This is a genomic window from Antrihabitans auranticaus, assembly GCF_016481275.1.
Lineage (GTDB): Bacteria > Actinomycetota > Actinomycetes > Mycobacteriales > Mycobacteriaceae > Antrihabitans.
This window is the reverse complement of sequence record NZ_JAEMNW010000002.1, coordinates 1,207,586-1,264,081: the sequence shown is the minus strand read 5'-3', so window position 1 is coordinate 1,264,081 and position 56,496 is coordinate 1,207,586. Positions and strand designations below refer to the sequence as shown.

Sequence of the window (56,496 nt, the reverse complement as noted above, 5' to 3'; positions counted from 1 at the left end):
GCCTGAGTCCGTTGCCTGCAAGTTTGAGTCGCGGATTTTCGTCGCTCGCGAATCGGCTCGGCGGAACCACGCGATTGTAAAGTGCGAGTGCGGCTTTGATCACGCCGGCAACGCCTGCTGCACCTTCGGTATGACCGAGATTTCCTTTGATGGAACCGATCGCGCAGGGCTGCGACCGGGTGACCGCGTGATGATGGCCGAGCGCCTTCACCTCGATCATGTCGCCGAGCACGGTCCCCGTACCGTGCGCTTCGACGAACGACACCCGATCGGCGGTCACACCGGCGCGCCGGTAGGTATCGCCGACGACCTGTTGCTGGGCCCAGCGGCTGGGTGCGGTGATCCCGTTGCTGCGGCCGTCGTTGTTGACGGCGCTTGCCTTGATCACCGCATAGATCGGGAGACCCGCTGCCAGCGCGTCGTCGAGCCTGCGCAGCACCAGCATGGCGACGCCCTCGCCGCGTCCGATCCCGTTCGCCTTGCTGCTGAACGGTTTACAACGTCCGTCGGGAGCAGACAGCCCGGCCTGGGTGTAGAAGACGTTGAGGGTCGGTGTGATGGCGATGTTGACCCCGCCGGCCAGCGCTTGATCGCACTCGGCGGTCCGCAGAGCCGAGCACGCCATGTGTAAGGCCACCAGGGACGACGAGCATGCCGTGTCGATCGCGAGACTCGGTCCCTTCAGGTCCAGCGTGTAGGAGACGCGGTTCGCGGTCATGAAGTAGCCGTTGCCGCTTCCGAGTTGCGGCGTGATGGCGGTGAGGTCGCTCATTTGCGAGCTCCACTCGTTGGCCATCACGCCGACGAATACACCGGTGTTCGACCCTGCTTGCGCTTTCGGATCAAGTGTTGCGTCCTCGAATGCGCGCCACGCTGCCTGCAGCAGTAAGCGCTGCTGCGGGTCCAGCGCCTCGGCCTCCCGTGGGGCAATGCCGAAGAACTCGTAGTCGAAGGCGTCGGCGTCGGCGATGAAGCCTCCGGTTCTGTTGTTGACCGTTCCCGGGCCGCCGTCGGCGTCGTAGAAGCGATCAGCGTGCCAGCGCTCGCTTGGCACATCGGCGATTCCGTCACCGCTCGCCATCAGGAGTTCCCACAGTGTGCGCGCATCCGGTGCCTGTGGGAATCGGCAATCGAGGCCGACGATGGCGATGTCGCTCATCACACCTTCTGGTACGAGAGTACTGTTTCTTCCGCGATAAAGGACGCCATGGCCGCGATCGTCGGATAGTCGAAAACAACAGTGGGGTCGAGTTCGAGTTCCCACTTGTCTTCGATCTCACCGCATAGGCTCACCGCAGACACCGATTCGATTCCGAGCTCGGCCAGTGCGATATCCGGGCTGACATTTCGCACTGGCTGCTCGATATAGAATGCCACTCTTCCGATCAGCCAGTCGATAATCGGGGCAATTTCGCGCACGTTGGAATTCATCGATTTCTCCCTGCAGAAAGTAAGTGGTCGATCAGGCGGCGGTCGTGAGGTTGTCGCCGCGGACGGTGCCGCGCATTCGAGCGACCACGGGATCGATTTCTTCGTGCAATACGGCGTCGACGCGGTCCGCGAGGAACGACGCGTGCATGGACCGGCGCTGGACTTTGCCACTGGTGGTGCGGTGCACGCCGTGCTTGTCGACGAGGACGACGCTCGGTGCCTGCACGTCGAAGGCGCGCGCTACCGCATGCTTGATCTGCCGGGCGAGGTCGGGGTAGGCCATATCGACGAGCGCCGTTTTCACCTCGTGGATCACGAGCAATCGTTCGTGCTGACCGGTGTCGACCGTGAGCACGACACCGGCGGCACCGTTGAGCGCCGGATGCAGTTCGCGCACGGATTCTTCGATGTCTTGCGGATAAAGGTTGCGGCCGTTGACGATGAGCAAATCCTTCAATCGGCCGGTTATGTAGATTTCGCCGTCGTGGCGAACGCCGAGGTCGCCGGTGCGAAGAAAGGTGCCTTCGCCATCGAGCGTCGCTTGGAACTTCTCCACAGTTTCTTCGGGGCGGTTCCAATAACCGGCGGTGACGCTGCCACCGCGAATCCAGATTTCGCCGACCCGGCCGTCCTGCACCGCCCGTCCGGTGTTCGGGTCGACCATCGCTATTTCGCAGCCGGCTGCTTTGCCGCTGCTCACGAGTCGTAGTCCGCCATTCGACGGCACGAGCTCGTTGCGCTCCAGTGCAGCTGGGTCGACCTCGAGGTAAACGGGCGCTGTGCCGGGCGTGCTCGCCGTCGCGAGCAGGGTCATTTCGGCCATTCCGTACGCGGTGAAGAAGGCGTCGGCGCGGAAGCCGTGCGGTCCGAGTTTGTCGATCGTCGCCTCGAGTGTGCGCGGGCGGATCGGCTCGGCGCCGGTGAGCGCGACGTGCAGCGACGAGAGGTCCAGGCCGTCGAGTTGTTCGTCAGGGATGCGCCGCGCGACGAGGTCGTAGGCGAAGTTCGGCGCAATGGTCATGTTCGCGCGGTGGCGGGAGATGAGCTGCAACCAGCGAACCGGACGTTTGAGAAAGGCCATCGGCGACATGAAGTGCAAGTTGCCGCCCGTGTAGAGCGGGACCAGGAGCATCCCGATGAGGCCCATGTCATGGAAGTGCGGCAACCAGCCGACGCCGATGAGAGATTCGTCGGCGCCACTGACGGCGCGCATCGTCTCGCAGTTGTGGAGCAGATTTCCGTGCGTCACCATGACGCCCTTGGGCTCGCTGGTCGAACCCGAGGTGTATTGCAGAAAGGCAAGTGAGGTCTGGTCGATAGCCGGCATGGTCCAGGTGTCCGGGTAGCCCAATTCGATCGTGTCGGTGGCGATGATGTCGACCTCGAGGCCGGACGCGGTCGCCCAGGCGCTGAGTGGACCTGCCACCTCGGCAGTGGTGAGCACCAGGCGGACGTCGGCGTCGGCGAACATGGTGCCCACGCGCTGCATACTGCGTGCGTCATGGGGGACCGGAGCGGGAATCGCTACGACGCCGGCGTACAGGCAGCCGAAGAATGCTTGGAGGAAATCGATTCCATCGACGTGCAGGAGCATCACGGGGTGCCCCGCTCCCGGCTGGGTCGTGAGCCACGCTGCCATCGCTCGGGCGCCACGGTCCAGGTCGCGGTAGGTGTAGGTCTCTTCGACGAGCTCGCGGCCGACCTGCCGGTTGTAGGTGTAGGAGCGGTTGTCACCGTGCGCTGCGACCTGAGCGCGGATATGGGAAACGAAATCGGTAGACACTGTCAGCTCTCCTTTTTCGCCGCTCGTGCGGCCAGTGAGGTAAATGCTCGCCGAATCGGCGCTGGGGATATAGGCACCCCATGGGGAGAAGTCCCCACCCTGGGGCGAGCGGAAGCACCCCACTGCGGGGTGAGCGGAGAGTTCGGTCCGCACGAGCCGAACTTGTGTCTGGACTAGTGTCCACCTACAATCGAGGTCGACCACAAAGTAGAACGTGTTCTAGTATGGGCCACAATCCAGAACAGGAGGTTCGCGATGTCCGTGCAGATTGCCGACCTCGACGTTCGCAGCGAGGCCTATGTCGCCCGCTTGCTGCCGATATTGCGTGTGGCGGTCAAAGGCTGGTTCAGGTCCGAGGTTTCGGGGATGGCGAATGTGCCGGACGGTGGCGCGCTTCTGGTGTCCAACCACTCGGGCGGACTGTTCGCCATGGACGTACCGGTGATCGCGCTCGCGTTCTTCGATCAGTTCGGGACCGCCCGCCCCCTCTACGTCTTGTCGCACGATCTCCTCTTCACCGGCATCGCGAAACAACTGATGTCGCGTGCCGGATTCGTGCCCGCCAATCGAGACAATGCCGAGCACATTTTGCGGTCGGGAGCGGCGACGATCGTCTTCCCCGGTGGTGACTACGACGCATTCCGCCCGACGGCGGATGCGAACCGCATCGATTTCGCCGGCCGGACCGGTTACGTTCGCACCGCGATCGAGTCCGGGGTGCCGATTGTGCCGGTCGTCAGCAGCGGCGGTCAGGAAGCCCAATTGTTCCTGAGCCGAGGCGAGGCGCTCGCAAAGTTCTTGAACTTGAACGAACGGATGCGCTCGAAGCTGGCGCCGCTATCGTTCGGCTTTCCTTTCGGCTTTTCGCTGGGAATCCCACCGAACCTGCCTCTCCCGGCGAAGATTCGAACAAAGGTATTGGCGCCCATCGACATTCGGGCGGAGTTCGGTGCGGACCCCGACATTGCAGAGGTCGACCGTGTTGTGCGGTCGCGAATGCAGCAGAGCCTCGACCAGATGGCGCGGGAACGACGGTTTCCCGTGCTCGGCTGACCCGATGCCCATCCTCCCGACCTTCCGAGGAAGCCCTGTGAAAGAGATGTTCAGTCGGCTCGGCCGGCTCGTCTGGACGGTTCGCGTCCTCGCTCGCAGCGGGATGCTCGCACCCCTGCGGCCCGACAAATACGTACGCATGATCGCGGCGATCCGCCGGGACGGCGTCACTCCGTTGGCCGGGATCAGCCTGTCGGCCGCGCGCAATCCCGGCGGCACGGCCTTGATCGACGAACGCGGCAGCCTCACTTGGCTTGCCCTGGCGCAACGTAGTGACGCGTTGGCAGTCGGTCTGTCGCGCCTGGGTATCGGTGTCCCGCGCACCGTCGGCATCCTGTGTCGCAACCACCGCGGCCTTGTCGAGGCACTGGGGGCGTCGACTCGGCTCGGCGCGGACGCACTGCTTCTGAATACGGGATTCGGAGCTGCCCAGCTCACCGACGTCCTTTCCCGCGAGCGCGCAGAGATATTGATTTTCGACGACGAGTTCGCGGACCTCGTCGAGCATGCACGGGCGCGAATCGACGACCTGGTTCTCGTGACAGGTTGGACCGACAACGCCCGCACCCCGCGCACCGTCGACCGCTTGATCGACCTGAACATCGGCGCGCGACCGCACAAACCTCGTAGAACCGGCCGGGTCACCCTCCTCACGTCGGGTACGACCGGTAGCCCCAAGGGTGCCCGGCGATCCGGTAGCGGTGGTGCGGGTGCGCTGGCCGCCATGTTCGAGCGCATTCCGTGGCGAGCCGAAGAACCGACCGTAGTGGCAGCTCCTTTGTTTCATGCGTGGGGATTCGGCCAGCTGGCGATCTCGGCCACACTGGGCTGCACTGTCGTGCTGCGGCGCAGATTCGACCCCGAAGCGACGCTGGCCATGGTCGATGACTATCGAGCCCGCGGACTGGCGCTGGTACCGGTGATGCTCGAGCGGATCATGAGTCTGCCGACCGAAACTCTCGACAGGTACACCCTGCGGACGCTTCGCTTCGTCACTGCGAGCGGATCGCGAATGCGCTCGGACGCAGTAACGGCCTTCATGAATCGCTACGGCGATATCGTCTACAACAACTACAACGCGACCGAGGCGGGCCTGATCGCTACCGCCACTCCCGCCGACCTGCGCCTTGCTCCCGATACGGCGGGGCGTCCGCTCACAGGTACCGACGTACGGATTCTCGACGACGAATACCGTCCGGTGGCGCGCGGCAAGGTCGGAAAGATCGCTGTTGCGAGCAAGTCTCAGTTCGAGGGATACACGTCGGGGGAGTCGCGGGCGTTTCACGGCGAATACATGATCTCGGGCGATATCGGCCGGTTCGACGACGCCGGTCGCCTGTACGTCGTCGGCCGGGACGACGAGATGATCGTGTCGGGCGGCGAGAACATCTATCCGCTCGAGGTCGAAGAGGCTCTGCACGCCCACCCGGCTGTGCAGGAGGCCGCGGTGGTCGGTGTGAGCGACAGCCGGTTCGGTCAGCGACTTGCCGCGTATGTCGTCTTGGCGCCCGGTGCCGAAGCGACGGCCGACGCCCTTGCGGTGCACGTCAAAACCGAGCTCGCAGGCTACAAGGTTCCGCGTGAATTTGCGTTCTTGGACGAGCTCCCGCGCAATGCGTCGGGCAAGATCGTCAAACGGCAGTTGGGGGACCGATGCCGCTGACTGTTGCGCAGCTGCTACTTTCGCGCAGCGAGCAGGACTCGACCGCCTTGGCGTTCGAGGACCGGACGTGGTCGTGGCGCGAGTACGTCGCGGCGAGCACGGCTCGCGCACACGCACTACGGAACATGCTGGACCCGCAGGCACCGCGGCACGTGGGACTGCTGCTCGAGAACACACCGGAAATGGTGCTGGGCCTTGCCGCGGGCGCGCTCGGCGGCTACGTCACCGTCGGTATCAATACGACCCGACGCGGCACGGCGCTGTCCGCCGATATTCGCAAGGCAGACTGCCAAGTAGTCCTCACCGACGCGAAATGCAGTGGGCTGCTGAAGAATCTGGAGCTCGACGGCATTCGTGTCATCAACACGGACAGTGACTCATGGCAGGCGGAGGTGGAGCGCCGGCGCGAGGCTGCGCCGTTGGTCGCACCGGAAGCGACGGACGTCTTCATGCTCATCTTCACTTCCGGCACCAGCGGCAGCCCCAAAGCCGTCATGGTCACGGACGCGACCGTTGTCGCGGCGGGGGAGTCACTGGCACAACGATTTTCGCTTACGTCGGACGACGTGTGCTACGTCTCGATGCCCTTGTTCCACTCCAATGCGGTGATGAGCGGTTTTGCTGTCGCACTGTCCAGCGGCGCGACGATGGCGCTGGCCCGGCGGTTCAGCGCGAGTTCCTTCCTGCGAGACATTCGCCGGTACGGCGCGACCTATATGAACTATGTGGGCAAACCCCTTGCCTACATTCTTGCGACCCCGCGGATGCCCGACGACGCCGACAACCCCTTGCGGTATGCGTTCGGCAACGAGGCGTCCGAACGGGATGTCGTCGAGTTCCGTGAGCGGTTCGGCTGCGAAGTTCGCGACGGTTTCGGTTCGACCGAAATGGCGATCGTGATTCGGCGGGTGCCAGGCACTCCGCCCGGATCGATCGGTCAGCCGCCCCCGGAAGTGGCCGTGTTCGATCGCGATACGAACACCGAGTGCCCGACAGCCCGCTTCGACGCGGCGGGCCGGGTCGTCAACCTTGCAGAGGCGGTCGGTGAGTTGGTGAACCTGCACGGTGCGGGGGACTTCCGTGGCTACTACAACGACCCCGAAGCGACCGAACAGCGGCTCAGCGGTGGAATCTACTGGTCCGGCGATCTCGGTTACCGCGACGAGAACGGCTTCGTATATCTTGCCGGTCGGTCGGGGGTCTGGTTGCGAGTCGACGGCGAGAACCTGGCAGCGGTGCCGATCGAACGCATCGTGTTACGCCATCCGGCGGTCAATCAGGTTGCCGTGTACGGGATTCCCGATCCGAACGTGGGTGACCAGCTGATGGCTGCCGTCGTGCTCGGGCAGGAGAGCGGACTCTCACCTGCGGAGTTCGAACGCTTTCTCCGGGTGCAGCAGGACCTTTCGCCGAAGGCCTGGCCGCGTTTCGTTCGTATCGTCGACACGCTTCCCGCGACCGCGACGAACAAGATCTTGAAGCGTGTCCTGATCGACGAAGGCACAAATACTTCCGACACGATCTGGATGCGCGCAGGTCGCGGGACATCGTACGACGTCAGGCCGGTATGACAGTGGAACGATTCTCGGGCCAGGAGTCCCTGCTGTGGCACATGGAGCGCCCCGATACTCCGATGCACACGCTCAAGGTTGCGGTCCTCGATACGGCGGCCCGTGGTCGGCCCCTCACGCTCGACGATCTGCGGCGCGTCGTCCCGGAGTATCTCGGGTTGGTGCCGCGTGCAACCCAGCGCGTCGTTTCGGTGCCGGGGTTCGGCGGCCGGCCGTTCTGGGTGGACGACGAAGAGTTCGATATCGACTGCCATCTCGATGAATCGAGGATTCCGGACACGAGCCGGACATCCCTCGACGCAGCGTTCGCCCGCCTTGCAGAAGCTCAGCTCGACCGGTCGCGGCCCCTGTGGGCGATGACTCTCGTGCACGGTTTGGCCGGTGGGCAACAAGCGATCGTGGTCCGCGTGCACCACGCCGTCTGTGACGGGCTCGCGGCGCTGAATACCTTCCTTGCGACGACGTCCGGAACGCCGGGTTCTGTCGCGCACGGGTGCAGGCGTGCCGACCCGATTGCAACCGATCCTCGCGAACTGCGACGGGAAGCTCTTCGTGACAGCGGACGAATGCTGCGGGGCACCGCCGCGCTGTGTCGCGAACTTGTCCGGAGCCGGGGGCGTGCTCGCGCGTTCGAGCAGCGGTCGGCGCTACCGCCGCGGCTGAACGCCGCGCGCACCAGCTTCAACACGCCCAGTGGCGCCGAGCGGGTCTGCGCGAGCTACGCCATCGACCTGGCCGATCTTCGGCACATCGCACGCGCCGGCGGGACGACGCTGAACGGTGTGTTGCACGCAGTCGTCGCCGGGGCGATGCGTGAGGAGCTGCTCACCAGGGGTGAACCGGTGACTGCGCCAGTGGTCGCAACCTTCGGTGTTTCCGCGGACCCGAAGTCGAAGCGGCGCTGGGGCAACGCCGTGGCAGCGTGCAGCGTGTACCTGCACACCCAGACTGCGGACCCGCGCCAACGCCTGCTCGCAACCGCGCTCAGCTGCTCGTCTGCCGTCGAGTTTCGTCGCCGCCTCGGCTTCGACTGCACCGAAAGGCTGTCGACCTACACTGCCCGCGCTGCGGCGAACCTGCGGCCGATTCTCGCTGACCGAATGCCGCGCATCGTCAACAACATCACCACCGCCAACGTCGCGGGACCCGACCATCGACGCTGGCTCGGCGATGTGGCTGTCGTGGAATGGATTTCGTTCGCAGTGGCGATTGCGCCCGCGGACGTGAATCTGACTGCCTACAGTTACGACGGCAGGCTGTCGATCGGCCTCGTCGCCACACCCGAGTCGATGCCCGACCCAGCCCGTTTCGTTGCTCGCCTCGGGTCGGCCGTCGGCGAACTCATGAGCGCGGTTCGGGGGCACACGTATGCGTGAACGGTTGTCGTTGCTCGCGAACGTAATTCCGCGCTCTGTCGCGAGTTCGGTTCGTGCGAGCAAGCGATCCGGCAGTGCCGCGAATCCGCCGTTCCGGCTCGGTCCCCGGCAGGTCTGCGAGACCACGCTCGACGAGTTCTTCGTCGCCGCCAGTGCTCTCGTCCGCGCGGTACCGGACCCCGCGGCCGTCGAGGCAGCGGTGGCGAAGTGCGGCAGGGCCACGGAAGAGCTTGTCGCGCTCGGTGTCGCCGGATGTAATCCCGCACCCGGCAACCTCCAGACGGTGAAGGTGACGCCACGCAGGCTTGGCACCACCCAGTTCGAGCGTCTGGACTACGTGAGTGCTCCGGACCTCCCGCCCTCCTTGCGCGCGGCGGGTCTGGCCGGGTGGGAGGTCGCGAGCGTGCGGACCATGCGCCACCTCGACGGTCCGCGGCCATGGGTCGTCTGGATCCACGGTGCAGGGCAGGGGCGCTCGGACGACCTGATCTCGCTGCGCGCCCGCCACATTCACGAAGACCTCGGCCTCAACGTGGCGCTCCCGGTGTTACCCCTGCACGGGTTGCGGCGCCGCAAAGGCCAGCTTTTTCCTAGCTTCGATCCGTTGGTGAACATTGCGACGACGCTGCGGGCGGTCTACGAAGTGCGGTCCGTCATCGAGTGGGTCACGCATCAACAGCCCGAATCGATTGCGATGGTGGGACTTTCGCTGGGGGCGCCGATAGCTGCGCTCGCCTCGCAACTCGAACCCGCAATCGATGCAGTCGGAGTTGTCGTCCCGATGCTCGACCTCCACGGCACGCTTGCCCACCACCTCGAACGTGGCGGCGCAAGCGGGCGCAGACTCGCCGCGCTCCTGCGTTCCGACGTCGTCCGCCGAGCGAGTTCGGTCGTCGATCCGATGGTCCTCCAGCCGCGCGCGACACCCCGTCGGCGCGTCGTGCTTGCCGCATCCAACGACAGGGTGACATCGGTACGCGCGGCACAACAATTGCAGGAGCGCTGGCGGTGCGATGTCCACTGGCACGAAGGTGGCCACATCGGGCATCTGATGTCGTCGGACGCGCGATCCTTCATCGACGGATTTCTTTCCAATGAGTTAGGGGTTCGGTCATGACAAACGGTGCGCCAGCGTTTCGCGAGATTGCAACGGTGCCGGAGGATGCGAGACTTCTGGCGGATCGAATCCGGGAACTGATCGACGCGTGCCTGCACAGTCAGGCGAGCAGTGCCGAACTCGGGGCCGCGACGTTGCTGATCGATCAGGCAGCCGCGCTGTTGCGCACCCGCACCCGGGACTCCACGCTCGTGGTGGCGCGTGGTGATGGCGGAGTCAGTATCAACAATGCCGTGGAGGGTCCGTGCAACCCCGTGGCGCCACCGCTGACCGACTTGAGGTACATCGACGGCGTCACCCACGCGCGGGTGGTGTTTCCCACGGCTCACGAGGGGCCGCCGGGCCGCGTCCACGGCGGGCTGGTGGCGGCGGTGCTCGACCACGCGCTCGGTCGCAACGTGGCGTGGACCATCGCGGCTGCGGTCACGGCGTCGCTGACCGTCGACTATCGCAAGGGCACCCCGTTGCACGTACCGCTCGACGTGACGGCGCGAGTCGATTCGGTCGACGGTCGAAAAGTGTTCGCGTCGGCGGAGATCCGGCACGGCGCCCTGGTCACCGCTGAGGCGAAGGCGACGATGGTGCTCGTTGCGGGACTGCCGTCGATCGCGCCGGTCGTTGCTTCGTTCGATTGACGGGGCGTGCTTGGACCGGCACGAAGTCAGTCGATCAACAGATGCGCGGACTTCTCGAGTCGATCGGCGATTTCGGAGTACGACGCATATCCCATCCCGGCCCGCACCAGCGCGCCTGCGTAGAGCGCCTCGAGCAGTTCGATCAAGTCCGGATCGGTGTCGGGACCCAACGCGGCGACCAGTCGACTGCGAATTTCCACGCCGATGCGCAGTCGCAGATGCTCGACATCCGGGTCGCGTCCGAGTAGTGCGCTGGTCACAGCGCCTGCAAGTTCGGGTTCGTCGGCAACGAGCAGTGCGATGTGACGCAGCACCGCGACGATTCGGTTCTTGCGCACGGGATCGTCGTTCGACGGCGGTGGTGTCGCAGACAAGCGCCGCCAGAATATCTCCGCGAAGAGGTGTTCTTTCGACGAAAAGTACGTGTAAGCAGTCGCCGCTCCGACCCCGGCTTCGGCGGCGACCATCCGAACGGTCAGTCCCGCAAAGCCTTCACGGCGGAGTACGTCGACCGCTGCCTTGGTCAGGCGGTCGACGGTATCGGCTTGCTTTTCGGTGAGCCGTCGCCGAGTTGCTTCGAGAATCACGGGTTCAGACACGTGTCCAGACATTACTGCAACACCACCTAGTGAACAACTCCGGTGCGAACTCCGTCTTTCGCTGCTGCGGCTCCCGCGCGCCGTCCGTAGAAGCTGCCGTCACCGAGCGATGCACCGCTCACGTAACCGCCCGCGCACAGACCGGAGGTGCACCGACCGGCAGCGAACAGGCCGGCGATCGGCTCGCCCGACACGTGGACGACTCTGCCGTCGAGGTCGGTCCGCAAGCCGCCCAACGTGAATCCCGCTGTGTGCCCGCGGTGGTCGAACGCGGCGATCGGTGTACCGATCGGCTTGACCCACTCCGGCTTCTTGCCGAGCAGGGGGTCCTTCCCCTGCGCAGCGTGCAAGTTGTACGTGGCGATCGTCGACTGCAGAGCGGACTCCGGGAGGCCCATTTCCGCCTCCAGCTCCGCCACCGATTCGGCGACCCACTTCGGCGTCGTCCGGAAGAAGCTGGTCGAGGTCTCTGTCTCCAGCGCCGCTTCGTAGGATTCCTCGTCGATCACCAGGAAGGCCTGATTGTCCTGTTGCAGCAGGGTCATCTGGCCGATCCGGCCGGGGTAGGTGTCTTCGGGTACGTATCGCTGACCTCTGCCGTTGACCAGAATTCCTCTGGCCAGCAACTGCGGATCGCCGAAGAACGCGACCTCGGTGGCGTCCATGTGGACGAGGTCGGCGCCGAGGGCCTGCGCGACGCGGATGGCGCGCCCGTCGTGTTCCTCGATCGCGGCACCCGGGCGGCCGATGAGGCGCGGCGCATACGCCTCGATCATCTGCTGGTTGTACGCGAAGCTGCCGGTGGCGAGAACGACTCCGCGCTTGGCTTTGATCGCGATCTCTTTGCCGTACCGCTTCGCAAGCACTCCGACGACGCGGTGCTCGTGGTCGACGATCAGCCTTTCGATTCGGATGTCGTATTCGGTTCGGACACCGAGCTTTTCGGCAGTGTCGATGAGCGGCTTCATCAACATGTAGCCGCCCCCCTTCTGCCCAGTGCGCTTGTTCGCCATTTGTGGAACGTGCCCGCGTGGCGCGGGCTGTGCGATCTCGTTGAACGGCGCCGCGTTTTCGCCGCCCGAGTACATGAGTCCCTCGTCGTGCGGCGGCTCCCAGCCCGGTTCGCCCCAGAAGGCTTCACGGAACGGGACGCCACAGGAGACGAGCCAGTCGTAATGGGCGACCGAACCGTCGCAGTAGTCCTTGATCTTGGCTTTGTCGGCTCCGGGTCCGACAGCGGCTTCGAGAAAGCGCGCCATGTTGTCGGCGGAGTCGTCGAACCCGAGGGCCTTCTGCAGCGCCGTACCGCCGCCGAGATAGATGAACCCGCCCGCCAGCGACGCCGCACCGCCCCAGCCGCTCGTGCGCTCGAGTACGAGAACACGTGCGCCTCCGTTCGCCGCCTCGATGGCCGCGGACACGCCCGCGATGCCGTACCCCGCGACGACCACGTCCGCGGTCATGTCCCATTCGGAGATATCCTCCGCGTCGACCGGAGTCACGTTCGATAGGTCAGTCATCGGCTGCTCGCTTCTTCTTGGCTTCGGCAAGGACTGCATTGACGGTCTGGTCGAGCTTGGTGCCAGTGGGCCAGCCGACGTAATGGGTAAGGAACAACGCTATTTCGCGGAGTTGGTCGGCATCGAACTCGTCGTTGCGCAGCGCCGCACCGAGTTGGATCTTGGCGATGTCCATATTCCCCTGCGCCGTGACCGCGCCCAACAGCAGGAGGCGTCGTTCACGTATCGTCAACGCGGGGCGAGCCCAGATTTCGGCGAACAGATGGTCGATGGTGACGGCGAAGAAGTCACCGGGTACGTCGGCGGGCAGATCCCACCCGTAGACCTTCTTCATCATGTCCAAGCCGCGTTGCCGAACCTCGTCCGTCATGTGTGCTCCCCTTCGGTTTTCGTTGACCCGACCCCCAAGCCGGCGCCCAGTCCATCGAGTGCGATTCGAGCGAGCGGCAGATCGACTCCCAGTCTGTCCCCGAGGCCGAGGGCAAGGGCGAGATCCTTCTCGCCGAGGTTGCGGACGTGAGTCATGATCGGATGCCAGAAGTCGTCGGCTGCGATGTCGGAGGTATTGTCGCGCAGCATGATCGAACCTGGTCCGCCGGTGATGCGATCGGAATGCCGGACGACCTTGCCGAGCGCAGTGATGTCCAGCCCGGCGGCTTCCGCGAGGCGTTGCGCTTCCGCTGCCGCGGTGAAGGAGACGAAATGAAGCAGGTTGCGGGCCAGCTTCATTCGTGTGCCCGCGCCGACTTCGCCGGCGTGGATCACCAGATCGGCCCAGTAGCCGAACGGTTCGCGGACCGCCTCGTACGCACCGGTGCTACCGCCCACCATCACCGCGAGCGCGCCTTTGGCGGCACCGGGAGCGCCACCACTGACGGGCGCATCGACGAATTCGATTCCGCTCTTTGCGCATTCGGCACCGAGTTCGACCGCTGTCTGATCGCTGATCGTGGAATGTACGGCAATGACCGTGCCCGGTGCGGCCGCCTGCAGGATTCCGTCGGGTCCGGTGATGACATCTCGCACCTGGGCGTCATCGAGGACCGTTATCGAGATGACCTTTGCGGTGGCCGCGACATCCTTGCTCGAATGTGCAACGGTCGCACCGGCTTCGCGGAACGGCTCGGTCGCATCCGGCCGCATGTCGCACACGACGAGACCGCCGGGCCAGTCGACGAGCCGTGTGGCCATCGGCGCACCCATGTTGCCCAACCCGATGAACCCGACTGGTTCGCGCACAGTGCTTTCGGTCATGACCGGAAGATCTGTCCGCCGTCGACGTTGAGAATGTGACCGGTTACCCAGGCGGCATCATCGGACAGCAGATACAGGCAGGCGCCGACAAGGTCCTCCGGCGTGCCGATTCGGTGCAGCGGCAGCTTCTTCACCATGTCCTCGACGATGGTTCCCGGTGTGACTGTTCGAGTGGCCTCGGTGTCGATGGGGCCCGGCGCGATCGCGTTGATCCGGATGTTCGAACCACCGAGCTCCAGTGCGAGTTGCTGTGTGAGTCCATTGATCCCGACCTTCGCAAGGCCGTAGAAGCCCGAATAGACCCATGCTGCAGTCGAGGACTGATTGACGATCGATCCGCCGCCGCTCTTGCGCATCGGCTTGTAGACGGCCCGCGTCACGTTCAGGGCACCGTCCATGTTCACGCTCATGAACTTCTTGTAGTAGTCCCAGGGCACGGTCAGCAGGAGGTCCAGCTTCATGCCGCCATAGATCGCGGCGTTGTTGACCAGGTGGTTGATCCCGCCGAACTCGGCGACCGTGAATTCCGCGAGCGCGGCGGCAGAGTCGACGTCGGCTACGTCGACCTCCTGGAAGACCGCGGTGCCGCCGTCCGCATTGATCTGTTTCGCGGTTTCCTTGCCGCCCTCGACATTCAAGTCGGCGACGACGACGTTGGCGCCTTCCTTTGCCAGGGCTGCGGCGTAGACCGCGCCGATACCCTGTGCCGCACCGGTGACGATGGCAGTCTTACCTGTGAATCGCGACATTCGATGTGCTCCTTGCGAGTGCTGTTCGGTGGATGCCTGTTAGCCGGCCGAAGCGATGAGCTTCGTCTCGAGGTACTCCTCGAATCCGGCGACTCCCATTTCCCGGCCGATGCCGGATTGCTTGTATCCGCCGAAGGGGACGTCGGCCGAGTACCAGACACCGCCGTTGACGCTCAGCGTTCCGGTCCGGACTCCGTCGACGACCTTCTTCACGCGTTGTGGATCGGAACCCCATACGGAACCGGAGAGTCCGTACGGTGAGTCGTTGGCAATTGCAATCGCGTCGGCGTCGTCTTCGTAGGGGAGTAGAACGAGGACCGGGCCGAAGATTTCTTCCTGTGCCACAGTCGAACTGTTGGAGACGTCGGTGATGAGCGTCGGCTCGAAGAAGTGGCCCTGCTCGAGGCCGGCCGGTCGACCGCCACCGCACACGATGGTCCCGCCCTCAGCCCGCGCCAGCCCGACATATCGCTCGACGCGGTCGCGCTGCTTCTTCGAGATGACCGGTCCACACACGGTTCCCGGTTTGCTCGGATCACCCGCGCGGATGCTTCGCAAAGTGCGTGCGGTCGCTTCGAGGGCTTCGTCGTATCGGGATCGCGGTACCAGCAGACGCGTCGAGAGTGCACAACCTTGGCCCGCGTGCACGCAGACGGAGAAGGCGGCGACGCTGCACGCACTCGCGACGTCTGCGTCGTCGAGGACGATGAACGCGGATTTGCCGCCGAGTTCCAGGAAGACCTTCTTGAGGCTTGCTGCGGCGGCGACCATGACAGCTTTTCCGGTTGGGGTGGACCCCGTGAACGACACCAGATCGACTCGTGGATCTTCGGCGAGCTGGGCACCGAGCCGATGATCGTCTGAGGTGACGATGTTGACGACACCGGGTGGAATGTCGGTCTCTTCGGCAATGACCTTGCCGACGAGCGCCGCGCACCAGGGCGTATCGGGGGCAGGTTTCAGGACGACCGTGTTTCCCGCGGCCAGAGCGGGACCGAGCTTGGCGAGATTGATCTGGTGCGGGAAGTTCCACGGTGTGATCGCGCCGACCACGCCGACGGCTTCTCGTCGCAACGTGCGCCGTGTGCGGATCCCCATGGGTTCGGCGACGCCGAGATCGGTTTCCCACGAGTATGTTTCGGCGAGGTCGGCCGCAAATCCCAGGTCCGCGATCGGGCCCTCGAGTTGCGGGCCGCCCGTCAGCATTGCCGGCGCGCCGACCTCGGCAATCGTGATTTCCCGAAGCTCGTCGGTGTGGGCGACGAGGGCGTCGCGCAGTTGCCGAATGCAGCGCGCGCGGAAGCCGTGGTCACGGGACCAGTCGGATTCGTCGAACGCTCGGCGTGCGGCTGTAATCGCGCCGTCCATGTCTGCTGCTGTGGCATTGGCGGCGTAGCCGAGGACAGCTTCGGTTGCCGGATTGTGCGTAGCGAAGACACCACCCGAACCAGGCACCAATTTGCCGTCGATCAGCAGGAGTGACGCTTCCGACTCCGCCGGTCGCAGGTTGTTCATGCACTACTCCCTGATTTGCTGGACATGTGTCTGGACTATAGTTCGGTCTATGCTCCGGCGCAATGATCTGTACTGGACAACGGTGAGTGCTGCTGCGTCAATCTGTAACACGTTCTACCTCACGACGCGTGCAAACGCTACGTCTGTACAGCGGATCCGCCGGGTCCGGGTCCGACCGTGCGCAGGCGGCCGACCTTGAAGTCAGTTGTGCGAATCAGCCACATTTCGTGGGGATTGGTTCATGATGATGGAAGGTGAAGCAGTGCGCAGATCATCGACCCGGCCCTGGGGCGGCGCTGCGAAGGAGTGCTTTAGGATTCCGATGGAGAGTACGTGTTCTAGTTTTTCCGGGGCTCTGCTCGCGGAAACGCACGTCGGGGTGAAGCTGGGAAGGGTCCGGCTGCGCACTTTCCTGGGTCCGAACCGTATGTACGACAGCGGATCCGGCGCACATGCGGGCGCCGAGGTCGTTCTGACCGCTAGGCCTTCGGTCGAGGTCAAAGATGATTTTGACTAGTGAACGTGTTCTAGTTACGATGACGCCGGTCGAAGTTCGTGCGCCACAGGAGGTGGAATGAACGATCTCGTGGCGGTCCCGTTGCGGGCCGTTGGCGGGTACTTCGACCTCGTCGCCGACACCGCCCGCGCATCGCTGCGGCGGCCGTTTCAGCGCAGAGAATTCATCGACCAGGCCTGGTTCATCGCGCGGGTTTCGATCGTCCCGACGATCCTCGTCGCAATTCCGTTCACGGTGCTCGTCAGTTTCACGATCAATATCCTGCTCCGGGAAATCGGTGCTGCCGATTTGAGCGGTGCCGGTGCGGCACTCGGTTCGATCACTCAGGTCGGGCCGATCGTCACTGTGCTCATCGTTGCGGGCGCAGGTGCGACCGCGATTTGTGCCGATCTCGCTGCACGCACAATTCGGGAAGAAATCGACGCCATGCGTGTTCTCGGCATCGATCCGATTCAGCGACTCGTTGTGCCCCGCGTTCTTGCCTCGACAGTTGTCGCCCTTCTGCTCAACGGTCTCGTCTGCACGATCGGCATACTCGGCGGATTCTTGTTCTCGGTGTTCCTGCAGGATGTCAATCCCGGCGCCTTCGTCAACGGAATCACCCTTCTGACCGGTTTCGGCGAATTGATGATTTCGCAAGTGAAAGCCGGGTTGTTCGGGATGATCGCCGGCTTGATGGCGTGCTATCTCGGGCTCAACGTCAAGGGCGGCCCCAAGAGCGTGGGCGACGCGGTGAATCAGACGGTCGTCTTTGCGTTCATGGCGTTGTTCGTCGTCAACGTCGTGGTCACCGCCGTCGGAATCAAGCTGACGGCGCGGTGAAGCGATGAACAAAGTCGTCCTCACGCAACGGTTTCCGCGTACCAAGCTGCGCTACAAGCGCACTCTCGGGGCAATCGACTCGGTCGGCGACCACGCCATCTTCTACGCGCGGGCCATCGGCTACATCCCGAAAGCGCTGTTTCACTATCGGCGGGAAACCATTCGACTGGTCGCCGAAATCAGCATGGGTACCGGTGCACTCGCAGTTATCGGCGGCACGGTTGTCATCGTCGGATTCCTGACTCTCTTCACTGGCGGCACGATCGCGGTGCAGGGTTACAGCTCGCTCGGCAATATCGGCGTCGAATCTCTGACCGGATTCTTCGCGGCGTTCATCAACGTCCGCATCGCCGCTCCGGTAATCGCGGGTATCGGACTCGCGGCGACCATCGGCGCGGGTTCCACGGCCCAGCTCGGCGCAATGCGGGTCTCCGAAGAAATCGACGCCCTCGAGGTCATGGCGATTTCCTCGGTGCCCTATCTGGTCAGCACCCGAGTTGTCGCAGGAATGATCTCGATCATTCCGCTCTACGCAATTGCCGTGATTGCGTCCTTCATCGCAAGCCGATTCGCGACCGTGCTGATCTACGGCCAGTCACCCGGGCTGTACGACCATTACTTCTCGACGTTCCTCATACCGACCGACATCCTGTGGTCTTTCGTGCAAGCAATTGTCATGGCAATTGCTGTGATGATGATTCACACCTATTACGGCTATACCGCGACGGGCGGCCCCGTCGGCGTCGGCGTCGCGGTCGGCAACGCAGTGCGGACCTCCCTCATCGCCGTCGTCACTGTCACACTCCTCATCTCACTCGCGATCTACGGATCGTCCGGCAACTTCAATCTGTCGGGTTAGGTGAGTCGGTTGACTGAACCAGGATGGGTAAAGAAGCTGGCGGCACTCGGCCTTGTCGGCGGCCTCGTCGCGATCGTCGTCGTCGCGTTGACGATGTTCGCGGGCGGATTCGTCGAGAAGGTGCCGGTGACAGTGACTGCGCCGCGCTCGGGTCTCGTAATGGATCCCGATGCGAAGGTGAAGATGCGCGGTGTCGAAGTCGGTCGGGTCAAGTCGATCGAGGAGACGCCGGAAGGTGCCACGCTCACGCTGGACATGCAGCCGAACATGCTGAAGTACATTCCGGCGAACGCGAAGGTCGACATCAAGTCGACGACCGTTTTCGGCGCGAAGTACGTCAACTTCGTCTACCCGTCCGACCCATCACCCGAGCATCTCACCGCAGGCTCCACGGTTGCCGCCGATGCCGTCACCGTCGAGTTCAACACGCTGTTCCAGCACCTGTCCGACGTGCTGCAGAAACTCGAGCCGGAAAAGATCAACGCGACCCTGGGCGCGCTGTCGACCGCTCTGCGCGGGCGCGGAGAGCAGGTTGGCGAGTTGCTGACGGCTGCCGACGACTACCTCGCCGACATCAATCCCAGCTTGCCCACACTGCAACGCGACTTTCAGGCTGCCGCGGGCGTCACGAACCTGTACGCCGACGTTTCACCCGACCTACTCCAACTCGTCGACGACGCGACCGCTGTGAGCGGGACGATTGTCGACGAGCAGGTCAACCTCGACGCGCTGCTGCTGAGCGTGATCGGGCTGTCGAACACCGGTGAAACCGTGCTTGCCGAGAACGAGCAGAACCTCGACACCGCGCTGGACCTCCTGCGTCCGACCACCGGACTGCTCGACCGGTACTCCCCAGTGCTGAGCTGCCTGATCCTCGGCCTCGACAAGGCGCGTCCGATCGCCGAAGCGGTCGAAGGCGGGTTGCAGGAGGGCATTGCGCTGAACGCAGGCTTCACCTACAGCCAGGATCCGTATACCTATCCGAACAGCTTGCCGAAGGTCAACGCCACCGGTGGACCGAACTGCGTCGGTCTGCCGGACCGTGTGCCGAACGACCCGCATGCGCCGTTCATCGTGACTGACACTGCGACTGTGCCGTACGTGCCGAATACCCAGCTGAAGTTCAACGCGCCCAAGGTATTCCAGATCCTGCTCGGGGATCTGTACGCCGGATTGGCGCAGCCGTGAAAAATACTGCGACCACCGTCAAGCTCACCATCTTCGCGCTGATAATGGCCGTGATCTTCGCTGGTCTCGTCATCGTCTTCAGCCAAGCGCGATTCGCGAGCACCAGTGACTACCATGCGACCTTCGTGAGTTCGTCCGGCTTGCGGGAGGGCAACAAGGTTCGTATCGCGGGTGTTCCGGTCGGTTCGGTCACCGGTGTGGAGGTGGGCCGAGACAACCTCGCGCACATAGATTTCGACGTGGAATCCAAGTACGAACTGCTGAAAAGCACGAGAGCGACCATTCGCTACGAGAACCTCGTCGGCGACCGCTACGTGGAACTGCTCGACAGTCCCGGCTCGATCCAAGAACCGTTAGGGGAGGGCGGCACCATTCCGGTGGAACAGACCCAGCCCGCACTCGACCTCGATCAGTTGCTCGGCGGTTTCAAACCGCTTCTGCAGGGGCTCGATCCGACGCAGATCAACGACCTCACCGAAGCGCTCGTGCAGGTGTTCCAGGGCCAGGGCGAAACGTTGGTGTCGTTGCTGAACAGCACTGGGTCGTTCTCGAAAACGCTTGCCGATCGCGACGAGATGATCGGCAGCGTCATCGACAATCTCAACACGGTACTGAAGACGATCGATGACCGCGGCGACCAGTTCTCTACAACCGTCGACCAGTTGCAGCAATTGATCAGCGCGCTCGCGGTGAATCGCGATCCGATCGCAGATTCGATTCCACGGATCGCTCGTGCGACGTCGCAGCTGGAAGAGTTGCTGTCTGCGACACGCCCCGACATCGCGGGCACGATCGAGCAGACCGGCCGCCTCGCAACGAATCTCGATGCGGGGAGTGCATCCCTCGAGGACGTGCTCGCAAAGTTGCCGGAGACGTTCCGGCGACTGATCCGCCTCGGTGGGTACGGTTCGTTCTTCCAGTTCTATGTCTGCAACACCAAGGCCAAGTTCAGCGGACCCGACGGCAGGGAAATCGTGCTGCAACTCCCGGCGCCGCAGCTGACCGGGAGGTGTGCGCCGTCATGACAGAGACGAACGATCGACGCATCAAAACCGGCATCGTGGGGCTCGTGGTCGCCGGTGCGCTCGTTGTCGCAACACTCAACTACGACAAATTGCCGTTCCTCCGGGACGGCATCGAATACACGGCGAACTTCGCCGATGCAGGCGGTTTGGTCTCCGGTGACCGAGTGCAGGTCGCCGGAATCGACGTCGGCAACGTCGAGGACGTCCAGCTCGACGGTCAGCAGGTTCTGGTGACGTTCACCGTCAAGGAAGGCATCCAACTTGGCGACGACACCTCTGCCGCGATCAAGACGAACACCGTGCTCGGGCGCCGGTCGCTCGCGATCACCCCGGCCGGACCCGGCACCCTGGACAAGGGCGACACAATTCCGGTCGACCGTACGACCTCGCCGTATTCGCTGAACGACGCGCTCGGCGATCTCAGCAATACGGTCCACGACCTCGACACAGTTCAGGTGAACGAAACACTCGACGTGCTGAGCCAGGCGTTGAAGGACACACCCGCCCCGCTGCGCGAGACGCTGGACGGTGTCAGCCGGCTGTCTCGCGCCCTGAACGAGCGGGACAACAACCTGCGCGACCTGCTGGTGAAAGCCCAGGGCGTGACCAAGGTGCTTGCCGATCGCGGCGAACAGATCAACGCGCTGCTGCTCGATGGCAACGACCTCCTGGGTGCCCTCGAACTTCGCCGCGACTCTATCTCCGAGCTGATCGCCAACATTTCTGCTGTCTCCCAGCAACTGTCCGGGTTGGTGCACGACAACGAAGAACAGATCGGACCCGCGTTCGAGAAGCTCAACAGCGTTACGGCGCTGCTCATCCGGAACCGGGACAACCTCGCCCGCGCGCTCGACGGATTGGGTCCGTACGCGACGGCGCTCGGCGAGGCTGTTGCGAGCGGTCCCTACTTCCAGGCCTTCGTGCAGAACTACGGTTCGAGCAAGATGATCCAGACGTTGGTCGACGCATTCGTCGATCCCCAACACCTGCCCGCCGACCTGTACAACTATCTGCTGAATCCGCCGCCGTCGATCGAGCTGAGGGAGCCGCGATGACGACCGGAACGCTGGGGCGCAACCGCAAATGGATTTTCGTAGCTCTCGCCTGCGTGATCGCGCTGGTCGTGGGAATTGTTGCCTACCTTGCCTATACGCGGATCACGACGCATAGGTTCACCGCGTACTTCACGTCGGCGACCGGTCTCTATCCCGGTGACGACGTGCGGGTCCTCGGCGTGAAAGTCGGCAAGGTGGACAGTGTCGAACCGCAGCCCGAAGCCGTGAAGGTCGAGTTGTCGGTCAACTCGGACGTCGCCATCCCCGAGGATGCGAGAGCAGTCATCATCGCGCAATCGCTGGTGTCCGGACGGTTCGTCCAACTGACGCCGGTGTACGACGGTGGGCCGTCGCTCGAGGAGAATGCCGAGATCCCGGTCCAGCGAACCGCTGTCCCCGTCGAATGGGACGACATCAAGCGGGAACTGACTAAGTTGTCGACTGCGCTCGGTCCGCTCGAGGACGATTCGCAAGGCAGCTTCGGGCGCTTCGTCAATACCGCAGCCGAGAACCTCGACGGGAACGGCGACGCCCTGAAGTCGACGCTGCACGAGTTGTCGCACACGCTCGAGATCTTGTCCGACGGCCGCACCGATCTCTTCGCGACGATCCGGAACCTGCAGGCGTTCGTGTCGGCGCTGAGCAACAGCAACACACAGATCGTGCAGTTCGGGAACAGGCTCGCGTCGGTATCCGAGGTCCTGGGGGACAGCTCCGACGAGCTCGGCCAGGGGCTTATCGATCTGGACGTCGCGCTGAGCGACGTCGGGCGCTTCGTCACCGACAATCGACCTGTCCTCGTCGAAGGCGTCTCCGGACTTGCCGAAGCGACGCAGGTCCTCGTCGACAAGCGTGCTGAGCTCGAGCAGGTGCTGCACATCGCTCCGAACGCGCTCGCGAACTTCTATCAGATCTACAAGCCCGCACAAGGTTCGCTGACAGGCGTGGTCGGCCTGAACGAAGTAGCAAGTCCGTTGACCTTCCTCTGCGGATCCATCGAGGGCATGGAGGCGAACGACTCGCAGCGGTCGGCCGACCTGTGCCGGCAGTTCCTGGCGCCTGTCTTCAACTCGTTGGTCGTCAACTATCCGCCGATCATGACCAACCCGGCGAGCGGTGTCGCCGCGTTCCCCGACCAGATTCAGTACAGCCCTGATGAATTGCGAGCGGAGATGCCGCAGGCGGTGCCGGTTGCGCAGCCGCCGCAGGATCTGCTCTCGTTGTTGCTGCCGGGAGGTGGACGATGAGCGCAAAGCGACGGTGGCGGTTTGCCGCTGTGCCTGTGGCCATCGTCGTATCGACGAGCGGCTGCGCTTGGAGCGGCCTGAACTCTGTGCGCCTGCCCGGCGCGGAAGGCACCGGACCGGACTCGTACACGGTCTACATCCAGATGCCGAACGTGACTACGCTGACCCAGAATTCGCCGGTCCGCGTGAACGACGTGACGGTCGGGTCGGTCCAGGGCATCGAGGTACAGGACTGGCACGCGTTGGTGACGGTGTCGATCGAGGACGCGGTCGTCCTGCCCGCCAATGCAACCGCGAAGATCGGTCAGACGAGCCTGCTGGGGTCCAACCACGTCGAGCTTGCTGCGCCGATCGATCAGCCCGCCGAGGGGCGACTGCAGGGCGGCGACACGATTCCGCTCGACCGTGCGGGCGCATACCCGACCACCGAGCAGACGCTGTCATCGCTGTCGGTGGTTCTCAACGGCGGCGGGTTCGCCCAATTGCAGGACGTCACACGCGAACTCAACGCGGCCCTCGACGGCCGGGAAACCGACGCGCACGACCTCCTGCCCCGGCTGAACGAGTTGACGACGAGTCTTGACGAACAGCGGGGAGACATCGTTTCGGCGCTGGACGGACTGGACCGCGTGAGCGTCACCTTCGCCCGCGAGAAGGACACGTTGGCGCGAGCGCTCGAGGGCGTGCCGCCGGCACTGGAGGTGCTCAATGCGCAGAGCGGCAACCTGACCGACGCCCTCGTGTCGCTGGGCCGGCTCAGTGACGTCGCAAACCGCATCATCGATGAAAGCGGCGATGACCTGAAGGCCAACCTGCGCAGCCTGGTTCCGGTCCTCGAGTCTCTTGCGAACACGGGCAACCACCTGACGGACGTGCTGACGTTGCTGCTGACCTTCCCGTTCTCCATGAAGAACATGGATCACTGGCTGAAGGGCGACTACGCCAACCTGATGATGATGCTCGACCTCACGGGTGCGCGGCTGGACTCGAACTTCCTCACCGGAACACCGCTCGGCGGCACCTTCGGGGGAGTCGAGGGTCTGCTCGGCCGAGTAGCCGGTGTTGCCGGACACGCGGGCAATCCGCTGGCCTCGCCGCCCGTGCCGCCACCGCCCGGGTTGCCGCAGATTCCAGGATTGCCTGCATTGCCTGCATTGCCCGGACTGCCTGAGCTACCGCAGATACCGGGCATCAACGCGCCGCTGCCGGGGGTGCCGGGCCCATGATGCTATCCAAGTTCGTCAGAGCGCAGTTGATCATCTTCTCGATCCTCACCGTGATCGGTGTGGTCGTCATGTCCGTGGTCTACATCGACGTGCCGGCAATGTTCGGAGTCGGCCGATACAAGGTGACTGTCGAGCTTTCTGCCACCGGCGGCCTGTACCCCCATGCCAACGTCACCTATCGCGGTACGAACGTCGGCGAAGTCGAAGAAGTCGAGCTCACCGAGACAGGCGTCGACGCGACCTTGTCTATTGGCTCGGACTACAAGATTCCGTTCGACAGCGTGGTGTGGGTGAAGAGCGTGTCGGCGGTGGGCGAACAATATGTCGACCTCGTGCCGAACACTGCGGACGGCCCCGATCTGGCAAACGGGGACATCATTCCCGTCGACCGCACCCGGCTGCCGCAGGATGTGGGTCCGATGCTCGATCAGGCCGACCGACTGCTCGCGAGCGTCGCCGACACGCGGTTGCGATCGCTGGTCGACGAGTCGTTCAAGGCTTTCAACGGCACTGGTCCCGACCTGCAGAAGCTGCTCGATTCCGCGCGCCTGCTCGTGCAGGAGGCCGCCGACAACACCGAGCAGACGAAGATTCTGATCGATGAGATCGGTCCGTTGCTGGATACCCAGAACGACTCCAGCGACGCGATCCGGGACTGGACGCGAGATCTCACGCGCTTCGCCGACCAGTTGCGTGCGAGCGATCCGCAGCTGCGATCGATTCTCGAGAACGGGCCCGGCACCGCGAACGAGGCGACAGCGCTCTTCCAAGATCTGCGGCCGACTTTGCCGCTGTTGCTCGCGAACCTTGTGAGCGTCGGCGAGGTCGCCGCTACGTACAACCCGTCGATCGAGCAGGTGCTCGTCGTGTTCCCGCCGTTGGTAGCAGCACTGCTCACCGCCGTGCGCGGCCCGCTCGAAGACGGTGCGATCGTCGACTTCCTGATCTCTGTCAACGATCCGCCATCGTGCACACAGGGATTCATCCCCGCTGCCGAGTGGCGTTCACCAGCCGATCAGTCCGTGCCCGATACACCGTCGAACCTCTTCTGCAAAGTCCCGCAGGACAGCAAGATCGCCGTGCGCGGCGCGCGAAACTCGCCCTGCATGGGGTACCCGGGACGACGCGCGCCGACCGTCGAGCAATGCGCGACCGGCGAACCGTACGTTGCTGAGGGCATCAACCCGCCGGTGACGATCCCGGGTGCGAACGCGCCGGCGGCGTTCGAGGAGGGTAGGCCGGCTGAGCTGCCCAAAACTGCTGCCCGGCAATATGATCCAGAAACGGGCACGTTCGTCGGGCCGGACGGCAAGATTTACAGTCAGCCGAACCTCAACCAGGTTGGCGCGTCGGAAGTTTCATGGCAATCGATGATGGTGGAACAACAGGGATGACCGAAGACAACAAAGCTCCCCGTCGCAAAGCGGTGCGGCGCGCAGGCCCGCCGGTCGGCGACCCGCCCGCCGAGCCGATCACGCTGCAAAAGCCTGTGGCCTCGCCGCCCAAGGTTGCCCCTGCACCAGAGCCGGTCGTGAACACACAACGCACGCCCGAACCTGCTGTGCCCGCTGCCAAGCCGTCACGGACGTGGCTGAAGCCGGCGGTCGCAGCGGCTGCGGCGGTCGTCCTGCTCACGGTCGCGGCAGGGGTTGCGTTCCTGTCGTACTCGAATCATCAGACCGACGAGCGCGAAGCGACGCGCCAGGAGTACATCCAGGTCGCACGCCAAGCGGTACTGAACCTGACCACGATCGACCCCGAGACGGTCAAGGAAGACGTCGATCGCATCCTCGCGGATGCGACGGGAGAGTTCCAAGCGGAGTTCGACGGTCGTATCGAGCCGTTCGTGAGCATCGTCCGCGAAGCGAAGGTCGCGACCCACGGCGAGATCATCGCAGCAGGTTTGGAGAGTGAAAGCGACGACGGCGGGGTTGTGCTCGTGGCCGCGAAGTCGATGGTGACGAATGCGGGATCCGACGAACCGCAGCCGCGCAACTTCCGGCTCCGCGTCAGCGTCACAGACGTCGACGGGCGTCTGGCAACATCGAAGGTGGAGTTCGTTCCGTGACAGCCGCAACAGTTCAGAAATCTCGTGACGACCACGAGTTACCGGATCCACCAAAGGTTTCCGGGAAGCGCGGGTTCGGTCGGCCGCCGTCGTTCGGTAGATCGGTGAAGGGTCTTCTGTTTGCCCTGTCGGGGATCGTGCTGGTCGCGCTGCTCATCGTCGGCGGCATTGCGCTGTCTACGTACATCGACAACCGGCAGATTGCCGACGCGCGCACGAGCGCCGTCGATTCGGCGTCCGAGAAGGTCGTCGCGATGCTCGGCTACGACTACGAAACCGCCGAAAGTTCCTTGCCGACCGCGGCGGAAGGCCTCACCGGCGACTTCCGGGAGGAGTACCTGAAGCTCATCCAGGACTCGATAATCCCGGGGGCAAAGGAGAAGCAACTCACCGTCAAGGTCAGTGTGCAAGGGGCGGCGGTCATTTCGGCCACGCCGGACACAGTGGACGTCCTGATCTTCCTAAACCAGGTGACCACGAACATCGACAACCCCCAAGCCGTCACCACCGGTAGCCGCCTCCGAGTGAGCATGCAACACGTCGACGGCGAGTGGTTGATTTCGCAGTTGGCGCCGATCTAGTCGGGTGGCGGTTCGGGCCGACTCGTGTTCAGCCGCACCCCTTTTCGGGTGGGCCTCGGTGTGTCGGTCGGCGAGTCGGGGTGCGACTCCCGAGTCGGGGTGCGGCGGGTGTGGGTGGTTGGGCGTGTCGGTCCGCGACGCGCCGGGTGGTCTCGCCGAGTGGGTGGTTACCGCGGCATCGCGCGGGAGGGGTCGTCGGCGGGAGCCTGTTCGGTATGCGTACGGCCGACTTGACCTCAGCCGCACCCCTTTTCGGGTGGGCCTCGGCGTGTCGGTCGGCGAGTCGGGGTGCGACTCCCGAGCCGGGGTGCGGCGGTGTGGGTGGTGCGGCGTGTCGGTCCGCGACGCGCCGGGTGGTCTTGCCGAGTAGGTGGTTACCGCGGCATCGCGCGGGAGGGGTCGTCGGCGGGAGCCTGTTCGGCATGCGTCCGGCCGACTCGACCTCAGCCGCACCCCTTTTCGGGTGGGCCTCGGCGTGTCGGTCGGCGAGTCGGGGTGCGACTCCCGAGTCGGGGTGCGGCGGTGTGGGTGGTCCGGCGTGTCGGTCCGCGACGCGCCGGGTGGTCTTGCCGAGTAGGTGGTTACCGAAGCATCGCCCCAGAGTCCTCGTCGGCAAGTGCCTTGTGGGGCACAAGCGACCGGCAAACACTAGTCTGGACAGATGTCTAGACGCATCTATACTTGACGCAACAACGGACGAAGGAGAACGTGATGCGCGTTGCCGTGACGGGTGCGGCCGGCTTTCTGGGAATGAATCTCGTCGAAGCGCTCGCGTCGCAGGGACACGAAGTGCTGGCGATCGACCGCGTACCTGCACCTGCCCGCACCGACGGTGATGTCAGCTGGCTCCGGGCCGACATCCTCGACCCCGCTGACATGGTTCGCGTACTCACCGATGTCGAGGTGGTCTATCACCTCGTCGCGATGGTGACGCTCGCGCAACAGGATCCGGTTGCATGGCGGGTGAATACGGAAGGCGCGCGTATTGTCGCCGAGGCCGCGCTCACGGTCGGCGCGCGCAAGTTCGTCCACTGCAGTTCGCTGCATGCGTACGACCAATACAACCTCGTCGGTCCGCTGAGTGAAGAGTCGGCACGCTCCACCCGCGCAGACTTGCCCGTCTACGACAGGTCGAAATGGTTCGGGGAGGTTGCGGTTCGGGCCGTGGTCGAGCGCGGACTCGACGCCGTGATCTGCAACCCCACAGGCATTTTCGGGCCGGTCGACTACGGGCCGTCGCGGCTGAACTCGATGGTCCGATTGGCTGCCAACGGACGAATGCCCCTGGGGATCGCGGGACATTTCGATCTGATCGACGTCCGCGACGTCGCCACCGGCATGATCCGAGCGTCGGAGAAGGGCAGAGCCGGCGAAAACTACATTCTCGCCGGCCACGAAGCAGAACTCATCGAGGTGTTCCGCACGGCCGCCCGAGTGCTCGGCAGACGCGGACCCGCCTTCGCGCTTCCGCTGCGACTCGTCGAACGCGTTGTGCCGATCGTCGAGCCTATCGGTGCGCGTTTCGGCTCGGACCTCATCTCGAAAGGCGCAATCGACACGCTGCTGACCTCGCCGATCGTCGACGGTACGAAGGCCCTGCGTGAACTCGGGCACGACCCGCGCCCGACCGACGAGACTGTGCGCGACCTCATCGCATTCTTCGTCACACAGGGTCGGTTGACCGGGTAAGCAGCTCTGGCTCCGCTGCCGCAAGCAATTCGGCCCGATCCTCGGCGAGTACGAAACCCGCCTCGATCGCGGCATCGGCAGCGGCAGTGTACTTCGCGAGGTAGTCCGCCTCGTCCACATACAACTCATCCAGGCCGGGCAGCGGCGTCGTTGTGCCGAACAGCTCGCAGATCGGCGACGCCCCCGGGGCGGGCGCACCAGAAAGCACGGCCACCGGCGCATCCACCGCCGGCGTTCGCACGCCACCCAGCACGTTGCCGTTGGCGTCGACAGCAAATTCGGTGCCGCGCACGACCTCGAGCCGCGGCGCCGAGGGTGGACGCTGACCCACTCGTACCCACGTGTCGAGTGCGCGCAACGCAGCCCGCAATACGAAGACCTGCTGCCCGCGATTTACTGGCAACCGGCACTGGAGGAACTTCTCGAACTGGCCGATCTGAAACCTGTCGGCATGAGCGGTCCCTGCGATTTCCCATAGTCGGAACCAGTTCGAATCCTCCTGCCTGGCAGGGTAATACGCGAGGTGCCCGAAGAGGTCCGTCTCGGTCTGCACGACGATCACCGGCACGGGGATATCGTCACGAATCTGGGTCGGCGTGCCGCGCAGAGCCGGACGCAAATCGACGCCACGTCCTGGATCGCCCAACGGAGCGATCGCCCCGCCACGACTGTGCACCAGAAATCCGTCGAACAATTCTGTCAAGGGCTGGACGCCATTGATGTAGGTGCTCAACGCAATCGCGGACTGCGACTCGCCGATCGCGAGCCTTCGATCGACGTGCAGGCCCGCCAACGGCTCCGCCTCGGTGATGCTCCGCGCGATCTTGGTGTAGATGTCGTAGCAGTATGCGTCGCCGGGATGGTGCAGGCCGCCGTAGCGGTCTGGGTCGATCTCGGCGAGGCCGGATTGCCGACCTTCTGCCACTGCGATCGTGGGCGTTCCGCCTTCGATCCCGGCCCACTGCGCCGAAACCCCCACCCACGCGTAACCGCCCCTGACCAACTCCGTCGCCATGTAGGAATAGTCCGGGCCGGCGTCTTGGCCACTGCTTACATTGAGCCACTCGACGACGAGGGTGCCGTTGAAGTTCGCGGCATCGGCGGGTCTACGCACAACCACACGCGTTGCGAAGTGGGCTGTCCCGCCGTCTGGTTCGAGGTCGAACCGGCCGTCGGAAGCCATCGGACTGCACGTGCGATAGCCACTGGCGGTGCCCGTCGCGAGGTATTCGGCTTCGCTATATCCGGCGGCGGTCAGATCGGGACCGATCGCCGCCGCCATCAACAAAATGCCACGTCCGCCACGCAGCGGAGAGAAATCTACTTGGGTCGACACGGCACTCCTCGCGCAATTCGCAGGATTTACTGGAACACGTTCTAATTTTGATCGTAGACTGCTGACGCGGAACGCGATCACACGACTGCGTGAGGAGCGGCATGGACGACAGCCGGTTGTTCGAGGGAAAGGGCGCTGTCGTTGTCGGCGGCTCCCGCGGAATCGGCGCAGCTGTTGCTGCGCTGCTTGCGCAATTGGGTGCCGGAGTCGTGGTCAACGGTCGAGCGGCCGACGTCGCCGCATCGACTGCGGAAGCCATCCGGGGCTCGGGTGGAAGTGCCATCGCTTTCGCGGGCTCGCCCGCCGATGCCGACCTCGCTGAAGCGCTGATGGACGTGTGCGCGGACGAGTTTGGGCACGTCGATGTGTTGGTCAACTGTGCGGGGACCGCTGAGCCGGCCAACTCGTCGATTTTGGACATTTCTACCGAGGATTGGCAGGACCTGATCGACGCCCATCTCACGACGGTGTTCAATACCTGTCGTTTCGCTGCGCGCAGGATGGTGGCGCACGGCGGCGGCGCGATCGTGAACACCAGCTCGTTCGCGTTCCTGGGCGATTACGGCGGTACCGGCTATCCGGCCGGAAAGGGGGCTGTGAACAGCCTGACGATGGCGATCGCCGCCGAGCTGAGAGACCGGAATGTGCGTGCGAACGTCGTGTGCCCCGGCGCGCGAACACGGCTGTCGACCGGTCCGGAGTACGAGCGTCACATCAGGGATCTCCACGAACGAGGGCTGCTCGACGAGGCGACCATGCGCGGTTCTCTCGATGCCGCGCCACCCGAGTACGTCGCTCCGGCTTACGCGTATCTCGCGAGTGAGCGTGCAGCTGAGGTCACGGGCCGAATCTTCGTCGCAGCAGGGAATTTCCTCGGCAGTTTCGATCGGCCGACGCCGTCATTTCTCGGCTATCGCGGCCACTCCGACGCGCCGCCGTGGACGATCGCGGAGGTGGCCAGCCTTGTCTCGCGCTAGTGCCTGTAGTAATGTCCAGACATGTGTCCAGTTGCATGTGATCAGGACAGAGATGGAGGGCGCTCGGTGACCACCGCGTCGATACAGCCGGTTGTATTCAATCCGTACGACTACGACTTTCACGAGGATCCGTACCCCACCTACAGGCGCCTGCGTGAGGAAGCGCCGATCTACCGCAACGACGAATTGGGGTTCTGGGCGTTGTCGCGGCACGTCGACGTCAGTGCGGCATTCCGTGACGCGAAGCGCCTGTCCAGTGCGAACGGCGTATCGCTCGACCCCGCCGCCTATGGACCGCACGCGCACAAGGTCATGTCGTTCCTTGCAATGGACGATCCCCGGCACCTACGCATGCGGCAACTCGTATCGAAAGGGTTCACCCCTCGTCGAGTCAACGAAATGCGCCCGCGGATAACGGAATTGACCAGGCAACATTTGGAACCTGCTCTCGAGTCGCGAAACTTCGACTGGATCACCGAAGTCGCCGGGAAGCTCCCGATGGACGTGATCTCCGAGTTGATGGGCGTTCCACAAGTCGATCGCGCGGAGTTGCGGCGCCTCGCCGATCTGGTCGTGCATCGCGAGGAAGGCGTGCTCGACGTCCCGATGCCGGCGATGGAAGCGTCGATCAGCCTGTTCACGTACTACGCCGACATGCTCGCGCAGCGCCGCAAGAATCCTGGCACGGATCTCATTTCGGCTTTGCTCGAAGCCGAGATCGACGGCGATCGCCTCAGCGACAACGAGATCATCGGCTTCATGTTCCTGATGGTGGTCGCGGGCAACGAGACAACGACGAAACTGCTTGGCAATGCCCTGTTCTGGGCGGCGCGCAACCCCGGCGAGTATGCGAAGGTCGCAGCGAATCCGGAGCTGGTGCCGGAGTGGGTCGAGGAGACTTTGCGGTACGACACGTCGAGTCAGATCGTGGCTCGCACCGCCGCAGAAGATATCGAGTATCACGGAGAGACCATGCGGGCCGGTGACAAAGTTCTGATCCTGCTCGGTTCCGCCAATCGCGACGATGCGGTTTTCGACGACGGGGACGCGTACACGATCGGTCGTAGCGGCAAAAATGCGCTGATCAGCTTCGGAGCCGGACCGCATTTCTGCCTCGGTGCGCACCTGGCGCGGCTGGAAGCAGTTATCGCGTTGCACGAGTTCGCCTCCCAGGTCCCGGCGTACGGCCTCGAGGACAGCGGAATCGTGCGAGTGCACTCGACCAATGTGCGTGGGTTCGCAAATCTACCGATCGAACTGGAGAGCAACTGATGCCACGTTTCGAGCCGAATCCTGTTCGCAGACACGCCGTTATCAGCGGTGCGTCGTCGGGCATCGGGACAGCCACGGCGATCGCGCTGGCAGAACTCGGGCATCCCGTGACGCTGGGCGCACGGCGCGTCCAGGAATGCGAGACGATCGCCGAGAAGATCCGCGCAAACGGCGGTAGTGCCTTTGCCCACTATCTCGATGTGGCACAGACGGATTCGGTCGACGAGTTCGTCGCTGCCGCGGAGAACGAGTTCGGGCCGATCGAGATCGCCGTGTCCGGAGCCGGTGATCTCGAGTTCGGGCAAGCGCACGCGATGGATCCGGAGCGGTTCCTGGCCCAGGTGCAGGTGCACCTCGTGGGAGCGCATCGCCTCGTGCACAGAATCCTGCCCGGAATGCTGGAACGGCAGCGCGGCGATTTCGTCTTGATCGGTTCTGATTGTGCGGACTCGCCGCGGCCGCGAATGGGTGCGTACAACGCTGCGAAGATGGGCCTCGAAGCAATGGGCCGCCAGATGCGAATGGAGTTGGAGGGCACGGGGGTTCGGTCGTCCATCGTTCGTCCTGGCCCGACACAGACCGCGATGGGCTGGAACGCTCCCCAGGACGATGTGGCAGCCCTGCTCGAGGATTGGGCCAAGTGGGGATTCGCCAGGCACGCGTACTTCCTCCGTGCCTCCGACATCGCCGCAGCAGTTGTCGCTGTGGTTTCGGCACCACGCGGTGCGCATCTCGTACTCGTCGAGGTGCAGCCCGAAGCGCCGCTCCGAAAGGACGCACAATGACGATCGTCAAGCCATCGATGGTGTCGCGCGGTGAGCACGAGCACGGTCACCTCGAAGAACTTCGTACAGATCCGATTGCGCTCATGAAGCGCGTTCGCGCCGAATGTGGTGACGTCGGGACCTTCCGGTTGGCCGACAAGCACGTCGTGTTTCTGTCCGGCGCCGAAGCGAACGAATTCTTCTTCAGGTCCTCGGACGACGAACTCGACCAGGCCGCGGCATATCCGTTCATGACGCCGATCTTCGGTGAGGGGGTGGTGTTCGACACCGACCCGGAACGCCGTAAAGAGATGCTGCACAATGCTGCGTTGCGCGGCGAGCAGATGAAGGGTCATGCCGCCACCATCGAGCACGAAGTGCGCCGGATGGTCGAATCATGGAGCGACGAAGGTGAAATCGATCTACTCGACTTCTTCGCCGAGTTGACCATCTACACGTCGTCGGCGTGCCTGATCGGCAAGAAGTTTCGCGAGCAACTCGACGGCCGGTTCGCGCACCTGTACCACGAACTCGAGCGCGGGACCGATCCGCTGTGCTACGTCGACCCCTATATGGACATCGAGAGCTTCCGGCTGCGCGACGAGGCACGTGTCGGCCTGGTGGCGCTGGTGCAGGAGATCATGGACGGCCGCATCGCCGCCGGACGCCCGGACAAGGCCGACCGCGACATGCTCGACGTCCTGATCACCATCAAGGACGAACACGGCAATCTTCGCTTCTCCGCCAACGAGATCACCGGCATGTTCATCTCGATGATGTTTGCCGGGCACCACACGAGTTCGGGCACGTCCTCGTGGACGCTCATCGAATTGCTGCGGCACCCAGAGATCATGGCTGCGGTCACACAGGAACTCGACGAGCTCTACGCGGACGGCGAAGCCGTGAGTTTCCATGCACTGCGCCAGATTCCGCGGTTGGAGAACGTCATCAAGGAGACGCTGCGGTTACATCCGCCGTTGATCATCCTGATGCGGGTGGCCAAGGACGAGTTCGAGGTTGCCGGCCATCGGATCGATGCGGGGGAGATGGTTGCCGCGTCGCCGGCAATTTCCAACCGCATCGCAGAGGACTTCCCCGACCCGGACAGCTTCGTGCCCGACCGCTACAACAAGCCACGTCAGGAAGACCTGGTCAACCGCTGGACGTGGATCCCGTTCGGTGCGGGCAAGCACCGATGCGTAGGCGCGGCCTTCGCAACTATGCAGATCAAGGCCATCTTCTCGGTTCTGTTGCGGGACTGGGAATTCGAACTCGCCCAATCGCCCGATAGCTACCGCAACGACCACAGCAAGATGGTCGTGCAGCTGCAGCAGCCGTGCAAGGTGAGGTATCGGCGCAGGAGCGGGCGATGAAGGTCGTCGTGGATCTCGATCTGTGTCAGGGGCACGCCATGTGTGAGTTGGAGGCACCCCACGTGTTCGTCGTACCGAAGCGCGGGAAGGTCGAAATCCTCGACGCGACACCGCCGGATGCACTTCTTGCGGACGTCGAAAATGCCGTCCGTTTCTGTCCCACCCAAGCACTGATGATCGTCGACGACGGCGACTCCACGATTTCGAAGGATGAACGAGAATGACCGGATACGACCGCGCGGAGCTCGACGAGATGGTCCAGCGCTGGATCGACGAGAACAAGCGCTGCGAGAAGCTGGGGGATTGGAAGCCGCTCGCGGACATGTACACCGAAGACGCGACATACGGCTGGAATTACGGTCCCACACAAGAATTCATGGCTGTCGGACGCGAAGAGATCCGCGAGCTCGCACTCGGCCAGGAGATGATGGGGCTCGAGGGCTGGGAGTATCCGTACCAGCAGTTCGTGATCGACGAACGCAGCGGCGACGTCATCGGTTTCTGGAAGCAGATGAACGAGCGCACGCGCGAGGACGGCAGTCGCTTCACGGTCGAAGGGATCGGTGGTAGCTGGTTCCGCTACGGCAGCAATTTCCAATGGTCCTGGCAGCGAGACTTTTTCGACTTCGGAAACGTGTCCGCACTGTTTTTCGAGATGATTCAGAAGAACGCGTTGTCCGGCGGAATGCAGAAGCGGATCGAGCGATCGATGTCGGGTAAGCGGTTGCCGGGTTGGTACAAGGTGGGCGAATCTCCGGCGAGTTTGTGGTGAATACCGTTTCGTTCGACCGGCTTTCGCGAGAGGAACTTGCGGTCCTGCTCCCGGAGCTACTGCTGTGCGGCCACCTGATCGACCGGTCGGGCATGGCGCATTCGCTCGGTGCGTTCGGCCGCGAGGGTATGACGCAGGTCGCGATCGAGGAATGGCAGGTAGCGAGCCCCGTCTACACGAGGCGAATGCAGAAAGCGCTGCGGTTCGAGGGTGACAGCGTCGAGACGATCTTCAAGGGCCTGCAGCTCGACATCGGTGCGCCACCGCAATTCATGGATTTCCGTTACCGCATCGACGACCACGACAACGGTGAATTCTGGCTCGACCACTGTGGCGCTCTCATGGATGTCGAGCCGATGGGCCACGACTTCGTCGTGTCCATGTGTCACGACATCGAGGATCCGACATTCGACGCGACTGCACTGGCGACCAACAAATACGCGCAGGTCCGGCCGATTCACCGGCCACCCCGCAGCCCGGCGGGCCGGAAGCCGCACTGCGCCTGGACGGTCAAGATCGATGTAGATCATGTGCCGCCTCCGATCCCGCATAACGCCGACCGTGTCAGCGCCTCGGCCGCCGCGAATGTGGTGCTGCGGTCGATCGATCCGGACGACGATGGAAATCCGGACTACTCGGGTCCGTTGCTCAGTGACATCAGATTCGCGGACTTCTCGAAGTCGGCACTGGTCCGCATGGCCGAGGAAGTTTGTCTGCAGCAGCACCTTCTCACGATCGGCTTCATGCTTGCAGTCCGCGCCCGCGCCGACGAAAAGCAAGCAATGGACATCGGCCGCAAGCAGTTCGCGGGGATCGCCGGACTGACATCCGAACGAATCCGCAAGGCTCTGGGCGTGGGTGACGATCTCGAAGGGTTGGCCGCCGTGCTCGGACTGCACCCCGCCTTCAATCCTGGTGAGTACGTCGCCGTCAGCATCACGACGTCGGACGTGCTCGAGATCCGGATCGATCCGCACTGCGGTGCGTTCATCGACGGTACCTGGCCATCGATGCTTTCCGGTGAGGACCTGGCGCCGCTGAATGCGCTGGTGCGCGGAGTAAACCCGCGGTTCGTGGCGCGCGCGTCCGAGAGCTCCGCGTCGACCTTCGAAATTGCGCTCACCGACAAGGCCTTCCGTGAGGCCGGCGAGGTTGCCATCACCCGGTTCAGCACCGGCGCAGATTTCGTATTCGCCGACCGCGGAATTCCACTGCCCCTCATTGTGATCTGAGTGCCACGAAGCAGAGAGTGAGCCCCCATGGCCAATAACTTCGCCGACCTTTTCGAACACTCGGTGGATGCGATGCCCGACCGTGTGGCACTCATCGCAGGCGGCCGCCAGATCACCTACGACGAACTCGAACGCCGGGCGAATCGGCTTGCGCATCATCTGCTTTCGGCTGGCTTCGGCAAGAACTCGCATATCGGGTTCCATATGCACAACTCGATCGAGACGATGGAAACCCTCATCGCCTGCTACAAGATTCGCGCTGTGCCGGTGAACATCAACTACCGCTACACCCGAGACGAGTTGCGCTATGTGTACGAGAACGCAGATCTCGAAGGGCTCGTCCACCATCGCTGCTATTCCGAACGCATAGCCGAGGTGCTGCCTTCGGTACCGGCGTTGCGCCATTGCATCGTCGTCGAGGACGATCAGGGCGGCGCAGGACAGGCGAGCGAATCCGTGCCGTACGAGGATGCGCTCGCGGCCGGCAGCGATGGGCGAGACTTCGGGCCGCGCACAGCCGACGACCTCTTCATGATGTACACCGGCGGCACGACCGGCCGGCCGAAGGGCGTCATGTGGCGGCAGGAAGACATGTGGCGGGTTCTCGGTGGCGGCATAGATTTCTATACGAACGAGCCTGTGGCCGACGAATATCAGCAGTCACGCGTCGGCGCGGCAGGGGAGCCGACGCGCTGGTTCGCACTGCCGCCGCTGATGCACGCATCGGCGATGATGCCCACGTTCACCGCGTTGTGGTCGGGCAACACCGTCATCTTCGAATCGAAATTCGATCCGGATCGCATCTGGCAGACGGTGCAGCGCCACAGTGCGCAGATCATGATCATCACGGGTGATGCCATGGCGCGCCCGCTGGTCGATTCCTTCCGCAACCAGCCTGTGGACCGCACGAGCTTGTTCGTTATCGCCTCCGGTGCTGCCCTGTTCTCGCAACCGCTCAAGGACAGTCTGCTGGATACCTTCCCGGGGATCATGGTGTCGGATTCGATCGGTTCATCGGAAACAGGTTTCGGTGGTATCGGTTTCGCGCAGAAGGGGAGTGCGCCCAATGCCGGCGCGCAGGTACAGACGGGTCGTGGGGCCGTAGTGGTGGACGACGACGGCCACTCTGTCGGCGTGGGCGAGGAAGGCTGGCTGGCAAAAACCGGTGCCGTTCCCATCGGCTACTACAAGGATCCGGTCAAGTCGGAGAAGCTGTTTCGCACCGTCGACGGCGTACGGATGGTTATCACCGAAGATCGGGCGCGCGTCCACGCGGTCGGTGCGATCACCCTGCTGGGTCGCGGCAATATGGTCGTCAACACGGGCGGTGAAAAGGTGTTCGCGGAAGAGGTGGAGAGCGTCGTCAAGGCGCACGGCGACATCTACGACGTCATCGTCATCGGAGTCTCCGACGAGCGGTGGGGACAGCAGGTGGCGGCGGTCGTCGAACTGGCGGGGCCGGATGCCGACTTCGCGGACCTCGAGCGGCACACCCGCGAACTTCTCGCCGGGTACAAGATCCCGCGCCGGATCTGGGTCGCCGACCACGTGGTCCGCACACCGAGCGGTAAACCGGACTACCGGTGGGCGAGAAAGTTTGCCGGTGCGCAAGCCCCGGCGTGGGAAGTCCAGAAACCCCTGGTGAAGGCGGAAGAATCATGAACCGAGTGAACGGAAAAGTCGCGTTGGTGACCGGTGCGGCGCGCGGCCAGGGACGCAGTCATGCCGTCGCTCTCGCCGACGAGGGCGCAGACATCATCGCGTTCGACATCTGCGAAGACATCGAGACCAACGAGTACCCGTTGGCGACCGAGGCTGATCTCGAGGAAACCAAGACATTGGTGGAGAAGTCGGGGCGGCGGATCATCACCGACAAGGTCGACGTGCGGGATCGGGTCGGGTTGCAGCGTGCGCTCGCGTCCGCGGTGGCCGGGCTCGGCGGACTCGACATCGTCGTCGCCAATGCTGGAATTTGCCCGTTGGGCAACCACATTCCGGTCGCCGGCTTCGTCGACGCGTTCGATGTCGACTTTATCGGCGTCGTGAACACAGTGCATGCCGGCCTGCAATATCTGCGCGCGGGTGCGTCCGTGATCGTGACTGGATCGGTTGCGGGTTTGGTACCGCAGACCGGGTTCAACGGCCAACAAGCACTGCAAGGTCCGGGCGGTGACGGCTACGGACTCGCGAAGAAGATGATCCGTACCTATACGCAGTCGCTGGCTCTCACGATGGGGCCGAGTTCGATTCGGGTCAATGCGATTCACCCGACCAACGTCGATACTGACATGCTCCACAACCGGGGGATGTACAAGACGTTTCGGCCCGACCTGAGCGAGCCGACACGCGAGGACGCCGAGGTCACCTTTCCGTTCATGCAGTCGATGCCCGTCCCGTATGTTGCGCCGGCGGACATCTCCCATGCGGTGGTCTATCTCGCGTCCGACGAGTCGAGGTATGTGACCGGTCAGCAACTCTTCATCGACGCGGGCGCGGGGATGAAACTCGGTCTCGGGTCGGTGTAGCCGGCCATCGATTCGATCGTCGGCAGGATCCATTTGTAGAGGAACGCCCGGAGTTCGTCGGCGGTTCGCTCCGGATCGCCGGGATCGAGGATCAGCGACTGGATAGTCCGGAGCACGATCTCGACGATGTCGTCGATATCGGTATCGGTGAAACCTGCTCCCGCCCAGTCGACGCCGAGCAGCATGATCATCGAGCGTCCGAAGTGGCGGGCCGTGGGCGAGGTGATGCGGACGGCGAACGAACTCGTGTGATGCGTCCGCAGCAGGAGGCCGAGGTAGCGCTCGTGTGGTAGCCGATCGATGACGGTCACGATGCCTTCGATGATTGCCTCGGCTGGATCGGTGATCGATCGCAGCTCGCGGGCCAACGTGGCGAGGAAGGGTTCGGTCGCTTGCAGCGCGGTGGCCGACAGGAGGTCCTCGGTGTTGCGGAAGTAGCGGTAGACGGTCTGCCGGGTGACGCCGAGGTGCCTTGCGACGTCCGCGATCCCGGTCTGCTCACCCTTGCTGTCGATGGTGGCACGGGTGGCCTCGATGATTCGGGAGATGGCCTCGTCATCGTCAGCGGGGACCTGGCCGCCCCACCCATGTGTGCGCATCGTTCGAACATTACTCAGGATTGCCGGCAGATGATGGCCATACGGTAAGTCAAAGATGTATGGTCGAGTTGATGGAACGTGTTCAGCCGTGCGATCGAAAGGTTGTCTCGATGACTGCCAGCTCCCTGTGTCCCTTCGGGGACGGATTCGACTTCACCAGCCCCGATCTGCTCGCGCACGGCATGCCGATCGCCGAGTTCGCCGAGCTGCGGCGAACGGCGCCGGTGTGGTGGAATGCCCAGCCCATAGGCGCGTCCGGATTCACCGATGGTGGGTATTGGGTGATCACCAAACACGAGGACATCAAAGCGATCTCGAAAGACGGCGACCTCTGGTCGACGAACGAGAACGGCGTCGTGATGCGATTCTTCGACGGTATGACCCCGGACCTCATCGAAGTGACGAAGGCCCTGCTCATCAACCACGATGCGCCCGAGCACACAAGGCTGCGCAAGCTGGTTTCGAAGTTGTTCACACCGCGCGGGGTGGCGAGCATGCGGGAAAAGCTGGCGTCCTCGGCTCGCGACATTGTCGCTGCTGCTGCCGACAAGAAGTCGGGCGACTTCGTAGCGGATGTAGCTATGGAGCTACCGCTGCTCGCAATCGCCGACTTGATCGGCGTGCCGGAAGCCGATCGCGACAAGCTGTTTCACTGGACCAACCAGATCATGAACACCGATGATCCCGAGTATGACGACGATCCTGCAGTCGCGAATGCGGAGATTCTCGGGTATGCGTACAAAATGGCCGAGGAGCGCAGAAGATGCCCGGCCGACGATATTGTCACCACCCTGGTCAACGCGGACGTCGACGGTCATTCGCTCGACGAGACCGAGTTCGGGTTCTTCGTCATCCTGCTCGCGGTCGCGGGCAACGAGACAACGCGGAATGCGATTACGCACGGAATCAACGCCTTCATGGATCATCCCGACCAGTGGGAGCTGTACAAGCGTGAACGACCGCTGACCGCGGTCGACGAGATCGTCCGGTGGGCTACGCCCGTCCATTGCTTCCAGCGCACTGCCCGGCGGGATACCGACATCGGCGGCGTTCCGATCCGGAAAGGCCAGCGGGTCGGCCTCTTCTACAGTTCGGCGAACTACGACGAGGAGGCGTTCGACAAGCCTTTCGAGTTCGACATCATGCGTAACCCGAACCCGCACTTGAGCTTCGGCGGAAGTGGAGCGCACTATTGCATCGGCGCGAATCTCGCTCGCATGGAGATCGACCTGATGTTCAACGCGATTGCCGACATCATGCCGGACCTATCGAAGCTGGCCGAGCCAGAGCGGCTGCGGTCAGGGTGGATCAACGGCGTCAAGCGGCTACCGATGAACTACGTTCCCTGAGTCCAGTAGGGATCGGTGATTTCGCGGAGCATTGTGAGCGCTTCGCGCAAGTGTTTCATTCGGCGAACGCCGATGTGGGCGGTCCAGTCTGCTTCGATTCGAGCTTCTTCGGCGCGCGCGACCTCGAGGAGGTCGTTTGCCCGTTCGGTCATCCGAACGAGCCGCGCGCGGCCGTCGGTGGGGTCGGGCGTTCGTTCGGCATAGCCGGCCTTCTCTAGCTGATCGACGAGAAACGTCGCCGTCTGCTTGGCGATCTGGGCCTGCTCGGCGAGCTCGTTGAGTCGCGTTCCGTTCTGGCCTATGCGTGCGCCGAGACGGGCCTGCGCCAAGGTGATATCGGAGAAACCGGCGCGGTGCACGGCCTCCAGAATCCTGTTCTCCGCCGCGCGTTGTGCAATGAACATAAGCAATGCAACGTTGAGTTCTGCGGTCATTTGCACCCTTGTATTAGTCCTGCACTCGAACTAAAATAGTACCAATACCGTACTACTATTCCGGCCAGGGTGGTGCAGAATGACCGACGCGCTAAACGAGCACGATGTTTGGATGGCGATCGACGTACAGCGCACTCGCACTGCCGATATGTTGGCGGATTTGTCCGACGACGAATGGCGCCAACCGTCGTTGTGCGAGGGCTGGACAGTGCGTGACGTTGCGGCGCACCTCACGCTGCAAGAGCTGACGCTGGGGGCTGCGATCGCGATGATCGCGACGACTTTTCGGTATCCCGGCGGTGTCAATCGCATAATCCGCGAATCGTCGCGGCGTCGAGCCGCTTTGCCGACGGACGTGTTGACCGATCAGATACGAGCTACGGTCGGTCATCGGCGGCACAACGTCGGAGTGACTTACCGAGAGACCCTGATCGACAACCTCGTCCACGGGCAGGACATCGCGATTCCGCTCGGGCGGAAGCTCGAGATGCCGACTGCTGCGGCGGCTGTCGCCGCTTCGCGTGTGTGGGCGTACCGCGGTAAGGGTAAGGCGAAGGTGTTCGACAACCTACCGCTCAGCGGGTACCGCTTCACCGCCACCGATACGGAGTGGACTGTCGGCGACGGGCCGGAGCTCACGGGCCCTGTAAGCGCGATCTTGCTCGTGCTCACCGGTCGGCTTGCCGGTCTTCGGCAACTGACAGGAGCGGGGGCGGAGGCGCTTACGTCGACCGTTCCAGCACGCCACGAACGAACGCCGCTTGGCCGGCGTGCTGCAGGTCGTCGGAGATGACGCTGATCAGCCGGACCGCAAGAGTTACCGGGGGATCCCACCGGCGGTCGACGATGCGCTCGAGGTCGGCGTCGGTGAGCGTCTCGACGTACCGGATCGTTTGCTCGTGCACGGCTTCGAGATAGCCCAGCAACAATTCACCCGATGCGACCACTGCTGCAACATCTTCCGAGTCGTGTGCATAACCGGTCGCGCTTGACTCGAACGGCAGGGCAAAGCGGTCGGACCACCCCGCCGACGTCCACACCTGGTCTGTGCCCGCGGCGTCGGCAACGTGGTCGTCCTGCACCCTCGTCAGATGCCAGACCAGCCAAGCGATCGAATTTGCCGAACCGTCGATGCGAAATCCGAGTTGGTCCGGCGAAAGTCCATCGACGGTGCGAACCACGACATCTCGAATACGTTCGAAGCCATCGGTCAGTAGTTGTGCGGAGGTCACTGTTTCGAGGCTACCCCCGAAAAATTGGGTTTCAATTGAGCCATGACAACGTCAGCGCGCGGGATAGTCGACGATCTGATCGGCAGGGGAGTCCACGGCATCGTGCTGTCGTGGGTCGACACCGTCGGCATCAACAGGATCAAAACGGTTCCGGTCGCGAAACTCGAGGCAGCGGCAGCGGAGGGCGTCGGCATGTCGCCCTGCTTCGACACGTTCCTGGCTGACGACTCGTCGACTGTCAGCGAGCATTTGGGCGGTCCCGACGGCGAGGTGCGGCTCGTGCCGGATCTCGACAGCGTCGTTGTGCTTGCGGCGCAGCCTGGTTGGGCGTGGGCCGCGGTCGACCGCAGAACTCTCGATGGCGATCCTTACCCGACGTGCTCGCGCAGCGTCTTGCGCCGAGTCGTCGAGGAAAGTCCGAACCTCGAGGCCCTGGCGGCGATCGAGATCGAGTTCGCGCTCGGTCGTGCTATCGAATCCGACGATTTCGTCCCCGCCTGTCGCGGGCCCGCCTACAGCATGACCCGGCTGATCGAACAGTCCGACTTCTGCGCGGATCTGTTGAATGTACTTGCAGCGCAGAATATCCCCGTCGATCAGCTGCACCCGGAGTATTCCGTCGGCCAGTACGAGGTGTCGGTCGGCGCGCTCGATCCCGTTGCCGCAGCAGATCGCAGTGTTCTCGTGCGGCAGACGATCCGGGCAGTTGCCCAGCGGCACGGTCTGCGCGTGTCCTTCTCGCCGGCAGTGTTCGCCGGCGGCGTCGGAAACGGTGGGCATGTTCACTTGTCGCCGTGGCGCGGCGAATCGAACCTGCTGGCCGGTGGCGATCGGCGTTACGGAATGACTGCCGAGGGCGAAGCCTTCGTGGCGGGCATCCTCGACGCACTACCGGCACTGCTTGCGGTTGCGGCACCGAGTCCGGCCAGTTACCTGCGTCTCCAGCCCTCGCGCTGGGCGGGCGTCTTTGCGTGTTGGGGCTACGAAACACGCGAAGCCGCAGTCCGTTTGGTGAACGGCATGATCGGCACTCGCGATCGGTCGGCGAACGTCGAGATCAAATGCGTCGACCTCGCGGCGAATCCTTATGCGTTGCTCGCCGCAATCCTCGCTGCCGGCGCGCAGGGCGTCGCCATCAATGCGCATTTGCCACCGGAGATCACCGGCGATCCCGCCCGTCTCGTGGACACCGACCAGGCTGTGCCGCGCTTGCCCACCACCCTTGGTGCGGCCATCGACCGATTCGAGGCGTCCGGTCCTCTCCGGGCGGCCCTCGGCGCCGCCGTGTCGGAAGCTCTCGTCGCCGTCGGACGCGCCGAAGCGGCACGGATTGCCGGGTGGACAGACGACGAGATTGCCGACGCGTACAGATGGGTCTTCTGAGAGCGAAATCGTCCCGCACCCTTGCGTTGACGTAGAAATGACATACCGTTCGACATATGACGTCGACGTCGAGCACGCCAGATTTCGAGATCGTCATCATCGGTGCCGGGTTCGGGGGACTGGGCATCGCGATGGCGTTGCGCCGAGCGGGCATGTCGGGTTTCGTGATCTTCGAACGTGCCGACGACATCGGCGGGACCTGGCGGGCGAACCACTATCCGGATGTGGCAACCGACGTGCCCGGGATCAGCTATCAGTTCTCGTACGAGAAGAATCCGAACTGGTCGCGGGTCTTTCCCAAGGGTGCGGAGGTCAAACAGTACGTTGAGTACTGCGCCGAGAAATACGACCTCCGCCGGCAGATCCGCCTGAACACCGAAGTAATGGCACGAACGTGGGACGAAGAGAATCGCTACTGGAAACTCGATCTCGCGGACGGCACGACGACTACAGCGCGCTTCGTCATCGCTGCGCTCGGCGCGTTCGTCGAACCGAAGCTTCCCGCCATCCGTGGATTGAACACGTTTTCTCGCAAAGTAATTCAGACGCAGGCCTGGGATCACGACTACGACCTCACCGGCAAACGCGTCGGTGTTATCGGAACCGGTGCGACATCGGTGCAGATGATTCCCCAGGTCGCCAAGGCAGCCGGGCACCTGTCGGTATTCCAACGGCGTGCGATCTGGGTCTTTCCAAAACCTGACCTCACAATCGCTCCCGCCGTCCAATCCGCGCTGCGCCGGGTCCCGGGGTTGCTCAGCCTCACGTACCGTGCGGTCTCGGCAGTGTTCGGGATCGGGATCTACGGCGTGACGGTGAAGGGGGCGCAGTTGCCGTTTCTTTCGACCGTTCCGATGACGGTCGGTCGCGCCTATCTGCGGTCGCAAGTTCCGGACGCACAGTTGCGTGAGAAGCTCACGCCGGATTACGGGTTCGGTTGCAAGCGCCCGAGCGTCTCGAATATCTACTACAAGACTTTCACCGAACCGCACGTGGAACTTGTCACCGAGCGGATCGAGGAGATCACGCAGACTGGCATCGTGACTGCTGACGGTCGTGAGCACGAGCTCGATGTGCTGGTGCTGGCAACCGGCTTCGAGACGTCGACAACGCCGGACGTCTACCGGAAGCGGCCGGTTACCGGACGGGACGGGTTCGACCTCGCGGAGTTCTATCAGGACAGCCCGCTGCAGGCGTACGAGGGTGTGAGCCTGCCACAGCTTCCGAATGCATTCTCGATCTTCGGTCCGTACTCGTGGAGCGGGGGATCCTGGCACGAGATGGTCGAGACGCAATCGGTCCACATCGTCAGGGTGCTGAAGGAAGCGGCCCGTCGCGGGGCGAATCTTGTTGCGGTGCGGCCGGAGGCAAACGAGCGCTTCTTTCAGTTCATTCGCGGGCGGTCACGCAACACCCTGATCGGGTCCCCGACCTGTGCAACGTCGAACACGTACTACCTCGACCATCACGGCGACTTCTCGCTACTGCGGCCGACTACGCCCGCGCAGGCACGCCGGGCTGCCGAGACCTTTTCGCTCGACGATTACGAGTACTGCTGATTGTCAGGTGACGTCGATCAATGCGGCGATTGCATCGGCGAACATCGTCTGCTTGATCGCGCCGAGCGTGCCCTGGTCCTTACCACCGAGAGGCAGCAGGAGGTCGACGGCGGCCGAGGTCACCGCGCCTTCGCCGGCGGTCGCGTCGACAATCCCTGCCACCTGAGCGTCGGTACCGCCGTAACGACGTCCGGTCGTCATGGACGCGACTGCGGCCTGGGGAGTCAGCTTCGCCTGAATCAGCGCCGCCATTCCCTTGGTGAACGGAATCCGGATGTCGACCTCGGGAAAGCAGAAGAAGCCGCGGTCGGCACGCATCACGCGAAAGTCGTGCGCCATCGCAAGCATCGAGCCGGCGCCGAACGCATGGCCGGGAAGCGCGGCCGCAGTGGGTAGCGGCAACGCGAGCATGCGGGCGAGTAGTGCTTGGACGCGTCCGACGTACCACTGCGCCTGATCGCCGTTCGCGCCGAGCCAATCCAGGTCGAGACCGTTGGAATAGAACTTTCCGCTAGCTGTGGTGACAAGACCCTGCGCGCCTTCGGCGAGGGCAGCATCCAAGTGTGCATTCACCTCGTCGAGAAATGTTGGCGAGAAACGGTTTTCATCGGTACCGAGATCGAGGACAGCGATCTTCTCGTGGTAGCTCAGGGTGGGGGACATGTCATGCTCCTTACTTCGATTTCTGACGTGGTGGTGGGCCGACTGCGAGAACGGCGCGCACAGCCGCCCGGAGATGTTCGCGGGCGACCGGATTGTGTAGTCGATCCCGTTGCAGCAGAACGCTGGTGGGCAGATCGACTATGCAGGTCGTGATGACATCGACAGCGTGGCCGTCTCTGCGGTCCCACAGATTCGACGAGAGTCGGATCATCAGGTCGACGAGTTGTTTGTCTGTGCCGGCTATTGCGGTCGCGATGTCGGTCGGTACGTCGTCGCCGAGGAAATCACTCCTGCGAACCTTCAGAAGCAGCGCCGCCGACGTCGGGAACTGCTCGCTGAGAACGGCAGGCGCATCCGCCGCCGCGACGACGGCGTCGACCGGTCCGGCGGTCGCAAGCGCTTCCTCGACAAGGATCTTCTGACCGTCGAGGAACCGGGTCGCCGCGCGTAACCAGGTGCGGCCGAGCAACTCTGCGCGCGACCCGAAGTTGTGGTAAATCGCGCCGTTCGACATGCCCGTCGTCGCCGCGACCCCTCGGATAGTCACCGAAGCCGGGCCGGATTGCACCGCCAGCAACTCGGCGGCGTCCAAGACGGCGTCGAGATCGTGGATGCGGGGGCGTGGCATGGACCGACTATAGCAGAGCGGATGCTCTGTTACTCGCGAGTGTGGTGCGGGGCACGTCGCCGCGCGCCTGTGTCGACTCCTGGACCCGTCGACGTCGGGGTTGTCGACGTCTGGACCCGTCAACGTCGGGTCGTCGACCTCTGCGTCGCACCCCGACTAGGGGGTCGCACCGAAATTCGGGCCCAATTTTCGGTGCGACTCCCTAGTCGGGGTGCGGCCGAGGAGGTGACCGGCGGAGGGGAGGTGACCGGCGAGAGGGGACGGCGGCGAGAGGGAACGGCGGCGGGGAGGTGACCGGCGGGCTTCGCGTCGTGTGCTCCACGCCACATTGTTTAGATACATGCAGGCGCGTATGTTAGTTCGCAAGGCCAGGAACGGTCGATCGACCGCCTGGATACGCAGAGGGAAGGCGTTCAATGGCGAACAAGGTCTATGTCGTCGGTGTGGGTATGACGAAGTTCGAGAAGCCTGGTTCGAAGGACTGGGACTACCCGGACATGGCGCGCGAGTCCGGCACCAAGGCGCTCGCTGATGCGGGCATCGACTACCGCGAGGTCCAAGAGGCCTACGTCGGTTACGTCTACGGCGAGTCGACGTCCGGTCAGCGGGCGGTCTACGAACTCGGCATGACGGGTATCCCGGTAGCGAACGTCAACAACAACTGTTCGACGGGATCGACCGCGCTCTATCTTGCTGCCCGCGCGATCAAGGGTGGTCTCGCGGAATGCACCCTCGCGCTCGGCTTCGAGAAGATGCAGCCCGGATCGCTCGGCACCACGTTCGAGGATCGTGAGCAGCCGATGGCCAACCACTTCGAGAAGTTGGCGCAGATCTCGGAGGTGCTTTTCCCGCCCGCCCCTTGGATGTTCGGTGCTGCCGGTCGTGAGCACATGGAGCAGTACGGGACCACGTTGGAACACTTCGCGAAGATCGGGCACAAGAACCACAAGCACTCGGTCAACAACCCGTATGCCCAGTTCCAGGACGAATACTCGCTGGACGACATCCAGAACTCGCGGATGATCTACAGCCCGTTGACCAAGTTGCAGTGCTCGCCGACCTCTGACGGCTCCGGTGCCGCGATTCTCGCTTCGGAGGCCTTTGTCGACAAGCACGGTCTCGCCGACCATGCCGTCGAGATCGTCGGGCAAGCGATGACGACCGATTTCGAGTCCAGCTTCGACGGCACGTGCAAGAACATCATCGGCTACGACATGAATGTCAAAGCGGCCCAGTCGGTGTACGAGCAGTCGGGCCTCGGGGCCGACGACTTCCAGGTCATCGAGCTGCACGACTGCTTCTCTGCCAATGAGTTGCTGTTGTACGAGGCCCTCGGCCTGTGCGCTGAGGGAGAAGCCGGGAAGTTGATCGATAACAGCGACACCACCTACGGCGGTCGCTGGGTTGTCAATCCGTCCGGCGGGCTCATTTCGAAGGGCCACCCGCTGGGTGCGACTGGTCTGGCGCAGTGCGCCGAACTGACCTGGCAGCTTCGCGGCACCGCGGACAAGCGACAGGTCGAGAACGTGACCGCCGCACTGCAGCACAACATCGGACTCGGTGGTGCCGCCGTCGTTACCGCCTACCAGCGCGCAAACCGCTGAATCTACTGCACTACCAACAACACTCAACGAGGAGAACACATCATGGGACACATCGAAGCTACCAAGACCCTTGCTGCAGGCCCGGAGGCGGTGTGGGCCACCGTTTCCGACGTCAGCACCTGGGACAAGTGGTTCACGATCCACGAGCGCTGGATCGACGAGCCGCCCGCAGTCCTGACCGAGGGTGCAAAGCTCACCGCCAAGATCATGATGCTGGGCATGGCGAACAAGATCGAGTGGACGGTCGGAGCTATCGATGCGCCGAAGCGACTCGAACTGCAGGGCACGGGAATGGCGGGCGTGAAAACGACTTTCGCGTTCACGATCGAGCCCGAAGGTACCGGATCGAAGTTCTCTGTCTCCGGTGATTTCGAAGGCGCGCTGATCAAGGGTGCGCTCGGCAAGGCCGTCGAGAAGGACGGCATCAAGCAACTCGACAAGACGCTCGAGCAGCTCGACGCACTCGCGACCGCGTCATGACCGAAGTGCTCGAGTTCGACGACGCCGGACTGGACACGTGGAGTGACGAGGAGACATTCGAGGTCCTCCGCGAACGTCTGGTCGAGTATGCACAGGCGACCAACGATCCGATCGCCGCACATCTCGACGGTGACGTCGCTAGTCCGGTGTTCGCGATTGTCCCGGTCTTCGAGTCGTTGCTCGTGCCGGCGGTCGACGTCATGCCGGTCGAACTAATTCCACGAGTTGTCCACGGTGAGCAGGATTTCCACTTTCACCGTCCGATTCGGCCCGGCGACAAACTGGTTTCGCGGGGGAAGATGACCGGCTACGAAGGTCTCGAAAACGGCACGCGAGCAACGATTCTGCTGGAATGTCGCACCGAGGACGGCGAATTGGTCAACGAGCAGTACGTGACGACCTTCGTCCGCGGCTTCAACGCGGGCAAGAAGATCGGTGTACTCAGCCCGAGCCACAAGTTCGATCCAGCGCTGCGCGAGGGTGCTCCGATCGCGAAGATCGTGCAGCATTTCGATGAGGATCAGACGTTCCGGTACGCGCCTGCCGCGGGTGATCCTATGCCGATCCACCTGGACGAGGAGGTTGCTCGCGACGCCGGTCTGCCGGGAATCATCGGACACGGTCTGTGCACCATGGCGTTCGCGTCCTGGGGTGTGCTGACCGAGGTCGGCGGCTCGGATGTGAACCGGCTCCGGAGGTTTGCGGTCCGGTTCTCGAAAATGGTCATTCCCGGTGACGATCTCGAGACCCGAATCTGGAGAGTCGGCACCGAAAACGGTGTCACCACTTACGCATTCGAGACCGCGCGCGGTGACGACTTCGTCATCACCGACGGTCTCGCCGAAATAGCAGACTAGGAGCATCTCATGGGTGCATTGGACGGACGGGTTGCCGTCATCACGGGCGCGGGCCGAGGCATCGGCCGCGAGCATGCGCTGCTCTTCGCCAAGGAAGGTGCGTCCGTCGTCGTCAACGACCTCGGCGGCACCAACAGTGGTGAAGGTACCGACGTCGGGCCCGCGCAGGAGGTTGTCGACGAGATCGTCGCAGCCGGCGGTAAGGCGGTCGCGAACACGGACAATGTAGCAACCTGGGCAGGTGCGAAAGCGCTTGTGGACCAAGCGATCAGCGAGTTCGGTCAGCTCGACGTCGTCGTGAACAACGCCGGCATTCTGCGCGACAACTTCATCGCGTCGATGGAGGAGTCGCAGTGGGACGCTGTGGTGGCGGTGCATTTGAAGGGGCATGCGGCTGTTCTGCATCACGCCGCGGTGTACTGGAAGGCACAGTCGAAGGCGGGGGACCAGCCCAACGCGGCCGTGATCAATACTGCGTCCGCATCGGGGGTCACCGTGCCGCAGGCTGGGCAGACCAACTACGGCGCAGCGAAGGCCGGTATCGCCGCCCTGACTCTCGTTGCCGCTGACGAACTCGAGCGGTACGGCGTGCGTGTGAACGCGATCGCGCCGATCGCCAGGACCCGACTCACCTTGGCGACGCCAGGGATGGGTGCAATCTTCGGTGCCGATGTCGAAGAGGGCGAATTCGACTACTTCAGCCCCGCCAATATCTCGCCGGTGGTTGCCTACCTGGCAACCGAGAAGTGCCCGTTGACCGGTCAGGTCTTCGCGGTGCAGGGCGGCGCGATCTCGACCCTCCAAGGTTGGACCGACGTTCGGACGATCGAGGCCGAGGGGCCATGGTCGATCGACGACATCGCCGACCGCCTGCCGAACTGAGCAATCCTCTTCCCGTACAAAGGAGTACGCCATGATCGAGTGGTCCGAAACAGACCTGTTGATGCGTGACAGTGTGCGCACGTTCATCGACAGAGAGATCCGTCCGCACCTCGACGAACTCGAGACCGGCGCAATGACTCCGTACCCGATCCTGCGAAAGTTGTTTGCGGAGTTCGGCGTCGACGTGATGGCCGCCGAAGCAGTGAAGAACATGCTGGACAAGGAGCGTGCCAAGGCAGCCTCCATCGCTGCGGGTGAACCGAGGCCGGAGAAGACGAGATCAGGCGGAATGGGCGAGATCGGCGCGCAGGCCTCGATGGGCGCGATCATCCTCGCCGAACTGGCGGGCGTGAGCTTGGGTCTGGTTGCAGCGGTGGGCGTGAGCCTCGGTCTCGGCGCCGCGACGATCATGAGCCGTGGCACACTGGCGCAGAAGGAACGCTGGTTGCCCGAGTTGATGACACTGGAAAAGATTGCAGCGTGGGCTATTACGGAGCCCGATGCCGGATCGGACGCGTTCGGCGGCATGAAGACCTACGTCAAGCGTGACGGCGAGGATTACCTGCTCAACGGGCAGAAGACGTTTATCACCAACGGACCCGATGCCGACACCATCGTCGTCTACGCCAAGCTGGACGAGGGCGATGGCGCCGACAAGCGCGACCGGAAAGTACTGACATTCGTGCTCGATGCGGGGATGCCGGGTCTGACACAAGGCAAAGCGTTCAAGAAGATGGGCATGATGTCTTCGCCCACCGGCGAATTGTTCTTCGACAACGTGCGCCTCGGGAAAGATCGTCTCCTCGGTGAGACCGAGGAGCACAAGGGCGGCGACGGACGCGAAAGTGCCCGAGCGAGTTTCGCCGGTGAGCGTGTCGGCGTCGCGATCCTGTCACTGGGCATCATCAACGAATGTCACCGCCTGTCGGTCGATTACGCGAAGGGCCGCAAGTTGTGGGGCCAGCGTATCGGTGACTTCCAGCTGATCCAGCTCAAGCTGGCGAAGATGGAAGTCGCGCGGATCAACGTACAGAACATGGTGTTCCAGGCGTTGGAAGGTTTGCAGGCCGGCAAGCTCCCGTCGCTGTCGGAGGCATCGGCTGTGAAGCTCTACAGCTCCGAAGCCGCCACCGAAGTTGCTATGGAAGCCGTGCAACTGTTCGGCGGCAACGGGTACATGGCCGAGTATCGCGTGGAACAGCTTGCACGCGATGCGAAGTCGTTGATGATCTACGCCGGTAGCAACGAGATCCAGGTGACCCACATCGCGAAGGGCCTGCTAGGAAAATGATCGCGGAGACCCGAGTGTGCTACAACGGCGTGCACACTCGGGAACTGTCCGTCGCGGGTGACGGACCGCCGATCGTGCTGTTCCATGGGTTTGCCGATTCGGCCGACACCTGGCGCCCGATGCTCGAACGGCTGGAACAGGCGGGGCGCGCCGCCGTCGCCGTCGATCTCCCAGGCTTCGGTGCCGCGGATGCCCGAACTGCTGGGCCGTTGCTGCCGCAGTTCGACGGCTTCGCGGATGCTGTTGTTGCGGTGCACCGTCCGGCAGTGCTGGTAGGAAATTCGCTCGGTTCGGCGACGGCAGTGCGCACCGCGACCCGCCATGGTCGCGACACCGTCTGCGCACTCTTCACGATCGACGACCCGATCGGCGCGCGCCACCGACTTGCCCGCAGCGCGCGAAGAAGTGACTATCGGCGTTTGTTCGACGTGGTCGGCGTACTGCCGATTCCGCGGGCCGTACTTGCTGTCGTGGTGCGCGAGGCACTACGTCGCGTGCTCTATGGGCCGGGACTGGCTGCCGACCCCGACGTGCTGGCGAAATGGGTCGCCGCCGCACCGAGTATGGCCACGATCTCCGCGCTGGGGCGCGACGCAATCAGGTACGCCCGAGAGACCGAAGGCGGGCATCGTCGACCGTCGATCGAGTGTCCGGTCTTCATCCTGCACGGCGCCAAAGACCGGATCATTCCGGTCGATTCGAGTCGAGTCCTGCACGAGGCCGTGCCCGGTAGCGAGCTGGTCGTATTGCCGAGGTCGGGGCACTGCCCACAGCTCGACGATCCGGCGCAGGTCACGGGATTGCTCCTGGACTTCTTGCAACGCACCGGAGTCCTCGCCCAGCAGGCCGGCTGATGAGTCCATTCGCACACACTGATCGAGGAGTGACTATGAAGCGATCGTCCGGTCCGAAGGTTGTGGCAATCACGGGCGCCGCCCGCGGAATCGGGCTTGCCACGGCGAAAGCGTTCGTCGAACGCGGCGCGAAGGTGTCGCTCGGCGATCTCGACGTCGACCTGGCAAAGAAGTCGGCAGCCGCGTTGGGCGGCAACGCGATAGCGCTGCCGCTGGACGTCACAGATCCCGAATCGTTCGCGGCATTCCTCGCCGATACCGAGGGCGCGCTCGGGCCCGTTGATGTGCTGGTCAACAACGCCGGAGTCATGTTGACCGGGGACTTTCTCGCCGAGAAGGCATCGACCGCGGACAAAATGATTGCCATCAATCTCGGCGGGGTTATCACGGGCGCGCAAATCGCAGCGAGACGATTCGTCGAGCGCGGCGAGGGCCATATCGTCAATATCGCCTCGATGGCGGGTGCGGCCGGATTCCCGGGCGTGGCGACATACTGCGGCACCAAGTTCGGCGTCGTCGGCTTCACACTCGCGCTACGAGAAGAGCTGGCGCCCAGTGGCGTCCACGTATCGGCTGTCCTACCGGGAATAGTCCATACAGAACTGTCTGCGGGGTTGAAGATCTCACCGCTGGTCGAGAAGTTCGGCTCGGTCGAACCGGATGACATTGCGGCAGCGGTCGTGCGCACCGTCGACCGCAATTCTGCGCTCACGTACGCCCCTGAGCGGCTGGGCCTTGCCCTGCGAGCAGCGTTGGCCATTCCGGAGGGACCACGGAGGGCTCTGCAGCGGTGGCTCGGCACCGAACGGCTCTACCTGAACGTCGATCAAGCGACACGCGACGCCTATCACTCGCGCGCCGAGTAGGTTTAGCTTCCAGCAGGAGCCAGCGCCGACTGATAGGACTACGCGGTGTCCGAGAATTTGGAAGTCAGTGTCGACATTGCGGCGAGCCCCGAACAGGTGTGGGCTGTCGTCTCCGACCTCAGGCGCATGCCGGAGTTCAGCCCGCAGTGCCGAAAGATGTTCGTGCTCGGTTCATTACGTGTGGGTGCTCGGACGATCAATATCAATCGCAACGGCAGGATCTTCTATCTGACGGCGTCGAAGATCATCCGAGTGGAGCCGAACACGGCGATCGCGTGGCAGGCCGACAAAGCGGTGTGGTCCTACGTTCTCGAGCCGACGGTCGGGGGAACGAGGTTGATCGAGCGCCGCGATCTGGCGAAGCCGGTCACCGGTATCAGCAAAGCCGGTCTGCCTCTCGTGTTCGGTAGCGCTGTGGATCGCGACGCGGTTCTGACCGACGGGATGCGAACGACCCTCGGCAGGATCAAGGCGGCGGTCGAAGGAGCTTGAATCTGTCGTCGACGGTAGAGACTGCCCCACTCGGATGGGCGTGGGGCAGTATCTAGGCCAGCGGGTCAGTGGTCGTGACTGCGTCTCGCAACGAGCGCGATTCCGGTACCGGATGCCGCGCTGTGTCGTTGGCGATCCCTACCGATCGGGAACAGCGGCGGCAAATGCCAGTGCTGTGCAATCGCATTGCGCGAGCGAACGAATCCGAGACCCATGACGAGGCCGAAGATGAAGTGTCCGATGAGGGACAGCGTCATCGTCCTGGCAGTCAGCGGAAAGAGGTGTTCTGCACCGTGCGGCGACAACGCAATCGTTGCGACGAGCCCGGTCCAGACGGGGAAGACCGCGAAACCGACCGCGGCGAGAACAGCGTTGCGCTTCGACCATCGATCGATCCCGATGGCAAGGGCAAAGATGAAGAATGTGATACCGATTCCGCCACCGTCGCCGATGTATCGCCAGAGGTAGCCGACAATCGCGCCACCCCAGGTGTTCGAATCGTTGGTGATCCAGGTGCCCATCGTCGGGATGAAATCGGACCACAACCCGAGCAGGTAGACCGTGTCGAGGCGGAAAATGTCGTACACGATGCACGCCACGATTCCCCAGAGCAGTCCGTGGCCGACGATTCGATCAGTCGGATGGGGGGCGAAGTACGCGAGCACCGTGAGCGCCGCCGCGAACGGGATGATCACAAACGCTGCAGACGTATTCAGCGAAACGAGGCCGAAGACTTGCACCGAGATTGCCAGCAACGGCATTCCGGCGAGCATCAGATACAGACCGATGCGCGTGGTCGACCAGCGATGACGTGGAGCGGGCGGGTTAGGCAGCGCGTGCAGGGGCGGGCTGTTCTCGTGCAGCTCTGGCGCAAAATTCACATGCTTGGACATGCTGGATTCCTTCCGTTGGATGTACCGGTGACAGAAGGGTAGGGGTCCGCACTCGATATGCGGAATGGGTAGATCTCCCCACTACAACTGTGAACCGAGCATCCAACCCCGGCCGACGCCATGGGGGCTGCCGCCCAAGCGACCAGGCTCGACGTCGATTTCCGCGCGCCTGTGGAAATGCTCGGTGAGGATGGCATCTGCGTCGCGGTCCTCGTGCAACGCCAGGCAAGGAGCAACGAAATCGCACGTAGCGCAGTGCGACGGTGCGGGATTCGGATAGATGCGGAGGTCGCCGCGTACCATGTCGAGAATTTCTGTTGCCAGTTGCGCACCGGCAGAACGGACTTCGGTGCGATCGCGTCGGACGGTCGTGCGGCGCACGCCGTCGCCTGCGGTCTGGACAACGCGCTCGGCGTTCTCGGCGGGCCGGCCTTTCACGTAGATCCGTCGTGGTGACGAGACCCCGCGCCCACCACCACTCGGCTCGTGTTGCGGAATACCGCCACGGCGATGCTGCGCAAGGGTAGTGCGCTCGCCGGGCGCCGCAGCCGTCGACGAAATGTCGTTGTAGATCGTGCCGGTGATCGCCATACCGTCGTAGTAGCGCTCCCATGCCCAGCACGCCGTCAGAGACTCCTCGTCGAGCAGCAATTGCTCGGTCGCGGGAAAGGGCTTGCCGGACAGGCAGTGTCGAACGATCCAGTAGTTGTCGTGTTCATCGATGGCCAGCAGGTCGATGCGGCCGGTATAGGTGACCCCGCTTCCGTCCGGCCCCGGCAGGCCTCGCTCGGGATCGGCGGGGTCGGGCACCAACGCCTCGAAGTCGGTCGCGACGCGGACCGGCGAGAATCGGTCCACCCGCGGCGCCCACGTGAAGTACCGCTCCAGGATGTCATGGCCCGTGGTCATGAGCGCCTGCCAATCGGTGCTGCAATGGCGTTCGTCGAGTCCCGCCCGCTGCCGCTGCAGAGAATCGTCGAACGCTTTGAGCACGAGCGGGAGGACGATGGCCGAGTTCCAGTCCCACATACCCGGGAAGTAATAGACGGCGAGCGCGTCGTGGATCGCCCGGTCCAGGTCGTGGCAGCGGCGGTTCGGCGCGCGACGCCGGCGCATGGTGGCGCTGAAGTCCCATTGGCGACGGCATCGCTTGAATGCCGCTCGGTCTGCGGCGCTGACGACGTAAGTCATGACGCGCGTTCGGTCGGTCCGGTGCCAGGCACACCAACAGGCAATCGGCAGCGGTCGCCGCTGCAGCCGGTTATGGCCTTCAGTTCGGCGAGCAGGGCGTCGAGCAATCGCTCCCGGTCCACGGCTACCTCGCACAGCTTGTCCCGGCAGCCGATTTTACGCCCCTCGACCAGGGTTTGCCCAACGCGTCAGCTTTGGAGTGGCGAGCCATCCGTGAGATCCCTTACCGCGCTGTACCGTTCGCGGATCTCGGGCGTCGGGTCGGCGGTGTAGACGGCGGGCTCCGACTGCGACCATTGCGGTGGTGCGGCCGCGCCGGACAGTGTCCACGCTGCCTGCCGAGCCGCGCCGTCGGCAACGTACTCGCCAGGCTCCGGAACGGCTACCGGCATTCCCAGTATCGCGGGCGCGAGTTCGCGAACGGCGCGCGAACGTGCGCCACCCC

56 protein-coding genes (2 of these 56 only partly in view) are annotated in these 56,496 nt (G+C 63.6%); 38 read left to right on the top strand and 18 right to left on the bottom strand.

The annotated features are described in order from the left end of the window. The 3 genes in view from JGU72_RS13990 to JGU72_RS13980 are tightly spaced (at most 31 nt apart) and all read right to left on the bottom strand, a layout consistent with a single transcriptional unit that may run on beyond the window. A protein-coding gene (locus JGU72_RS13990) for a type I polyketide synthase (protein ID WP_199684477.1) crosses the window boundary here: on the bottom strand, positions 1-1,159 show its 5' end (the start). 3,131 nt of this gene lie to the left of the window's left edge; 1,159 of the gene's 4,290 nt are visible here — the first part of the coding sequence; its start codon is at positions 1,157-1,159; its stop codon lies off the left edge, out of view. Further along, positions 1,159-1,431, bottom strand: a complete 273-nt coding sequence (locus JGU72_RS13985) for an acyl carrier protein (RefSeq protein WP_199684476.1) — start codon at positions 1,429-1,431, stop codon at positions 1,159-1,161. The genes JGU72_RS13990 and JGU72_RS13985 overlap by 1 nt, the downstream gene beginning before the upstream one ends. Before the next feature lie 31 nt (positions 1,432-1,462). Continuing rightward, the gene (locus JGU72_RS13980; protein WP_199684475.1) at positions 1,463-3,214 is read right to left on the bottom strand and encodes a fatty acyl-AMP ligase; all 1,752 of its coding nucleotides are present in this window, start codon (positions 3,212-3,214) and stop codon (positions 1,463-1,465) included. A 255-nt stretch (positions 3,215-3,469) separates the two neighbouring features. Between JGU72_RS13980 and JGU72_RS13975 the strand changes: the two genes are divergently transcribed. From JGU72_RS13975 to JGU72_RS13950, 6 genes are read left to right on the top strand one after another with little or no spacing between them, the layout of a single operon-like run. Then, positions 3,470-4,267 (top strand): lysophospholipid acyltransferase family protein, encoded by a 798-nt coding sequence (locus JGU72_RS13975; protein ID WP_199684474.1) that lies wholly within the window; start codon positions 3,470-3,472, stop codon positions 4,265-4,267. Between the two features lie 46 nt (positions 4,268-4,313). Continuing rightward, positions 4,314-5,930, top strand: a complete 1,617-nt coding sequence (locus JGU72_RS13970) for an AMP-binding protein (protein WP_199684631.1) — start codon at positions 4,314-4,316, stop codon at positions 5,928-5,930. After that, complete coding sequence (locus tag JGU72_RS13965) at positions 5,921-7,501, top strand: AMP-binding protein (protein WP_199684473.1); 1,581 nt, start codon at positions 5,921-5,923, stop codon at positions 7,499-7,501. The genes JGU72_RS13970 and JGU72_RS13965 overlap by 10 nt, the downstream gene beginning before the upstream one ends. Next, positions 7,498-8,877 (top strand): wax ester/triacylglycerol synthase domain-containing protein, encoded by a 1,380-nt coding sequence (locus JGU72_RS13960; RefSeq protein ID WP_199684472.1) that lies wholly within the window; start codon positions 7,498-7,500, stop codon positions 8,875-8,877. Before JGU72_RS13965 ends, JGU72_RS13960 begins: the two co-directional genes overlap by 4 nt. Further along, a complete protein-coding gene (locus tag JGU72_RS13955) occupies positions 8,870-9,994 on the top strand; it encodes an alpha/beta hydrolase (RefSeq protein WP_199684471.1) in 1,125 nt (374 codons plus the stop codon). The genes JGU72_RS13960 and JGU72_RS13955 overlap by 8 nt, the downstream gene beginning before the upstream one ends. Beyond that, a complete protein-coding gene (locus tag JGU72_RS13950; RefSeq protein ID WP_199684470.1) occupies positions 9,991-10,629 on the top strand; it encodes a PaaI family thioesterase in 639 nt (212 codons plus the stop codon). Before JGU72_RS13955 ends, JGU72_RS13950 begins: the two co-directional genes overlap by 4 nt. A gap of 26 nt (positions 10,630-10,655) precedes the next feature. Here the strand turns inward: JGU72_RS13950 and JGU72_RS13945 are convergent, their stop codons facing one another. Genes JGU72_RS13945 through JGU72_RS13920 form a run of 6 tightly spaced genes read right to left on the bottom strand, consistent with a single transcriptional unit; the run spans position 10,656 to position 16,266 of the window. Then, a complete protein-coding gene (locus JGU72_RS13945) occupies positions 10,656-11,216 on the bottom strand; it encodes a TetR/AcrR family transcriptional regulator (protein WP_199684630.1) in 561 nt (186 codons plus the stop codon). 38 nt (positions 11,217-11,254) lie between these two features. Further along, positions 11,255-12,748: an FAD-dependent oxidoreductase gene (locus JGU72_RS13940; protein WP_199684469.1), complete on the bottom strand. Its 1,494-nt coding sequence runs from the start codon at positions 12,746-12,748 to the stop codon at positions 11,255-11,257. After that, positions 12,741-13,118 (bottom strand): carboxymuconolactone decarboxylase family protein, encoded by a 378-nt coding sequence (locus JGU72_RS13935; RefSeq protein WP_199684468.1) that lies wholly within the window; start codon positions 13,116-13,118, stop codon positions 12,741-12,743. The genes JGU72_RS13940 and JGU72_RS13935 overlap by 8 nt, the downstream gene beginning before the upstream one ends. Beyond that, positions 13,115-14,002: an NAD(P)-dependent oxidoreductase gene (locus JGU72_RS13930; RefSeq protein WP_199684467.1), complete on the bottom strand. Its 888-nt coding sequence runs from the start codon at positions 14,000-14,002 to the stop codon at positions 13,115-13,117. The genes JGU72_RS13935 and JGU72_RS13930 overlap by 4 nt, the downstream gene beginning before the upstream one ends. Next, positions 13,999-14,751, bottom strand: a complete 753-nt coding sequence (locus JGU72_RS13925) for an SDR family oxidoreductase (RefSeq protein ID WP_199684466.1) — start codon at positions 14,749-14,751, stop codon at positions 13,999-14,001. The genes JGU72_RS13930 and JGU72_RS13925 overlap by 4 nt, the downstream gene beginning before the upstream one ends. Positions 14,752-14,790: 39 nt before the next feature. Further along, positions 14,791-16,266: an aldehyde dehydrogenase gene (locus tag JGU72_RS13920; protein ID WP_199684465.1), complete on the bottom strand. Its 1,476-nt coding sequence runs from the start codon at positions 16,264-16,266 to the stop codon at positions 14,791-14,793. A 574-nt stretch (positions 16,267-16,840) separates the two neighbouring features. On the opposite strand from JGU72_RS13920, the gene JGU72_RS13915 reads away from it, so the two are divergent. The 11 genes from JGU72_RS13915 (at position 16,841) to JGU72_RS13865 (ending at position 28,543) form a co-directional block, all read left to right on the top strand. Next, the gene (locus JGU72_RS13915; RefSeq protein ID WP_199684464.1) at positions 16,841-17,605 is read left to right on the top strand and encodes an MlaE family ABC transporter permease; all 765 of its coding nucleotides are present in this window, start codon (positions 16,841-16,843) and stop codon (positions 17,603-17,605) included. A 4-nt stretch (positions 17,606-17,609) separates the two neighbouring features. Next, positions 17,610-18,464 (top strand): MlaE family ABC transporter permease, encoded by an 855-nt coding sequence (locus tag JGU72_RS13910; RefSeq protein ID WP_199684463.1) that lies wholly within the window; start codon positions 17,610-17,612, stop codon positions 18,462-18,464. Between the two features lie 9 nt (positions 18,465-18,473). Next, the gene (locus JGU72_RS13905; protein ID WP_199684462.1) at positions 18,474-19,652 is read left to right on the top strand and encodes an MCE family protein; all 1,179 of its coding nucleotides are present in this window, start codon (positions 18,474-18,476) and stop codon (positions 19,650-19,652) included. After that, positions 19,649-20,677: an MCE family protein gene (locus tag JGU72_RS13900; RefSeq protein WP_199684461.1), complete on the top strand. Its 1,029-nt coding sequence runs from the start codon at positions 19,649-19,651 to the stop codon at positions 20,675-20,677. Before JGU72_RS13905 ends, JGU72_RS13900 begins: the two co-directional genes overlap by 4 nt. Continuing rightward, positions 20,674-21,732: an MCE family protein gene (locus JGU72_RS13895; RefSeq protein ID WP_199684460.1), complete on the top strand. Its 1,059-nt coding sequence runs from the start codon at positions 20,674-20,676 to the stop codon at positions 21,730-21,732. The genes JGU72_RS13900 and JGU72_RS13895 overlap by 4 nt, the downstream gene beginning before the upstream one ends. Further along, entirely contained in the window at positions 21,729-22,979 is a 1,251-nt protein-coding gene (locus tag JGU72_RS13890) for an MCE family protein (RefSeq protein WP_199684459.1), read from the top strand. The genes JGU72_RS13895 and JGU72_RS13890 overlap by 4 nt, the downstream gene beginning before the upstream one ends. Beyond that, positions 22,976-24,205: an MCE family protein gene (locus tag JGU72_RS13885; RefSeq protein ID WP_199684458.1), complete on the top strand. Its 1,230-nt coding sequence runs from the start codon at positions 22,976-22,978 to the stop codon at positions 24,203-24,205. Before JGU72_RS13890 ends, JGU72_RS13885 begins: the two co-directional genes overlap by 4 nt. After that, on the top strand, positions 24,202-25,599 hold the full coding sequence (locus JGU72_RS13880) for an MCE family protein (RefSeq protein ID WP_199684457.1): 1,398 nt from the start codon (positions 24,202-24,204) through the stop codon (positions 25,597-25,599). Before JGU72_RS13885 ends, JGU72_RS13880 begins: the two co-directional genes overlap by 4 nt. Then, on the top strand, positions 25,596-26,273 hold the full coding sequence (locus JGU72_RS13875; protein ID WP_233531948.1) for a hypothetical protein: 678 nt from the start codon (positions 25,596-25,598) through the stop codon (positions 26,271-26,273). Before JGU72_RS13880 ends, JGU72_RS13875 begins: the two co-directional genes overlap by 4 nt. A 104-nt stretch (positions 26,274-26,377) precedes the next feature. Continuing rightward, positions 26,378-26,854, top strand: coding sequence for a h domain protein (locus JGU72_RS13870; RefSeq protein WP_199684456.1), 477 nt, complete (start codon positions 26,378-26,380; stop codon positions 26,852-26,854). 711 nt (positions 26,855-27,565) lie between these two features. Then, positions 27,566-28,543: an NAD-dependent epimerase/dehydratase family protein gene (locus tag JGU72_RS13865; protein WP_199684455.1), complete on the top strand. Its 978-nt coding sequence runs from the start codon at positions 27,566-27,568 to the stop codon at positions 28,541-28,543. Here JGU72_RS13865 and JGU72_RS13860 read toward each other — a convergent pair. Beyond that, complete coding sequence (locus JGU72_RS13860) at positions 28,518-29,879, bottom strand: alpha/beta hydrolase domain-containing protein (protein ID WP_199684454.1); 1,362 nt, start codon at positions 29,877-29,879, stop codon at positions 28,518-28,520. The genes JGU72_RS13865 and JGU72_RS13860 overlap by 26 nt on opposite strands. Positions 29,880-29,980: 101 nt before the next feature. Between JGU72_RS13860 and JGU72_RS13855 the strand changes: the two genes are divergently transcribed. The 9 genes from JGU72_RS13855 (at position 29,981) to JGU72_RS13815 (ending at position 38,794) form a co-directional block, all read left to right on the top strand. Then, entirely contained in the window at positions 29,981-30,856 is an 876-nt protein-coding gene (locus JGU72_RS13855; RefSeq protein WP_199684453.1) for an SDR family NAD(P)-dependent oxidoreductase, read from the top strand. Between the two features lie 66 nt (positions 30,857-30,922). Then, positions 30,923-32,128 carry a cytochrome P450 gene (locus tag JGU72_RS13850; RefSeq protein WP_307828432.1) on the top strand — a complete coding sequence of 402 codons (1,206 nt, stop codon included), beginning with the start codon at positions 30,923-30,925 and terminating at the stop codon, positions 32,126-32,128. Further along, complete coding sequence (locus JGU72_RS13845) at positions 32,128-32,913, top strand: SDR family oxidoreductase (RefSeq protein WP_199684451.1); 786 nt, start codon at positions 32,128-32,130, stop codon at positions 32,911-32,913. The genes JGU72_RS13850 and JGU72_RS13845 overlap by 1 nt, the downstream gene beginning before the upstream one ends. Then, positions 32,910-34,265, top strand: a complete 1,356-nt coding sequence (locus tag JGU72_RS13840; protein ID WP_199684450.1) for a cytochrome P450 — start codon at positions 32,910-32,912, stop codon at positions 34,263-34,265. Before JGU72_RS13845 ends, JGU72_RS13840 begins: the two co-directional genes overlap by 4 nt. After that, positions 34,262-34,489, top strand: coding sequence for a ferredoxin (locus JGU72_RS13835; protein ID WP_199684449.1), 228 nt, complete (start codon positions 34,262-34,264; stop codon positions 34,487-34,489). Before JGU72_RS13840 ends, JGU72_RS13835 begins: the two co-directional genes overlap by 4 nt. Continuing rightward, positions 34,486-35,037 carry a Cif family virulence factor gene (locus tag JGU72_RS13830; protein ID WP_199684448.1) on the top strand — a complete coding sequence of 184 codons (552 nt, stop codon included), beginning with the start codon at positions 34,486-34,488 and terminating at the stop codon, positions 35,035-35,037. Before JGU72_RS13835 ends, JGU72_RS13830 begins: the two co-directional genes overlap by 4 nt. Next, the gene (locus tag JGU72_RS13825; RefSeq protein ID WP_199684447.1) at positions 35,031-36,269 is read left to right on the top strand and encodes a hypothetical protein; all 1,239 of its coding nucleotides are present in this window, start codon (positions 35,031-35,033) and stop codon (positions 36,267-36,269) included. The genes JGU72_RS13830 and JGU72_RS13825 overlap by 7 nt, the downstream gene beginning before the upstream one ends. Before the next feature lie 27 nt (positions 36,270-36,296). After that, positions 36,297-37,931, top strand: a complete 1,635-nt coding sequence (locus JGU72_RS13820) for an acyl-CoA synthetase (RefSeq protein ID WP_199684446.1) — start codon at positions 36,297-36,299, stop codon at positions 37,929-37,931. Beyond that, positions 37,928-38,794, top strand: a complete 867-nt coding sequence (locus JGU72_RS13815) for a mycofactocin-coupled SDR family oxidoreductase (RefSeq protein ID WP_199684445.1) — start codon at positions 37,928-37,930, stop codon at positions 38,792-38,794. Before JGU72_RS13820 ends, JGU72_RS13815 begins: the two co-directional genes overlap by 4 nt. Here JGU72_RS13815 and JGU72_RS13810 read toward each other — a convergent pair. Then, the gene (locus tag JGU72_RS13810; RefSeq protein ID WP_199684444.1) at positions 38,737-39,393 is read right to left on the bottom strand and encodes a TetR/AcrR family transcriptional regulator; all 657 of its coding nucleotides are present in this window, start codon (positions 39,391-39,393) and stop codon (positions 38,737-38,739) included. The genes JGU72_RS13815 and JGU72_RS13810 overlap by 58 nt on opposite strands. A gap of 110 nt (positions 39,394-39,503) precedes the next feature. On the opposite strand from JGU72_RS13810, the gene JGU72_RS13805 reads away from it, so the two are divergent. Then, the gene (locus JGU72_RS13805) at positions 39,504-40,742 is read left to right on the top strand and encodes a cytochrome P450 (protein WP_199684443.1); all 1,239 of its coding nucleotides are present in this window, start codon (positions 39,504-39,506) and stop codon (positions 40,740-40,742) included. Here JGU72_RS13805 and JGU72_RS13800 read toward each other — a convergent pair. After that, positions 40,730-41,176, bottom strand: a complete 447-nt coding sequence (locus tag JGU72_RS13800) for a MarR family winged helix-turn-helix transcriptional regulator (protein WP_199684442.1) — start codon at positions 41,174-41,176, stop codon at positions 40,730-40,732. The genes JGU72_RS13805 and JGU72_RS13800 overlap by 13 nt on opposite strands. A gap of 79 nt (positions 41,177-41,255) precedes the next feature. On the opposite strand from JGU72_RS13800, the gene JGU72_RS13795 reads away from it, so the two are divergent. Continuing rightward, entirely contained in the window at positions 41,256-41,969 is a 714-nt protein-coding gene (locus tag JGU72_RS13795) for a maleylpyruvate isomerase family mycothiol-dependent enzyme (protein WP_199684441.1), read from the top strand. Here JGU72_RS13795 and JGU72_RS13790 read toward each other — a convergent pair. Beyond that, complete coding sequence (locus JGU72_RS13790) at positions 41,899-42,408, bottom strand: mycothiol transferase (protein WP_199684440.1); 510 nt, start codon at positions 42,406-42,408, stop codon at positions 41,899-41,901. The two genes, JGU72_RS13795 and JGU72_RS13790, sit on opposite strands and share 71 nt — an antisense overlap. A 42-nt stretch (positions 42,409-42,450) precedes the next feature. On the opposite strand from JGU72_RS13790, the gene JGU72_RS13785 reads away from it, so the two are divergent. After that, the gene (locus tag JGU72_RS13785; protein WP_199684439.1) at positions 42,451-43,791 is read left to right on the top strand and encodes a type I glutamate--ammonia ligase; all 1,341 of its coding nucleotides are present in this window, start codon (positions 42,451-42,453) and stop codon (positions 43,789-43,791) included. 56 nt (positions 43,792-43,847) lie between these two features. Next, entirely contained in the window at positions 43,848-45,350 is a 1,503-nt protein-coding gene (locus tag JGU72_RS13780; RefSeq protein ID WP_199684438.1) for a flavin-containing monooxygenase, read from the top strand. Between the two features lie 3 nt (positions 45,351-45,353). On the opposite strand, the gene JGU72_RS13775 is transcribed toward JGU72_RS13780, so the two are convergent. Beyond that, positions 45,354-46,013, bottom strand: coding sequence for an enoyl-CoA hydratase-related protein (locus JGU72_RS13775; RefSeq protein WP_199684437.1), 660 nt, complete (start codon positions 46,011-46,013; stop codon positions 45,354-45,356). Between the two features lie 10 nt (positions 46,014-46,023). Further along, entirely contained in the window at positions 46,024-46,641 is a 618-nt protein-coding gene (locus JGU72_RS13770) for a TetR/AcrR family transcriptional regulator (RefSeq protein ID WP_199684436.1), read from the bottom strand. Positions 46,642-47,057: 416 nt separating this feature from the next. Here JGU72_RS13770 and JGU72_RS13765 point away from each other — a divergent pair, with 416 nt between their 5' ends. The 8 genes from JGU72_RS13765 to JGU72_RS13730 are packed head-to-tail and all read left to right on the top strand — an operon-like array spanning position 47,058 to position 53,967. Then, complete coding sequence (locus tag JGU72_RS13765; RefSeq protein WP_199684435.1) at positions 47,058-48,245, top strand: lipid-transfer protein; 1,188 nt, start codon at positions 47,058-47,060, stop codon at positions 48,243-48,245. Between the two features lie 42 nt (positions 48,246-48,287). Next, the gene (locus tag JGU72_RS13760; protein WP_199684434.1) at positions 48,288-48,725 is read left to right on the top strand and encodes a type II toxin-antitoxin system Rv0910 family toxin; all 438 of its coding nucleotides are present in this window, start codon (positions 48,288-48,290) and stop codon (positions 48,723-48,725) included. Continuing rightward, the gene (locus JGU72_RS13755; RefSeq protein WP_199684433.1) at positions 48,722-49,582 is read left to right on the top strand and encodes a MaoC/PaaZ C-terminal domain-containing protein; all 861 of its coding nucleotides are present in this window, start codon (positions 48,722-48,724) and stop codon (positions 49,580-49,582) included. The genes JGU72_RS13760 and JGU72_RS13755 overlap by 4 nt, the downstream gene beginning before the upstream one ends. A 9-nt stretch (positions 49,583-49,591) precedes the next feature. After that, positions 49,592-50,464, top strand: a complete 873-nt coding sequence (locus tag JGU72_RS13750; protein ID WP_199684432.1) for an SDR family oxidoreductase — start codon at positions 49,592-49,594, stop codon at positions 50,462-50,464. Positions 50,465-50,495: 31 nt separating this feature from the next. Then, complete coding sequence (locus tag JGU72_RS13745; protein WP_199684431.1) at positions 50,496-51,755, top strand: acyl-CoA dehydrogenase family protein; 1,260 nt, start codon at positions 50,496-50,498, stop codon at positions 51,753-51,755. Continuing rightward, positions 51,752-52,609: an alpha/beta fold hydrolase gene (locus JGU72_RS13740; RefSeq protein WP_199684430.1), complete on the top strand. Its 858-nt coding sequence runs from the start codon at positions 51,752-51,754 to the stop codon at positions 52,607-52,609. The genes JGU72_RS13745 and JGU72_RS13740 overlap by 4 nt, the downstream gene beginning before the upstream one ends. Before the next feature lie 35 nt (positions 52,610-52,644). Further along, positions 52,645-53,475, top strand: a complete 831-nt coding sequence (locus JGU72_RS13735; RefSeq protein WP_199684429.1) for an SDR family oxidoreductase — start codon at positions 52,645-52,647, stop codon at positions 53,473-53,475. A gap of 45 nt (positions 53,476-53,520) precedes the next feature. After that, the gene (locus JGU72_RS13730; protein WP_199684428.1) at positions 53,521-53,967 is read left to right on the top strand and encodes an SRPBCC family protein; all 447 of its coding nucleotides are present in this window, start codon (positions 53,521-53,523) and stop codon (positions 53,965-53,967) included. A gap of 65 nt (positions 53,968-54,032) precedes the next feature. On the opposite strand, the gene JGU72_RS13725 is transcribed toward JGU72_RS13730, so the two are convergent. From JGU72_RS13725 to JGU72_RS13715, 3 genes are all read right to left on the bottom strand, one after another. Continuing rightward, positions 54,033-54,860 (bottom strand): hypothetical protein, encoded by an 828-nt coding sequence (locus JGU72_RS13725; RefSeq protein WP_199684427.1) that lies wholly within the window; start codon positions 54,858-54,860, stop codon positions 54,033-54,035. Between the two features lie 81 nt (positions 54,861-54,941). Beyond that, positions 54,942-56,051: a PD-(D/E)XK nuclease family protein gene (locus tag JGU72_RS13720; protein WP_199684426.1), complete on the bottom strand. Its 1,110-nt coding sequence runs from the start codon at positions 56,049-56,051 to the stop codon at positions 54,942-54,944. A 188-nt stretch (positions 56,052-56,239) separates the two neighbouring features. After that, positions 56,240-56,496, bottom strand: partial view of a xylulokinase gene (locus JGU72_RS13715; protein ID WP_199684425.1) — the 3' portion only. Its footprint extends 1,156 nt past the window's final position; 257 of the gene's 1,413 nt are visible here — the last part of the coding sequence; its start codon lies beyond the right edge, outside the window; the stop codon is at positions 56,240-56,242.

Bases quoted from the DNA above. Each gene is read 5' to 3' on its own strand.
- JGU72_RS13985 (WP_199684476.1), bottom strand. From the start codon at position 1,431: ATGAATTCCAACGTGCGCGAAATTGCCCCGATTATCGACTGGCTGATC.
- JGU72_RS13975 (WP_199684474.1), top strand. From the start codon at position 3,470: ATGTCCGTGCAGATTGCCGACCTCGACGTTCGCAGCGAGGCCTATGTC.
- JGU72_RS13970 (WP_199684631.1), top strand. From the start codon at position 4,314: ATGTTCAGTCGGCTCGGCCGGCTCGTCTGGACGGTTCGCGTCCTCGCT.
- JGU72_RS13965 (WP_199684473.1), top strand. From the start codon at position 5,921: ATGCCGCTGACTGTTGCGCAGCTGCTACTTTCGCGCAGCGAGCAGGAC.
- JGU72_RS13960 (WP_199684472.1), top strand. From the start codon at position 7,498: ATGACAGTGGAACGATTCTCGGGCCAGGAGTCCCTGCTGTGGCACATG.
- JGU72_RS13955 (WP_199684471.1), top strand. From the start codon at position 8,870: ATGCGTGAACGGTTGTCGTTGCTCGCGAACGTAATTCCGCGCTCTGTC.
- JGU72_RS13950 (WP_199684470.1), top strand. From the start codon at position 9,991: ATGACAAACGGTGCGCCAGCGTTTCGCGAGATTGCAACGGTGCCGGAG.
- JGU72_RS13940 (WP_199684469.1), bottom strand. From the start codon at position 12,748: ATGACTGACCTATCGAACGTGACTCCGGTCGACGCGGAGGATATCTCC.
- JGU72_RS13935 (WP_199684468.1), bottom strand. From the start codon at position 13,118: ATGACGGACGAGGTTCGGCAACGCGGCTTGGACATGATGAAGAAGGTC.
- JGU72_RS13930 (WP_199684467.1), bottom strand. From the start codon at position 14,002: ATGACCGAAAGCACTGTGCGCGAACCAGTCGGGTTCATCGGGTTGGGC.
- JGU72_RS13925 (WP_199684466.1), bottom strand. From the start codon at position 14,751: ATGTCGCGATTCACAGGTAAGACTGCCATCGTCACCGGTGCGGCACAG.
- JGU72_RS13920 (WP_199684465.1), bottom strand. From the start codon at position 16,266: ATGAACAACCTGCGACCGGCGGAGTCGGAAGCGTCACTCCTGCTGATC.
- JGU72_RS13915 (WP_199684464.1), top strand. From the start codon at position 16,841: ATGAACGATCTCGTGGCGGTCCCGTTGCGGGCCGTTGGCGGGTACTTC.
- JGU72_RS13910 (WP_199684463.1), top strand. From the start codon at position 17,610: ATGAACAAAGTCGTCCTCACGCAACGGTTTCCGCGTACCAAGCTGCGC.
- JGU72_RS13895 (WP_199684460.1), top strand. From the start codon at position 20,674: ATGACAGAGACGAACGATCGACGCATCAAAACCGGCATCGTGGGGCTC.
- JGU72_RS13890 (WP_199684459.1), top strand. From the start codon at position 21,729: ATGACGACCGGAACGCTGGGGCGCAACCGCAAATGGATTTTCGTAGCT.
- JGU72_RS13885 (WP_199684458.1), top strand. From the start codon at position 22,976: ATGAGCGCAAAGCGACGGTGGCGGTTTGCCGCTGTGCCTGTGGCCATC.
- JGU72_RS13880 (WP_199684457.1), top strand. From the start codon at position 24,202: ATGATGCTATCCAAGTTCGTCAGAGCGCAGTTGATCATCTTCTCGATC.
- JGU72_RS13875 (WP_233531948.1), top strand. From the start codon at position 25,596: ATGACCGAAGACAACAAAGCTCCCCGTCGCAAAGCGGTGCGGCGCGCA.
- JGU72_RS13865 (WP_199684455.1), top strand. From the start codon at position 27,566: ATGCGCGTTGCCGTGACGGGTGCGGCCGGCTTTCTGGGAATGAATCTC.
- JGU72_RS13855 (WP_199684453.1), top strand. From the start codon at position 29,981: ATGGACGACAGCCGGTTGTTCGAGGGAAAGGGCGCTGTCGTTGTCGGC.
- JGU72_RS13845 (WP_199684451.1), top strand. From the start codon at position 32,128: ATGCCACGTTTCGAGCCGAATCCTGTTCGCAGACACGCCGTTATCAGC.
- JGU72_RS13840 (WP_199684450.1), top strand. From the start codon at position 32,910: ATGACGATCGTCAAGCCATCGATGGTGTCGCGCGGTGAGCACGAGCAC.
- JGU72_RS13835 (WP_199684449.1), top strand. From the start codon at position 34,262: ATGAAGGTCGTCGTGGATCTCGATCTGTGTCAGGGGCACGCCATGTGT.
- JGU72_RS13830 (WP_199684448.1), top strand. From the start codon at position 34,486: ATGACCGGATACGACCGCGCGGAGCTCGACGAGATGGTCCAGCGCTGG.
- JGU72_RS13820 (WP_199684446.1), top strand. From the start codon at position 36,297: ATGGCCAATAACTTCGCCGACCTTTTCGAACACTCGGTGGATGCGATG.
- JGU72_RS13815 (WP_199684445.1), top strand. From the start codon at position 37,928: ATGAACCGAGTGAACGGAAAAGTCGCGTTGGTGACCGGTGCGGCGCGC.
- JGU72_RS13810 (WP_199684444.1), bottom strand. From the start codon at position 39,393: ATGCGCACACATGGGTGGGGCGGCCAGGTCCCCGCTGACGATGACGAG.
- JGU72_RS13805 (WP_199684443.1), top strand. From the start codon at position 39,504: ATGACTGCCAGCTCCCTGTGTCCCTTCGGGGACGGATTCGACTTCACC.
- JGU72_RS13800 (WP_199684442.1), bottom strand. From the start codon at position 41,176: ATGACCGCAGAACTCAACGTTGCATTGCTTATGTTCATTGCACAACGC.
- JGU72_RS13795 (WP_199684441.1), top strand. From the start codon at position 41,256: ATGACCGACGCGCTAAACGAGCACGATGTTTGGATGGCGATCGACGTA.
- JGU72_RS13785 (WP_199684439.1), top strand. From the start codon at position 42,451: ATGACAACGTCAGCGCGCGGGATAGTCGACGATCTGATCGGCAGGGGA.
- JGU72_RS13780 (WP_199684438.1), top strand. From the start codon at position 43,848: ATGACGTCGACGTCGAGCACGCCAGATTTCGAGATCGTCATCATCGGT.
- JGU72_RS13775 (WP_199684437.1), bottom strand. From the start codon at position 46,013: ATGTCCCCCACCCTGAGCTACCACGAGAAGATCGCTGTCCTCGATCTC.
- JGU72_RS13770 (WP_199684436.1), bottom strand. From the start codon at position 46,641: ATGCCACGCCCCCGCATCCACGATCTCGACGCCGTCTTGGACGCCGCC.
- JGU72_RS13765 (WP_199684435.1), top strand. From the start codon at position 47,058: ATGGCGAACAAGGTCTATGTCGTCGGTGTGGGTATGACGAAGTTCGAG.
- JGU72_RS13760 (WP_199684434.1), top strand. From the start codon at position 48,288: ATGGGACACATCGAAGCTACCAAGACCCTTGCTGCAGGCCCGGAGGCG.
- JGU72_RS13755 (WP_199684433.1), top strand. From the start codon at position 48,722: ATGACCGAAGTGCTCGAGTTCGACGACGCCGGACTGGACACGTGGAGT.
- JGU72_RS13750 (WP_199684432.1), top strand. From the start codon at position 49,592: ATGGGTGCATTGGACGGACGGGTTGCCGTCATCACGGGCGCGGGCCGA.
- JGU72_RS13745 (WP_199684431.1), top strand. From the start codon at position 50,496: ATGATCGAGTGGTCCGAAACAGACCTGTTGATGCGTGACAGTGTGCGC.
- JGU72_RS13740 (WP_199684430.1), top strand. From the start codon at position 51,752: ATGATCGCGGAGACCCGAGTGTGCTACAACGGCGTGCACACTCGGGAA.
- JGU72_RS13735 (WP_199684429.1), top strand. From the start codon at position 52,645: ATGAAGCGATCGTCCGGTCCGAAGGTTGTGGCAATCACGGGCGCCGCC.
- JGU72_RS13725 (WP_199684427.1), bottom strand. From the start codon at position 54,860: ATGTCCAAGCATGTGAATTTTGCGCCAGAGCTGCACGAGAACAGCCCG.
- JGU72_RS13720 (WP_199684426.1), bottom strand. From the start codon at position 56,051: ATGACTTACGTCGTCAGCGCCGCAGACCGAGCGGCATTCAAGCGATGC.